This window comes from Pseudomonas sp. SWRI99, from assembly GCF_014270125.1.
GTDB classification, from domain to species: Bacteria; Pseudomonadota; Gammaproteobacteria; order Pseudomonadales; family Pseudomonadaceae; genus Aquipseudomonas; species Aquipseudomonas hamedanensis.
The window spans coordinates 1-57,113 of sequence record NZ_JABWQR010000023.1; the positions used below are offsets into that span (position 1 = coordinate 1).

Here is a 57,113-nt window from a genome sequence, read left to right on the forward strand (position 1 = left end):
CGCTGCGCTTTCAGGGGCAGTACTTCGATGCGGAAAGCGGGCTGCATTACAACCGGCATCGGTATTACGACCCGAGGTTGGGAAGGTATCTGACGCCGGATCCGGTGAAGCTTGCGGGTGGGTTGAATCAGTACCAGTACGTGCCGAATCCGACGGGGTGGGTGGATCCGTTGGGGTTGACGTCCAGTTGTCCGCCGCCGAATAAGCCTGGGTGTGCGGTGCCGGGTGGGATTGGTGGGGCTAAGGTTGATGAGGGTGAGCCTGCGCTGCCAGCTCCGATACTAAATGCCAAGGATGCTGCGAAAAAAGAAGTTGTGAGGCTCAACGATAGTCAGGGAATGCATATGGTCGGGAAGCATGGGCCTGAGCTGCCGGACGAAAAATTTAAAAAAAGAGCAATCGATGGTACTGACCCAATCACGGGAAAACTGAGGAGTGGAAAGCATGCTGGCCAAGGCAATCCAAGTTCAAGGTTCTATAGTTGGGAGATAATGCTTAAAGCATATGTTCTCGCTACGACACGGGTTGAAAAAGGACTTCCAAGGTTCACCGGAACGGATTCGCAAGGAGCTAAGGTGGTGAGGATGAGGCTCCCTGATACAGGAGAAGGATATGTACCAAATCCGAAGTCTAAGGATAATCCTAAGCTTATTAGCGGCATGGGAGGATTTGAAATGAAATTTGATCCCGTGACTAAAAAACCGTTTACACTTTTTCCAATAAAGTAGGTGTTTATGTTTGTTGATCCTGAAACGATGCTGCCTTATGTCCCGACTCCTGCTTACTTTTTGTGTGGGTTTGATGTTTATGATCGGGAAGAAACCTTGGGCGAGGAGCTTGAGAAATATGATCCTGACAGTCCCGCTGATAGAGAGATTTTGATATTTAAGTACTGCCTGCCTGTAAGCAGAACCTGTGAGCAAAAATTGCTACTGTTCAAATGTTTGGAGGCAGCGCTGCTAGATAGTGATTATGATTTTGGGTCGTTTTTTAAATATGATTACGAGGCATGTTCATCATTTCCTGATGGTTGGGATGAAATGGTAAGTCCGAGAGCTTTCTTTGAAGATATCCATCGAATTATTGTTATCGAATGGGCGGATGACATTCAGAAGGCTAATCATGAGAGCTAAGCAGGTCGATAAAGTGGGTCTATCATCGAAACTTCGGTTTATTTGGAAAATTATCAAGATGACCGTAATGCGAAAAAGTGTACGAGAGGTTCATCAAGCCGAGGAGGTTGTTCTCGGGCAAAGACAGGCCAACGAGGTGTCCTCCGATAAAATCGAAAAATTTCGAGCGGTGCATAGCTCTCGCTTTTTGAGTCATAAAGCACAGTTAAACGCATATAACGAAGCGATGACAAGAGAAGGCAGAAAAATGTCCAGATTCACTGGAGAGGATGCTAAAGGCAATTTGGTAGTGAGAATGGAGGCAGAAAATATAGGCGAAGGATATGAACCCAACCCTTCAGATCCAAATGATCCACGCTACATCCCTCAAATGAATGGGTTCGAAATGAGGTTCGATTTCGAAACGCTGAAACCTTGGGCTCTTTATCCGATAGAGAAAGTATAAATGTTGATGCATCCTTATCTTAATATTCCATACTGCCCTCGTTTGGATCATTTTCTTGGTGGGTTTGATATATATGATCGCGAGGAGAGTCTTGGCGAAGAATTGGCGCTATATGATCCTGAATACTCTCCAGATAGAAAGATCTTAATAGCTAGATATGTCGTGAAACGATTTTCTAAGCTGAGTTATCGGCACAAATTTGTGTTAGTGGGTGTTTTAAAGAAAGCTCTAGACGGTGATGGGGATATCTTGGCTCAGATACTGCAACATGATCCATTTTCACATTCCGTTCTACCCGATGGTTGGGATGAAATGAAGAGTCCAAAAGCGTTTTTTGAAGAGATGTACGTTATTTTGTCGGATGAGTGGAGTAATGAGTTGAATGAGGCCGGTGCCGAGGACTTTTCTACTTGGTAACATATTTTTCTGGGTGTGACTTGAAAGTTTATGTGGTTGAAGTCATTTGTGACGAGGTTTTAACGAAAGAATAGGTTTGTAAAAAGACTAGTCGTTAGTATGCAGCTTCGCTGAGAAAATTTGTTTTTGGTGCTTCATTGATGTCCAAGTGAAAGTTTACCTTTTTGACGATCACTGCATAGACTATCAATCACATGAACACTAAACCCCACAACACTCTTCGCATGATGCTTCGCCTGTGACGCCATCTCCGCAAGCTGGCTGGCATCAAGCGCTGCGCAAGCTTCAGGTCGCAAATGCACCACCCCAATCGATAACGACAACAACGCAAATTCCTGCCGCACCCCCTGTCGGTTCGGAGCAACAAAGCGTCCTGCCTCCAGATGCTCGGGCCGATAAAACCGGCGGCATTGGCTCTGAAAGTCGTCGAGTAGTTGGTTAAGGCGTTTGCGCCAGTCTTCCGGGCCGAGGACGAGGAGGAAGTCGTCGCCGCCGATGTGGCCGACGAAGTCGCGGGTGGGGTCGACGCGCTCGTTCAGGCATTGCGCGAGGCATAGCAGGACTTCGTCGCCGCGACCGTAGCCGTAGATGTCATTGAAGGGTTTGAAGCTGTCGATGTCGACGTAGCAGATGATCGATTCGCGGGCCTGTTGCAGCAATCGCGTCAGGCACTGCTGAATGGGCACGTTGCCCGGCAGTAAGGTCAGTGGATTGGCGTACCGCGCCTGCTGGATTTTCAGTTCAGTGATCAGTTTGAGTACGTCGATGACCCGGCCGAGGCCCAGGTAGCTGCCGTTGAGGGTGATGATGAAATCTTCTTCGATGCGCTGGCGGGCGCGGCTGGTGATGAGGCGGCTGACTTGTTGCAGCGACTGGCTCATTTCCACGGCGAGGAAATCGTCGTTCATCAGGCGGCTGATCGGTTTGCGGGCGAACAGGTCGGTGGCGAACGGTTTGAGCAAGGCGTCCGACAGGGAATGGCGATGGACGATGCCGCAGGGTTGGCCTTGTTCGTCGAGCACAGCGAGTGAGTTGAGGTTGGCCTGACGACGGAAGGCTTCCAGTACGGTGGCAGTCGGAATATTGCGCTGCACGGCCGGTTGGTCGTTGAGCAGGGCGCTGAGGTCACTGCCTTCATCGTTCAGCGCGACGGCGCTGCTGTCGTGTTTGGGCATCATGGCGCGAGCGTCGCGGGATGGGTGTTCCTGAGGGCGGCCGAGCAGGTAGCCCTGAACCAGATCGACGCCCATTTCAGTCAGCACCGCGAGTTCTTCCGGCAGTTCGATACCCTCGGCAATGACTTGCGCGCGGGACGCCTTGGCGATTTGCAGGATCGAACCGACGAATTCGCGCTTCAACGCGTCCTGATGAATGCCATCGATAAAGTGTCGATCAATCTTCACGTAATCCGGGCGCAGCTCGGACCACAAGCGCAGGCTTGAATACCCGGCGCCCAGATCGTCCAGCGCAATGGAAAAGCCCATCGCCCGATAGTGATGCAGGGCGGTTTGCAGTAACTGAAAGTCATCGATTGGTGTCTGCTCGGTGAGTTCGATCACCACTTGGCTTGGCGGAATACCGAAATCCTGCAGCAACTGCAACGTGCGTCCGGGTTGGTGCGCCGCTTCGAGTAAGGATTCCGGGGAGACATTGAGAAACAGCTTGCCCGGTAACTGCTGCTCGTTGAAGCGGCGGCAGGCGCTTTGGCGGCAGGCGATTTCCAGTTCGCTCAGTCGGCCGGCCTGACGCGCTACGGCGAACAGCGCAATGGGCGAGTGCAACGGGCTGTTGGACGGGCCACGGGTGAGGGCTTCGTAACCGAGGACGCGCCGTTCGGAGAGGCAGATGATCGGCTGGAACAGGCTGTGTAAGCCGCTTTGAGTCAGGATCGAGCTCAAGGCGCTCAGCTGTTCGGTCGTGGTCATGGCGATCTCTGGCGATAAAAAAAGGACTGGGAGCGTTGGCTCCCAGTCCTTTATTGCACGACAGAATGATGACTGTTTGATGACGATCCGCAGATCGCCAACACTAAATTGCCATCATTTACTTCTTGGCCACTTGGTTGCTCAGTTTCAGGTAGTCCAGCAGCACGCGCCCGGTTTCGCTCAGGTAGGCATCGTCTTCCGGTTTGACCTTGTCCGGCTCGGCGGCGGCCAGCGCGTCTTCGTCTTCTTTCTTCAGCTCTTTGAGCGGTTCTTCGCCTTTGGCCTTGCGACGGATGTTCTCCATTGCCAGTTGCTTGGCGTCGATGTCGGCGTGCTGGGCACGACGTTCGGCTTCATTGAGGCTGACGGTTTTTTCTTCCATCAGTTTTTGCGCCAGGGCCAGTTTGTCGCGGATGAACACGAACTCGGCATCCTTGTTGGTGCGCGCGTCATGTTCGGACTTCAACTGGGCCAGAAACGGCTTGAACGGGTCGGCCGCCGGTTTGATCGCCGCGCGGATGGTGTCCCACGGCATGGCTTCCGGCAGGGCGCTCTCGCCGATTTCCTTGGTGTCGATCAACGATGGATAGTCGATGTCCGGCAGCACGCCCTGGTGCTGGGTGCTCTGCCCGGACACTCGGTAGAACTTGGCCAGGGTCAGTTTCAGTTCGCCATGGTTCAGCGGCTGAATGGTCTGCACGGTGCCTTTGCCGAAGGTCTGGCCACCGATGATCAGCGCACGGTGGTAGTCCTGCATGGCACCGGCGAAGATCTCCGAAGCCGAGGCGGACAGCCGGTTGACCAGCAGTGCCATCGGGCCTTTGTAGAAGGCGCCCGGGTTTTCATCTTCGAGCACGTCGACACGGCCGTCGGCGTTACGCACGAGTACGGTCGGACCCTTGTCGATGAACAGGCTGGTCAGTTCGGTGGCTTCCTGCAGGGAACCGCCGCCGTTGTTGCGCAGGTCGATGACCACGCCGTCGACTTTGTCCTTCTGCAGTTCGGTCAGCAGCTTTTTGACGTCGCGGGTGGTGCTCTTGTAGTCAGGGTCACCGGCACGGAACGCCTTGAAGTCGAGGTAGAAGGCCGGGATTTCGATCACGCCAAGTTTGTAGTCCTTGCCGTCCTGTTTCAGGTTGAGGATCGACTTTTTCACCGCCTGGTCTTCGAGCTTCACCGCTTCACGGGTGATCGGCACGATCTTGGTGGTCTGGTCGTTCGGCGCATTGCTCGCCGGAATCACTTCCAGGCGCACGACGGTGCCTTTCGGGCCGCGAATCAGCTTGACCACTTCGTCCAGACGCCAGCCGACCACGTCGACCATTTCCTTGTTGCCCTGGGCAACGCCGATGATCTTGTCGGCCGGGGCGACTTGCTTGGTTTTGTCAGCCGGACCTGCTGGTACCAGACGCACGACCTTCACTTGGTCGTTGTCGCTCTGCAACACGGCGCCGATGCCCTCGAGGGACAGGCTCATGTTGATGTCGAAGTTTTCCGCATTATCCGGTGACAGATAATTGGTGTGCGGATCGTAGGACATGGCGAAGGTGTTGATGTAGGCCTGGAAGATGTCTTCGGCACGGGTCTGATCCAGGCGCGCCAACTGGTTCTTGTAGCGCTTGGTCAGGGTTTCCTGGATCTGCTTCGGCTCTTTGCCGGCGATCTTCTGGCGCAGCACCTCGTCCTTGACGCGTTTGCGCCACAGGTCGTCGAGTTCGGCGGTGGACTTGAGCCACGGCGCGTCCTTGCGATCGATCAGCAAGGTCTCCCTGGTGCTGAAGTCCATCTTGTCGACGCCTTTGTTCAGCTCGGCAAGGGCGAAGTCCAGGCGCGCCTTGACGCGGTCCAGATAGCGCTTGTAGATGGTGAACCCGGCGTTGAGATCGCCGCTCTTGAGGAAGTCGTCGAACTGGGTTTTCCACTTGTCGAATTCAGCGATGTCGCTGGCCATGAAGTAGCTGCGCGACGGGTCGAGCAGCTTGATGTAGCTGTCGTAGATGATCACCGAGCGCGCATCGTCGAGCGGCGGCTTGCTGTAGTGGTGACGCTTGAGCAACTCGACGACGTTCAGGCTGGCGATGACTTCATCGCGATCAGGCTGCAACTTGTCCCAGCTGTTGGCTGCGAATGTGGTGCCCGACACCGGCAACAGACCGATACCGATGAAAAGAGCGAGGGCGGTGCTGGGGAGCAGATGCTTCATGCTGATTCGACGCGGGGACAATTGATAACGCATATTAGGCCGTCTTTGAAGTCGCCGGTTCTTTGAGATCCGGTCGCATAATGCAAAAAGCCCGGCGCTACCGCTTCGGGCTCAGTCCAGACTCACTATGGAGGCACTGTGAAGGCATTGCAAGGCGTTGAAGGTCAAGTGGCATGGGTTGAAGAGCCGAGTCCTACGTGCGATGTAGGACAAGTCCGCATCCGCGTGGCGGCAGCAGGCCTCAATCGTGCCGATTTATTGCAAAAGGCGGGGCTTTATCCTCCACCGCCAGGCGCCAGCCAAGTGCTCGGTCTTGAGTGTTCCGGGGTGATCAGCGAGGTCGGCGCGGGCTCGTCCTGGCAGGTCGGCGATCGGGTTTGCGCCTTGCTGGCCGGGGGCGGCATGGCTGAGGAAGTGGTTGTCGACGGGCGGCACGTGTTGCCGATTCCCGAAGGCGTTTCGCTGATCGAGGCGGCGGCATTGCCTGAGGTTTACGCAACAGTCTGGCTGAATGTGTTTCAGCTTGCGGCGCTCAAACCGGGTGAGAAAGTTCTCTTGCACGCTGGCGCCAGTGGAATCGGTTCAGCCGCCATTCAGCTGTGCAAGGCCTTTGGCAACCCCTGCTGGGTCAGCGTCGGGTCGGCCGAGCGTCTGGCTTACTGCGAGTCGTTGGGCGCGCAGGGCGGTGTGCTGCGCACTGACGATCTGGAAAGCCTGCGCGATTTAGGTCCGTTCGATGTGATCCTCGATCCGGTCGGCGGCGACTATTCAGCGCTGAATCTGAAACTGGTGGCGCTGGATGGACGCTGGGTGTTGATCGGCCTGATGGGGGGGCGTGAGGCGAAACTGGATCTGGCGCAGGTGTTGGCCAAGCGCGTGCAACTGCTCGGTTCGACGTTGCGCAGCCGCAGTGATCAGTTCAAGGCGGATCTGCTGAGCGATCTCGGCCAGCAGGTGTGGCCGTTGTTTGCGGAAGGGCGGTTGCGTCCGCAACTGGCCAAGGCGTTTGCGGTGAGGGACGCCGAGGCGGCGTTTGCCGAGTTGGCGAGTAACACCGTGGCAGGCAAGTTGGTGTTGGTGATTGACGAGAGACTGAGCTGACAACACAAAGCCACTGTGGGAGCGGGCTTGCTCGCGAATGCGGAGTGTCAGGCAACATATTCGTCGCTGAAAGACCGCTTTCGCGAGCAGGCTCACTCCTACATTGGATCTGTGTCACTTCCAGAGATGGATTGGCCAGCCGGATTTTTCTGCCTGCTCGAGCAGCACCGGGTCCGGGTTGACCACGTGCGGGAAATCGACTTTCAGCAGCAACGGCAGATCATTGCGTGAGTCGGAATAGAAACTCGCGCCCTCCAGGTTCTCTTCTTCGGCGTCCAGCCATTCCAGCAAGCGAGTGATCTTGCCTTCGCGGTAGGTCAGGGTGCCGACGGTATTACCGCTGTACACGCCATGGGCGACGTCCAGTTCGATGGCCAGTACCTCATCGATCCCCAGGCGTTCGGCGATCGGCTTGACCAAGTGCGTACCCGACGCCGAGATCACCAGGATCCGGTCGCCGGCCTTGCGGTGCGCGGCGATGGTTTTGGTCGCGTCGCTGAAGATGATCGGTTCGATGAAATCTTCTACCCATGGGCCAACCAGGTGCTCGATTTCTGCCGGCGTGCGGCCGATCAGAGGTTCAAGGCTGAAGGCCATGTAGTCCTCCATCGCCAGGTGGCCGCGGCCGTAGGCGTCCATCAATTCCTTGTCGCGCTGCATGAACGATTCGCCATCGACCCAGCCGAGGCGGACCATTTGCTCGCTCCAGAGCGAGGAGCAGTCGCCGTGGATCAACGTTTCGTCCAGATCAAAAATTGCCAAAGCCATCGGGTTCTCTCCGAGAACAGCTGCGAAGCTCCAAGCTTCGAGCTGCAAGAATTAAAATCACGTGCACCGCAGTCTACAGCTTGAAGCTACTAGCTCGAAGCTTGCAGCTGCTTTCAGGCTACCTGGCACAACGCCGTCGGATCGATGGAAAGTGCCAGGCGCTGTCCGTCGGGGTGCAGGTCGGCGGCCGAGCGGTTGAGTACATCGACCACCAGTTCGACGCCGCGCGCCTCGATGCGATAACGAATGACGTTGCCGAGCAGGCTGTGGCTGCGTACTCGCGCGTCGAGGTCGCCGTTGAGGCTCAGTTCGATAGCCTCCGGGCGGATGGCGATGCGGTGGTTGATCGGCCGCTGCAACAGCTTTGAAGCGGCCTCGGCGTCGAGCAGATTGTAGTTGCCAATGAAGCCGGCGGCGAACACATCGACCGGTGCGGTATAGAGGGTTTCGGCATCGCCGCTTTGTACGATCTTTCCCTGATTCATCAGGAAAATCCGGTCAGACATGGTCAGCGCTTCTTCCTGATCGTGGGTGACAAAAATGGTTGTCAGGCCGAGTTCGCGCTGGATCTGGCGGATCTGTTCGCGCAAGTGTTTACGAATCCGCGCGTCGAGTGCCGACAGTGGCTCATCCAGCAGCAACAGGCGCGGGCGGGTCACCAGCGAGCGGGCGAGGGCGACACGCTGGCATTGACCGCCAGACAATTGATGCGGGTAGCGTTTGGCGAAGTCGTGCAGTTCAACCAGTTTCAATACCTCCACCACGCGCTTGTGGCTGTCATCGGTATTGACCTTTTGCATGCGCAGGCCGAAGGCGACGTTCTGTTCGACGGTCATGTTGGGAAACAGCGCATAGCTTTGAAACACCATGCCGATGCCGCGTTTCTGCGGACTCAACGGCACGATATCGACGCCATCCAGCAGGATTTGCCCACCATCCACCGGCGTCAGCCCGGCGATGCAACGCAACAGGGTCGACTTGCCGCACCCGGATGGGCCGAGCAGGGTAACGAACTCGCCTTTGTTGATTTCGCAATCGATATCGCTGAACACGGTGGTGCCCGCATAGCTTTTTTGCAGGTGTTGGACGCTGACGTAGCTCATTCGCTTTTGTCCTTGTTCAAGATGTTGGCGATCCAGGTCAGGACCAGCACGAAAAAGAAATACGAAATGACCAGCGCGCTGGTGAAGTGACCGCTGCTGTTGCGCATGTTGTTCAGGTAAACCTGCAGGGTTTCGTAACGTGTGCCGACGAGGATGTTGGCAAACACGAACTCACCAAAAAGGAACGAGAACGACAGCAGCAACGCCACCATCAGGCCCTTGCGCAGATTGGGCAGCACCACCAGGAATGCAGCCTGAAAGGTGCTGGCGCCGAGCAGTTGCGCGGCGTCCATCAAGTCGCGCAGGTTGATTGCTTGCAGGTTGTTGGTGATTGCGCGGTACATGAACGGCAGCGCCACGGTGAAGTAGCAACCGATCAGAATCCACGGCGTGCCGATCATCGCCATCGGCCCGGAACCGTAGAGCTGCAACAGTCCCACCGAGGACACCACGGGCGGCACCGCGAAGGGCAGCAGGATCAGGATGTTCATCAGCGCATCGAGTTTCGGGAAGTGATAGTGCACGACGAACAGCAATGGCAGGATCAACACCACCGACAGCAGCAAAGCGCCGACACAAACGATCAGTGACTGGCCGAAGGCGTGCAGAAAGCGCGGATCGCTCCACAGCTGCAAGTACCATTTGAAAGTGAAGCCGCTGGGCAGAATGGTCGCCGACCAACTGCTGGCGATCGAATAGATCAGCGTGCCCACCAGCGGCAGCAACAGGATGGCGAACAGCAGGTAGACCACGACGCGGTGGTAGAGGCCGGCCGGGCCGGATTCAGCGCGAGACATGGTAGCTCCTCTTCAGCAGCAGTTGATGCACAACGGTGACGATGGTCATCAGCGCCACCAGCACCACGGCCAAGGCGCTGGCCAGGTTCGGGTCGAGAGAGATGTCCCCGGAAACCATCGCTGCAATACGAATCGGCAGGACGTTGAAGTTGCCGGTGGTCAGCGCATAAACCGTCGCGTAAGCGCCGAGGGCGTTTGCGAGCAGGATCACGAACGTGCCGAGCAAGGCCGGAGTCAACACCGGCAGGCCGATGTGCCGCCAGAACTGCCAGCCGTTGGCCCCAAGCAACGCGGCGGACTCGCGCCAGTCTTCACGCAAGGCGTCGAAAGCCGGGTAGAGCAGCAGCACGCCGAGGGGAATCTGGAAGTAGGTGTAGAGAATGATCAGCCCGGTTTTCGAGTACAGGTTGAAGTCCTGAATGATCCCTGACTGTTTCAGCATGATGGTGATGCTGCCGTTGAAACCGAGCAGGATGATGAAGGCGAAGGCCAGGGGCACGCCTGCGAAATTGCTGGTCATGTTGGCGAAGGCGTTCACAAAGTTGCGCAGTTTCGAGTCGACGCGACGCAACGAGTACGCGCCGAGCACGGCGATGATGATGCCGAATACGCTCGACCAGAAACTGATCTCGAGGCTGTACTGGATCGCCTGCAAATAAAACTTCGAACTGAAGATTTTGCTGAAGTTGGCGAAGCCCCAGCCGAACTCTTCCGATTGCAGGCTGTTGATCATCACCCAGACCAAAGGGGCGATTTCGAAGACGATAAAGAACAGTGCGAAGGGCACCAGACACAGGGCTGCGAGCCATTTGCCGCGAATCATTGAATTCACTTGAGCAGCTCCCGGCACACAGGCTTGTCGTGGGGCACGCCGAGCAGTTCGCAGACGGTGCCGCAAAGCTCGGTCTGCTTCGGCGCCGCGTCGGCGTTCAGGCTGAAAGCACTGCCGAGGACGAACAGCGGCACCTGACGCTCTTCTGGCAGCAGGCCGTTGTGCGAGCGGTCGTTGTTCATGCCGTGGTCGGCGGTCACCAGCACTTGATAGCCGCTGTCGAGCCAGGCATGCAGATAGTCGGCAAGAATGATGTCGGCCGAGCGGGCGCTGTTGCGGTACTGCGCAGAGTCGAGGCCGTGTTTGTGCCCGGCATCATCGATGTTCATCGGGTGGACCAGCAGGAAATTCGGTGCGTGGCGCAGGCGCAGGTTTTCCGCGTCGGCGAACAGGTGAGAATCCGGATAGTGGTCGTTCCAGTAAAAATGGCCGTGCTGGATTGGCAGCGACGGATCGTCGGTGTGGCGATCGCGTGCGGCGACGAATGGCGAGCGGTTGTACAACTCGCTGACCCAGTGGTACGCCGCCGCGGCGGTTTTCAGCCCGGCATCGCGGGCGTAATGGTAGATGCTGCGTTGATTGGAGAGGCGCGAGACATTGTTGTGGACGATACCGCTATCGATCGGCGGTACGCCGGTAAGAATGCATTCGTAAAGCGGTCGGGACAGGGCGGGCAGTTCGCACTCCAGCTGATAGAGCGCCGCGCGTCCTGCGCCAACATAAGCCTGCAGATGCCCCATGGCGTGACGCGCAACCTCGTGGTTGAGGCCGTCGAGCACGACAAGGATGACGTTGTGCTTCATAGGGGCAAAAACTCCGCGAAACAGGAAATTTCAGATTCAACCCGGGTCCCTTTGTAGGAGTGAGCCTGCTCGCGATAGCGGTTGAACATTCAACACAGTGTTGACTGAACTACCGCTATCGCGAGCAGGCTCACTCCTACAGGGAATCTCCAGCGGATCACGCAATGGTGATCAGCCGCTTTATTTCATCTCGACAATAACCTCTTCGTTCCACTGCTGCGGCAGGGCTTTGGAGGTCTTTTCCCACGCATCGGCGTCTTTGATCGGCGTGACTTTTTTGTACTGCTCGTTCGGCAGCAGCTTGGCCTTCACGTCTTCCGGCAGTTGCAGATGCTCGGCGCGGATCGGGCGGGCATTGCCGCGGGCAAGGTTGGTCTGGCCGGCGTCGCTGAAGATGTATTCGCGGGTCAGCTTGGCGGCATTAGGGTTTTTTGCGTACTTGTTGATGATCGTGGTGTAACCGGAAATCACCGAGCCGTCAGACGGGATCAGCACCACGTAGTCATCAGGGTTAGCCATCTTGGCCTTGTAGCTCAGGCCGTTGAAGTCCCAGACCACGCCGACTTCGATTTCGCCTTTTTCCATGGTGGCGATGGTCGGGTTGGCCATCGACAGACGACCCTGTCTGGCGATGTCAGCGAACAGCAGCAGGGCAGGTTTGATGTTTTTCTCGTCGCCACCGTTGGCCAGAGCAGCAGCCAGTACGCCGTTTGCGGCCTGGGCGGCGGTGCTCACGTCGCCGATGGAGACTTTATATTTGCCGCCCTTGAGGTCGGCCCATTTGGTCGGTACTTCGGAGCCGTGCAGCAACTTTTTATTGACGATGAAAGCGATGGTGCCGGTGTAGGCCAGCGCCCAGTTGCCGTCCTTGTCCTTGGCCCAGTCGGGGATTTGATCCCAGGTGCTTGGCTTGTACGGCTGCACCACGCCTTGCTTGACCGCGATCGGGCCGAAGGCGGCACCGACGTCGCCGATGTCGGCGGTGGCGTTGTCCTTCTCGGCGGCGAACTTGGCGATTTCCTGGGCCGAACTCATGTCGGTGTCGATGTGTTTAAGGCCGTACTTTTGGGCCAGATCCGCCCAGGTGCCTTTCCAGTTGGCCCAATCATCGGGCATGCCGACGCTGTTGACGGCGCCTTCCGCCTTCGCAGCGGCTTCGAGGGTTTTCAGGTCGGTGTCAGCCGCCATGGCGGCGCTGCACATAGCAATGGTCGAGCCTAACAGTGTTGCCAGGAAAAGCTGTTTCATTCCGAAGCTCCTTGGTCGTGTTCAACGCTGCGATTGCGGTTTGTGTTGGTCTAGGTCAGCAATACCTGAGCCAATTTAAGGGCGCTGGATGACACTTTGATGTCGAGGGCCTGTTTGCGGGGCTCTTGCTTGCCCGGTGTCGGCAGGTGCCAGATAAGCGTAGACCATGCTCAAGCCACGGCAGACAAGGGACTTGGCCGATGTATTGCAAGTCGTGAGCAAGACCGTTGAGCCGTTTTGTCATCTGTTGTTCATCTACGCTGCCTAGGCTTGCAACAGACGAAAACGGTTCATTTACCGGTCGGTCTTGCCCTGAAACAGTGCTGGTCTAGTCCAGATAGGTAACGTTGATGCGTGATGAGGCAACCAAAGCGGTGACAGCGATTGGCCAGGTGTTGCAGGAGCAGCTCGATCATGGCTTGTTGGCAGCGGGCAGTAAGTTGCCGGCCGAACGCAAGCTCAGTGAGCTGTTTGGCACGACGCGAATCACTGTGCGTGAGGCGTTATTGCAACTGGAGGCGCAGGGGCAGATTTATCGCGAGGAGCGGCGCGGCTGGTTCGTTTCGCCGCCGCGTCTGGCCTATAACCTGATGCAGCGCAGCCACTTTCACGCGATGGTCAGTGCACAGGGGCGCGAGCCTTCGACGGAGGTGATTTCGGCGCGGTTGCAACCGGCTTCGGCGGCGGTCTGCGCGTGGTTGCAGTTGCCGGCGTTGTCGAGCGTGATTCAGATTTGCCGGTCGCGGCGGATTGACGGGCGTCTGGTGTTGTATGTGGAGCACTATTTGAATCCGCAGTTTTTTCCGGGGATTCTGGCGTTGGATTTGAATCAGTCGATTACCGAGTTGTATGCCCGGCATTACGATTTGCACTATGGGCGGGTGCGGTTCGAGATTGTTCCGACTTCATTGTCGGTGGATGCGGCGGCGGCTTTGCGGGTGTCGGTGGGGAGTCCGGGGTTGCGGATTGCGCGGGTCAATTATGATCAGCATGGGCGGTTGATCGATTGTGATCTGGAGTTTTGGCGCCATGATGCGATTCACGTAGGGGTTGATGTGGTTTGACCTTGGCGGCCTTTGGGCCGACCAGGTTCATTGGGTTTTGTGGGGATATCCGTTTTTTGCGGTGCTACCGCTGGCGATTTCGCCCTTACGGCGAGGCACTTTTTCCAGACGCCGAAAAAGTACCCAAAAAGGCTTTGCCCTGACGTTCGGCCCGCTCGCTGGGGCTCGGGGTGCCTTCGCTACGGGATTGTTCCGGGCGCAGCGTCTCCGGTTTGCTTCGCTGCACCTCCTCTCGCTGTGTTTGGCTGCGCCAAACGGTCGCTGCGCTCCCACGCCCGGATCAATCCCTCCGCTCAGCCTGCCGACGGGCGCTGAGCTCAAGATCAAGAGCCTTACTCGAGCTAACGCTCATTGTGTTGAGTGGTGAGAAGCAAAAGCGGTCTGCTTTGCTCTGGTTTGCTCTTCTGTGGGAGTGAGCCTGCTCGCGATGGCGGCCTGTCAGCCCAGCCATTTTTGACAGGCTGCACACGGTTCAAATGTGGGAGCGGGCTTGCTCGCGAAGAGGCCCGCGAAGTCACCCCGTCTCTATTTGCCCACCCCCGCATTCGCATACAAATAATCCGTCGCCAACGAAGCCAGTGTCCTGACCCCGACTACCAACGCCGACTCGTCCACGAAGAACCCGGGATTGTGATTGGGCGCGGCCTTGCTCATGTCTTGATCTCTCGGGGTGACGCCCAGAAACACAAACAACCCCGGCGCTTCCTTGGCAAAAAACGAAAAGTCTTCAGCGCCGCCCACCAGCGGCCCTTGCACCACGTCGTCCTTGGCGGCCCATTTCAGGGTGGGCAGCATTTTTTCCGTCAGCGCCGGGTTGTTAATGGTCGGGTCGTATTTTTCGATGATGGTCACATCGGCTTTTGCGCCGCCGCTTTCGGCGATTTTTTCAACGGTCTGGCGGACGTCGGCGTGCAGTTTCTGGCGGATGCCATAGTCGTAGGAGCGGATTGTCCCGGTCATGTCGACCGATTCGGGGATGATGTTGTAACGCGTCCCGCCATTGATGGTGCCGATGCTCACCACCGAGGGATATGAGGAGATGTCGGTGCGGCGGCTGACCACGGTTTGCAGGCCGACCAGGGTTTGCGCGCCGACGGTGATCGGGTCGATGCCGTCCCAGGGGCGGCCGGCGTGGGTTTGTTTGCCGAGGATTTTGATGCGCAGGTCGTCGGAGCTGGCCAGGGTCGGGCCGGGGCGGTAGGCGATCTGGCCGGCGGGGATGCCGGCCCAGACGTGCAGGCCGAAGACCGCGTCGGGTTTTGGCGATTTCATCACGCCTTCCTGCACCATCATTTTGGCCCCCCAGGTGTTTTTGCCGTCGGGGATGAAATCGCTTGGGCCTTCTTCGGCGGGCTGGAAATAGAACACCACGGTGCCGGGCAAGGTCTCGCGCATGCCCGTCAGAATTTTCGCGGCACTGAGCAGGATCGCGGTGTGGGCGTCATGGCCGCAGGCGTGCATGACGTCGACTTCCTTGTCCAGATAAGTGCCCTTGGCTTTCGAGGCGAATGGCAGGTTGGACACTTCTTTGACTGGCAGGGCGTCCATGTCGGCGCGCAGGGCGACGGTCGGGCCGGGCAGGGCGCCCTTGAGGGTGGCGACCACGCCGGTGCGGGCGACACCGGTTTTCACCTCAAGGCCCATTGCCTCGAGTTGCTTGGCGACCAGCTCGGCGGTGCGTTTTTCAGTGTTGCCGAGTTCCGGGTGGGCGTGCAGGTCGCGACGGGTTTCCAGCAGTTGCGGCTCCAGCTTCTGCGCCTGTTCGGCAATTTCCGAGCGGGTGCTTTCCAAAGTGGCAGCGCCGGCGTGGCCTGCGATCAGGCTGAGCAAAACGGTCTGGGCAATGCGCGTCAGTTGCATCGGATTCTCCTTGATTATTGTTGTCGGGCTTCCTTGCCTGTGACTGCGGCGGCGCGCTTGAGTGCTATTCCTTTGGCTGACCGCCACCGGCTGTGATCACTTGTACGCTCATGCGCGGCGTTGCCAGATCCAGCCCGGCTTCATCCAGATGTCGTTTCAAAGACAGATTGAAAGCCCGGGACACTTCCCACTGCTTGATCGGCGCGGTCTTGAACCGTGCGCGCAGGATCGCGCTGCCGGATTCGAAACTCTCTACACCCTGAATTTCCAGTGGCGACCAGATGTTGCGTCGCTGCAACGGGTCGGTGCGCATTTTCTGGCCGACTTCGCGCATCAGTTTGATCGCGTCGTCAATTTCCATGTTGTACGGCACCGCGACGCGGAAGATTGCGTAGCCGAATTCCCGCGAGTAGTTCTTGATGCTTTTGATTTCGCTGAACGGAATGGTGTGGACGATGCCGTCGATGTCGCGCAGGCGCACGGTGCGAATGGTCAGGCCTTCGACGGTGCCGAGGTGGCCGCCGACATCGACGTAATCATCAATGGCCAGCGAGTCCTCGATGATGATGAACAGCCCGGTGATCAGGTCGGCGACCAGCGACTGCGCACCAAAACCAATGGCCAGACCGATCACACCGGCACCGGCCAGCAGCGGCGTGACGTTCATGCCCATATTCGCCAGCGCGACGATCAACGCGATGATGAAAATCGCCACGAACAGGACGTTGCGGATCAGCGGCATCATCGTCTGCGCGCGAGCATTGGCCAGGCCTTTGCGTGAGCGGGTGAGGGCGTGGTGCACGGCGGTGTCGGCGAGGATCCAGATCAGCCAGGAGAAAATCAGCGTGCCGATCAGGCTGAACAGCTTGACGCTGATGTCATGACCTTCGCCGTCGGCAAAGGCGATCAGCGACTGGCCCCAGACGCGCAGGCCCAGTTCGATGAACAGCAGCCACACCAGCAGGTGCGCGAGGGTGTAGAAGAAGTTTTTCAGTCGCTCCGAGTACAGCGCATGACGTTTCGGCCCGCGTTGCGGCTTCAGCGAATGGCGACGCACGAGGCCGTTGATGACCATGCACAAGACCAGCAAAACCGTGCAGATCAGTGACTGGCGCAACGCCGTGCTGGTGTCGCCGGCGGAGACGAAGGTGGCGAACAGCGAGACGCCGACCAGCACCAGCGCCGGTACGTACCAGAAGGTCCCAAGAATTTCGATGGTGTCGCTGAGGGCGCGACGCGTCAGGCGTCGAGACAACGGCTGGTTGCGGATCAAATGCGCGATCGGTCGGCGGAAGCGCAGAATGAACAGCCCGGTCGAGAGGGCGGCGAGTACATTGGCGGTGGTCGCCGCGGTATGGGCCAGGTGTACGCCCAGGCTTTCGATCAGGCGCGGATCGCTCAATGCCTCGCCGAACGCGGCAAAGCTGCCGATTAGCCACAACGGTCGAAAAGCCTGATGGCGCAGGATGTACAGCGCGCGATGGCGGTGCGGGCCGTCGAGCAGGGAAAAGGCAATCACGCAGATCGCCGAGAAACAGGTGCCGACCACCAACGCATAGGCCAATACCATCGCCAGGCTCTTGCCCAATGACGAGGGCAGCGCATAGCTCATGTAGACGGTCATCACCAGCGCGATCAGCCACGGTCCGAGCTTGCGCAACGCGAAGCGCAGCATGTCGAGGGCCTTGGGGTGTTGCGGCAGTTCTTCGGTGAGACCGAAGCGCAGGCGCACGCGGTGACCCAGCCAGATCAGGGCGGCAGCGAGCAGGCTCCACAGCATCAGAATCATGGCGAAGCCGAAGATGATCGGCAGCCATTCGTTGGCCGGCAGCAACATGCCGGTCAGTTCGTCCTTGGCCAGATCGATCTCGTTGGACCAGCGGGTGATCGGGCTGTCGGCGCCGGAAAACTGTTTTTCGAAGTTGGCCAGGGTGCCGCCGATCAGGCCCAGCACACCTTCTTCCGGCGCGGCCTGGGCTTGTTTCGTAGCGTCGCGCAGCTTCTTCAGGTCGCTGAGCAGTTGTGCGCGTTGCTTGTCGTTTTCCAGCGACTTGATGACTTCATCCAGCGACTGACCGAGGGGTTCCTGGGCTTCTGGTTGCGGCTTGGAAGTATTGAGCAGGCCGGGCAAACCGACCGCTTGTGCGGGCGCCAGCGGCAGCAGCGTCATCAGGCAGACAAGAAACAGACCGGGCAAAGCGAAAAGACGAGCAAACACCAGAGGACAACCTCGCGAGGGGCGGATGCGCTGGAGTGTACGAGGCCCTATGGCGCAATGCGAGCCGGGCTCGGTCATTCGTTCAGTTTGGCGAGGATCTTGTAGACCACGGTGGCGAGGATCATCAGCATGCCGACCCACATGGCGAAGACACCGGCGTTCTTGTCACGGAAATTGAAGCCGATGGCCAGCAGGATCATCCCCGAGAGAATCGGGACGAGCATGGCGTGGAAGGAGGACATCGAAATCATGGAGACGGCCTTGTCTGAATGGATGATGTGAGTCTAGGCGGCTTTCTTGCGCAGGGTGTAATGCGTATCGCAATGAATCAATTCGGTCTTGTGGCGAGGGAGCTTGCTCCCGCTCGGCGGTCTTGTGGCGAGGGAGCTTGCTCCCGCTCGGCGGCGCAGCCGTCGTAGATCCGTGAACCACGATCATGCTGGCTCGCCGCATCCCCAGGTTTCAGGGCCGCTACGCGGCCCAGCGGGAGCAAGCTCCCTCGCCACAAAGGTGCCTCAGGGCAATTCACGACTGGCATAGAACGCGCTGAGCACTTTGACCAGGTGCGCCAGGTCATGGCTGCCGCACAGTTCGCGGATCGAGTGCATGGCGAAGGTCGGCAGGCCGATGTCGACGGTGCGCACGCCCAGATGACTGGCAGTGATCGGGCCGATGGTCGAGCCGCAGCCCATGTCGCTGCGCACCACGAAGCTCTGCACCGGGACTTCCTCGGCCATGCACAGATGGCGGAAGAAACCGGCGGTTTCGCTGTTGGTGGCGTAGCGCTGGTTGCTGTTGACCTTGATCACCGGGCCGGCGTTGAGTTTCGGGCCGTGGTTGGCGTCGTGCTTTTCGGCGTAGTTGGGGTGCACGCCGTGGGCGTTGTCGGCCGAGACCAGCAGGGATTTCTGGATGGTGCGGACGAACTCGTCACCGTCCGGCAGCACGCGGCGCAGGGTCTGTTCGAGCATCGGGCCGTCGGCGCCGCAGGCCGAGCAGGAGCCGACCTCTTCGTGGTCGTTGCACACCAACACGCAGGTTTCGTCGGTTTCGGCGGTGAGCAAGGCTTGCAGGCCGGCATAGCACGACAGCAGGTTATCCAGGCGTGCACCGGCAATGAAGTCGCCGTTCAGACCAATCACCGCAGCGCTTTGCGTGTCGTAGAAACTCAGCTCGTAATCGAGCACCACGTCGGCGTTCAGGCCGTGTTCGCGGGCCAGTTGATCGGTGAGCACCGCGCGAAAGTCGACACGCTCGTCACCGGCGAACTGCGCGAGGATCGGCGGCAACTCGGTCTGGGCATTGATCGCCCAGCCCTGATTGGCTTCACGGTTGAGGTGAATCGCCAGGTTGGGAATGATCGCGATTGGCGCCTTGAAGTCGATCAACTGGCTTTCGACCTTGCCGTCACGGCGGAAGGTTACACGGCCGGCCAGCGACAGGTCGCGGTCGAACCACGGCGCCAGCAGCGCGCCGCCGTAAACTTCGACGCCCAGTTGCCAGAAGCCCTGGCGCTGCAATTCCGGCTGCGGCTTGACCCGCAGGCAGGGGCTGTCGGTGTGTGCGCCGACCAGACGGATGCCGCCGTGCAAGGGCGAGTTGCGGCCCATTTTGATCGCGACGATCGAGGAATCATTACGGGTGACGTAGTAGCGGCCGTTGGCCTCGGTGGTCCAAGGCTCGCGCTCGTCGAGGCGCACGTAGCCGGCGGCCTCCAGGCGTTGAACGAGACTGGCGGTGGCGTGGAACGGGGTAGGGGAGGCCTTGAGAAAATCGATCAGGCCCTGGTTCAACTCTGCGCGCATAAGAAACTCCAGACAGCAATGGGCGGGAGTTTAACGTATTGGCCGGACAATTGAATCCGATGCAGATCCTTGTGGGAGCTGGCTTGCCAGCGATTGCGGTCTTGAAGCCGGCCGATCATTGTCAGGCTGACGCAATTCAATGTGGGAGCGGGCTTGCTCGCGAAGGCGGTGTATCAGGAGCACGCGGGTTGACTGACACATTGCTTTCGCGAGCAAGCCCGCTCCCACAGTTTTGATCGCGTTGGCCGTCAAAACGGCGCCGGGCACTCGAAGCGCAGGCGTTCGCCGGTCTGCGGATGGGTGAAGCTGAGCATGCTCGCGTGCAGGCACAGACGTGGCCAGGCCGCCAGCGCCTGCTCGTGGGCATAGAGCCCGTCACCGAGCAGCGGATGGCCAATCGACAACATGTGCACGCGCAATTGGTGCGAACGGCCGGTGATCGGCGTCAGCTCGACGCGACACCAGTCGCCGCAACGCTCCAGTACCTTCCAGAACGTCAGCGCATGTTTGCCGAATTCATGATCGACCACATGGCGTGGTTTGGTCGGCGGGTCGTAACGCAGGGGCAAATCGATGCTGCCGCTGTCCAGTTCCGGCTGACCCCAGGCCAGCGCGGTGTAGGCTTTTTCGGTTTCGCGGTCATGAAACTGCCGCGACAGTTCGCGATGAGTGTCGGCATCGCGGGCCAGCAGGATGATGCCGGAGGTTTCCCAGTCCAGGCGATGGACGATGCGCGCTTCCGGGTAACCGTTTTCCTGCAGGCGGGTGATCAGGCAGTCCTTGTTGTCGTCGGCGCGACCGGGCACCGAGAGCAGCAACGTCGGTTTGTCGACCACCAGTACGGCGGCGTCCTGATGGATGATGCGGATGTTGGACAGCGGCATTAAAACAGCCTCGTAACAAATGCCAACGGCGGCTCAGGGCCATTCCACAAGGGGAATGGCCCTGAGCCGCCGTCGTACCTGCCGGATCGACTCAGCGATCGGGCAGGGTGATGTTGAGTTCCAGAATCGAGCAACTGCCCTGGCTTTCCAGTGCAACGTGTACGTCGTCGTTGCCGATGTTGACGTACTTGCGGATCACGTCGACCAGTTCCTTTTGCAAGGCTGGCAGGTAATCCGGCGTGCTGCGCTGGCCGCGCTCATGCGCCACGATGATCTGCAGACGCTCTTTCGCTACCGAGGCGGTACTTGGCTTTTTGTTGGCACGAAAGAAGTCAAAAAGGTTCATTACCTACCTCCAAACAGGCGCTCGAAGAATCCCTTCTTCTCGACATCGAGGAATCGGTGGGCTTTTTCTTTGCCCAGCAAGCGGTCGACGGTATCGCTGTACGCCTGACCGGCATCGCTCTGGTCGTCGAGAATCACTGGCACGCCCTGGTTGGAAGCCTTGAGCACGGCCTGAGATTCCGGGATCACGCCGAGCAGGGTCACCGAGAGGATTTCCTTGACGTCTTCAACGCCGAGCATCTCGCCCTTTTCAACACGCTCCGGGTGGTAGCGGGTGATCAGCAGGTGTTCCTTGATCGGGTCTTCGCCACGTTCGGCGCGGCGCGATTTGCTCGCCAGCAGGCCGAGCATGCGGTCCGAGTCACGTACCGAGGAGACTTCCGGGTTGGTCACGACAATCGCTTCATCGGCGAAGTACATGGCCAGGTGCGCGCCTTTCTCGATGCCCGCCGGGGAGTCGCAGACGACGAACTCGAATTGTTCCTTGAGCTCCATCAGGACTTTTTCCACGCCTTCGACGGTCAGTGCGTCTTTGTCGCGGGTCTGGCTGGCGGCCAGCACGTAAAGGTTTTCCAGGCGCTTGTCTTTGATCAAGGCCTGTTGCAGGTTGGCTTCGCCGTTGACCACGTTGACGAAGTCATACACTACGCGGCGCTCGCAACCCATGATCAGGTCGAGGTTACGCAAGCCCACGTCGAAGTCGACGATCACTGTTTTGTGGCCGCGCAGAGCGAGGCCGGTACCGATAGCGGCGCTGGTGGTGGTCTTACCCACACCACCCTTGCCGGATGTAACCACGAGAATCTTGGCCAAGGTGTTTCACCCCTAAGGAAGAAGGACTGTTCAGCCCCTGAAAAACATCTCTTGAAAACTACTGCAGTCGGACAGCCTTGGCTGGAATTTGGCTTTTGGCCTTTTTCCTACTTCGTTTGAGCCGTTTTCGCTACGTTTTAGAGATGCTTGGAAAATGCGGCAGTATCCGTTAAAGCCGAATGATGTTCAACACGTCGCCCGACAGGCTGACCTGGACGCCCGAGCCCCACATCGGATCGCGACGCAAATCTTCGGAGACCTTGTAATGCCCGGCGATGGAGATCAGTTCAGCGCTCAATTGCTGGCAGAAAATCCGTGCCTTGGTGTCACCTTTGACGCCGGCCAGCGCCCGGCCACGCATCGGACCGTATACATGGATGTTGCCATCGGCGAGAAGTTCCGCCCCCGGACTGACCGAAGAGACCACCACCAGATCGCCACCCTGGGCATAAATCTGCTGGCCACCACGTACTGGCGTGGTGATCACGCGGGTCGGTTTGACGGTCGGCTCAGGCGGTTTTTCCGGTTTCTTTTTGACTTCGGCTTCGGGCATTTCCAGCGGTCGCTCGCGGGCGCCCGAGGGCGGCAGCACGGGGATGTCGATGGCGATGGCGGCGGCGATGTCTTCGATGCGACTGGCGCGAATCGCCAGGGTGCGCAGGCCATGCTGGCGGCAGACGCGCATCAGTCCCGGCAAGTCGACGGCGCCCTGATTGGGCGGCAGTTTGTCCAGCGCCAGGACCAGCGGTGCATTGCTGAAAAAATTAGGCGCCTGGGCGACTTTCGCGGCCAATTGCCGATCGAGGCTTTCGAGGTCGTTACGGGCCAGTTCCAGCACAGTGATGGCCAGCATGCTGCCCTTGAGCTGGAATACGGGATCTTGGTCTAACGGGTCGGTTTGGCTCATGTCGGCATACAACGGCTTGTCACTAAAAGTGCCGAGACTTATAACGAGAACGCCCGCGGGCCGCAAGCCGGGTCGAACGATGTAGAATGCGCGGCCACTGTATTTACGGAAGCTTTATGGATCGCCCGCGTTTTCGAAAAGCATTTCTCTCGCCACGCTTCTGGCCGCTCTGGTGCGGCCTGGGGCTTCTGTGGCTGATCGTGCAATTGCCGTATCCGGCGCTACTGACCATCGGTCGAGTTCTGGGGGCATTGATGTATCGCGTGGCCGGCGACCGACGGGCCATTGCCCGGCGCAATCTCGAATTGTGCTTCCCGGAAAAATCCGCCGCCGAGCGCAAACGCCTGCTCAAGGAAAACTTTGCCTCCACCGGCATCGCCTTTTTCGAGATGGCGATGAGCTGGTGGTGGTCCCGCGAGCGCCTGGCGAAGCTGGCCCATGTCGAAGGCCTGGAGCATTTGCAAAAGGCTCAGCGCGAAGGCAAGGGCGTGATTCTCATGGCGGTGCACTTCACCACCCTGGAAATCGGCGCGGCCCTGCTCGGCCAGCAACACACCATTGATGGCATGTACCGCGAGCACAAGAATCCGTTGTTCGACTTCATTCAGCGCCGTGGCCGTGAGCGGCATAACCTCGATTCCCTCGCAGTGGAGCGCGACGACGTGCGCGGCATGCTCAAGTTGCTGCGCGCCGGCCGGGCGATCTGGTACGCACCGGATCAGGACTACGGCGCCAAGCAGAGCATCTTTGTGCCGCTGTTCGGCATCCAGGCCGCGACCGTGACGGCGACGACCAAGTTTGCCCGTCTGGGCAAAGCGCTGGTGGTGCCGTTCACTCAGGAGCGTCTGGCCGATGGCAGTGGTTATCGGTTGGTGATTCACCCGCCGCTGGAGGATTTCCCCGGTGAGAGCGAAGAAGCCGATTGCATCCGCATCAATCAGTGGGTCGAGAGCGCTTTGCGCGCCTGCCCCGAGCAGTACTTGTGGGCGCATCGCCGCTTCAAGAGCCGTCCACCGGGCGAACCGAAGCTGTACCCGAAACGCGGTTGATTCACCTGACTTTTAAACTCGATGGAGTGGTGCGATGAGCCCGGCTGAACCGGTCACAGGGTTGATTCTTTCCGGCGGCGGGGCTCGGGCGGCGTACCAGGTGGGCGTGCTGGCGGCGATCGCCGAGTTGCTGCCGTTGGGCGCGGACAATCCGTTTCCAGTGATCGTCGGCACCTCGGCCGGGGCGATCAACGCCGTCAGCCTCGCCAGCGGCGCCACCGACTTTCGCGCCGCCGTCGAACGCCTGACCTCGTTCTGGCAGGGCTTTCGCAGCCATCGCGTGCTGCGCAGTGACTGGCCTGGCGTGATCCGTCAGGCCAGTCGTTTTGTCAGCCATAGTCTGCTCGGCATCGGCCGCCAGATGCCGGTGGCACTGCTCAACAGTTCGCCGCTGCGCGAATTGCTCGATGAAAAACTGCACCTGCCCGGCATCGCCGAGGCCATCGCGTGCCAGCAATTGCAGGCGGTGGCGGTGACAGCCTTCGGCTACGAGTCGGGGCAGGCGGTGACGTTCTATCAGGGCGGCGGCACGATCGATTCATGGCTGCGACATCGGCGCATTGGCGTGCCGACGCAACTGTCGGTTGATCATCTGTTGGCCAGTTCGGCGATTCCGTTGTTGTTCGCCCCGGTGAAAATCGGCGAGGAATATTTCGGTGACGGCGCGGTGCGCCAGTCGGCGCCGATCAGCCCGGCGTTGCACCTGGGCGCGAGTCGGGTGCTGGTGGTGGGCGTCAGTGGCAACCCGCGCGGCGGCGATCCGCAAGCGCCGCTGGAACGCACCGGTACCGGCCAGCAGCCGACGCTGGCGCAAATCGGCGGGCACATGCTCAACAGCACGTTCATCGATTCTCTGGAAAGCGATATCGAGTTGTTGCAGCGTCTGAACCAGTTCAGCCGCCTGCTCCCCGATGGCACGCCGGCCCGCGAACTGGGCGTGGCGCCGGTGGAGGTGCTGGTGATTTCCCGAGCCAGCCGATCGACGAAATCGCCGCGCGGCATCGTCAGGAATTGCCGGCGGCGCTGCGTCTGTTTTTGCGTGGACCGGGAGCGACCAAGACCAGCGGGGCGGGGGTGTTGAGTTACCTGCTGTTCGAAGCGGGGTATTGCAGCGAATTGATCGATCTGGGGCGGCGTGATGCGTTGGCCAAGCGCGGGGAATTGTGCCGGTTTCTGGGGATATCCGAAGCGGTGGTTCCCGCATGAAATTGCGGTGAGCCTATTCGCGAGCAAGCTCGCTCCCACAGGGTTTTGCATCGAATGCGTAATTTGCAGTCAACATAGAACCACTGTGGGAGCGGGCTTGCTCGCGAAGGCGTCGGTGAGGACGCCGCCGGATCAGAAGTGGAACTTGACCAGGAAGCTGGTAGTGCTCTGATCGGTCTTGAAGTACTGGCTGTCCTTGATTCCGTACTTGTCCGACCAATAGTCGTATTCCACACCCACATACAACTGCTTCTCGCCGACATTCAGCGCCTTGCCCAAGTCGTATTTGATTTGCGGGTTGAAGTGCAGGTTGGCGTGGTAGTCGCCCTTGGCGTTGGAGTCGTTGTCGACCACCCAGTCCATGAAACCGTCGATCAGGATGTTCGATTTGCCCACCGGGAGGGTGTAGGACCAAACCGGGGTAATCTGCCAGACGTTGTCGCCCGCACGTGCGCCTTGGGTGTGACGCTGATAGAAGTTCAACTGGAAGTAGTCGAAGCCCGGGATCGCCAGGTCGAAGCCTGGACCGATCAGGTACGACTCGGTGTCGCCTTCACCGAACTCATAAGTCATGGCCAGCAACACGTCAGTCACCGGGCCGAAGGCCAGTTTCTGATCGAAGATCTTGCCGAAGGACAGGCGCGGACTGAGCTCACCGTAGTAAGTGTTGGAACCGACGCCGCCGTCGTCCTTGCCGTTGTAGAAGATCTTGTCGATGAACAGGAAGTTGTCCCCATACTTCCAGGCATCTGCGTGCTCGAAGGTCACGGTCTGCTGAATGCGCGGGTTGACCTGGAAGTCCTTGCCATAGAGGTAGGTCAGGCTGTTGTTCTGCCACTGCAGCAGGCCTTCGGCCATGGCCTGGCCGCCGGCGAACATCGATCCGGCCAGCATCAGGCTGGTGCACATACGTTTCATTCGGTTGCTCCCAAAGTAGGTGTTCCACGTTATTTTTTTAAGATCGGCGCTCTGATGTGGCGCCTTTTTTCGTACCGCAAAATTCATCCGATCGGTCAGCTTTGAATGCTGGTAGCAAAAGCTGCGCCAAGGCTTTCGGAAAAACAAAAAACGCCCGTTCGGCTGCTGAAAAACAGTCGATCGAGCGTGTTTTCGGGATGCCTCAGTGCTGACCGGGGCCGGGATAAGTTGGCTTTTCGGTCAGGAATTAAATCCGGGCTTTTTTTTAGACCGAATTCAGAAGGCCGCGGAGAATACTGACTCCTCGGCCAGCGCTCAAGTGCCCCGCAACAGAGCAGCGACGACAGGCATGGGGCACGGTTGCGGGCCATCTTAGAAGTGCACCTTCAGCAGCAGGCTGGCGGTGTTCTGGTTGGTGTCGAACGAGTGGGTATTTTCGACGCCGTATTTGTTCTTCCAGTAGCTGTACTCGGTGCCGACGTACACCTGTTTCTGACCCCAGCCCAGTGCTTTGCCCAGGTCGTATTTGATCTGCGGATTGATGTGCAGGTTGGCGTGGTAAGTGCCTCGCGAGTTTTCATCGTTATCGACGACCCAGTCGAGGTAGCCGTCGATGAGCACATCGGAATTGCCCAGCGGGAAGCTGTAGGACCAGCCCGGCGTGATTTGCCAGACGCCGTCGCCGGGCCGCGGGCCTTCGGTCTGGCGACGGAAAATGTTCAGGGTGACGTAGTTGAAGCCGGGCACTTTGAGGTCGAAGCCGGGGCCGATCAGGTAGGCCTCGCTTTCACCTTCGCCGTACTCGTAGGTCATCGCCAGCAGCACGTCCTTGATCGGGCCGAACTCGAGCTTGCGGTCGAAGATCTTGCCGAAAGAGAAACGCGGGGTGAATTCGCCGTAGAAGGTGTGTGGACCTTTGTTCTGATCTTCCTTGCCGTTGTAGAAGATCTTGTCGACGAACAGAAAGTTGTCGCCATACTTCCATTTGTCGGCGTGTTCGAAGGTGACCGTCTGCTGGTACGACGGGTTGATCGCGAAATTTTTGCCGTACAGGTAGGTGAGGCTGTTGGTCTGCCACAGCAGCAGGTCGCCGGCCATGGCTTGACTGGCGGCCAGCAGGCCGCCACCCAACAGAACGTTGGTGTGCGTGCGAGTCATCTGTTGCTCCCTCTTGTTTTTATTTTCAAGGCACAGAGTTGCGATCCCTTGTAGGCCTTCGCCTGCTCGCGATAGCGGTGAATCAGTCAACAGTGATGTCTGGGCTGATGACGCAATCGCGAGCAGGCTCACTCCTGCAGGAGGGAATTGGTGTGGCGGTCAGTGAGCATGGCAATCGTTGATCGCCGCACGCTCCTTGCCGCCGAGGATGTTGAACAGCAGGTTCAGCGTCAGCGCGCTGAGGGTGGCCATGGCGATGCCGCTGTGGGTGATCGGGCTCATCCACATTGGCAGGTGTGCGAAGAACTCCGGGCGAACCACGGGTATCAGGCCCATGCCGATGCTCACCGCGACGAGCAACTGGTTGCGGCGATCACCGATATCGGCTTCTTGCAGAATCTTGATACCGGTGGCAGCGACCATGCCGAACATCGCAATCGCCGCGCCGCCCAACACTGCCGGTGGAATCGATGCCACCAGAAACGCCGCTTTCGGCAGCAGGCTGAGGACGATCAGCAGACCGCCGGCGACGATGGTCACCGAACGGCAGCGCACACCGGTCATCTGCACCAGGCCGATGTTCTGCGCGAACGAGGAGTGGGTGAAGGTGTTGAAGAATCCGGCGAAAAACGACGCGCCGGCATCGCACAGCAAGCCGCGGCGCAGCATGCGCGGGCAGACTTCCTGGCCAGTGATCTTGCCCAGCGCGAGGAACATCCCGGTGGACTCGACGAAGATGATCACCACCACCAGGCACATCGACAGAATCGGCGCGAGCTCGAACTTGGGCATGCCGAAATGCAGCGGGGTGACGAACTGAACCCACGGTGCGGCGGCCATGCCGCTCAGGTCGACCATGCCGATCACGCCGCAGAGCACGTAGCCTAGGCACATGCCGATCAGCACGGAAATGTTCACCCAGAAACCGCGCATGAAGCGGTGAACCAGCAGGATGGTGGCAAGCACCAGCGCGGCAATGGCCAGATAAATCGGCGAGCCGAATTGCGCCGCGTCGGCACCGCCTCCGGCCCAGTTCACGGCCACGGGGAACAGCGATAAACCGATCGAGGTGATGACCGTGCCGGTCACCAGAGGCGGAAAGAAGCGCACGACTCTGGACATGAACGGGGCGATGATCATGCCGAAGAAACCGGCGGCGATCGTTGCGCCGAAGATGCCTTGCAGGCCGATGCCGGGCATGCCGGCCATGGCGACCATGCTGCCGACCGCGGCGAAACTGGCGCCCATCATCACTGGCATGCGAATGCCCATCGGGCCGATGCCAAGCGACTGCACAATGGTGGCGATGCCGGCAACCAGCAGGTCGGCGTTGATCAGGAAGGCAATTTCTTCACGACTCAGGCCAGCGGCCTGTCCGATGATCAGCGGCACCGCGATGGCACCGCCGTACATCAGCAGAACATGTTGCAAACCGACCAGGATCAGTTGCAAAAGGGGCAAACGCTGAATGGCGGGTGCGTCGGGGATGCGCGCTTTGGACAGCTCGGACATGCAACACCTCGGATCTTTTTATTCTTGTGATTAACAGCTGCCGGGTTGCTTGCAGCTGTTTCTTTGCATCAGGTTTTGTGGCGAGGGAGCTTGCTCCCGCTGGGGCGCGAAGCCGCCCCCTCTACTGAAGAGGGCCTGCTGCGCAGTCCAGCGGGACGGTGCGACGATTCGACAAGCTCCCTCGCCACAACAGCCTGTTTTTACACAGGCTTTGGTGTGGCTTAGTGGGTCTGCGCTCCCTGGGCAATCCAGGCACCGATCAGGTCACGTTCCTGCTGGGTCATCTGGGTGATGTTGCCCAGTGGCATGATCTGCGTGGTGATGGCTTGCGCCTGAATGCGCGCGGCGTTCTGGCGGATTTGCTCGGGGGTGTCGAGTATTACACCCGCCGGCGCTGCGCTGAACAACGGGCTGGTCGGTTTGGCCGAGTGGCACACCGTGCAACGCTCTTGAATCACGTTGTGCACTTTGTCGAAACCAGGTCCGGTTCCGGTATTGGAGGCTTGCGCCGGAGCTGCTGTAGTTGCCGCCGGTTGAGCTGCGTCAGCCGGTTTCGCGCCACCGCCCAGTGCCGTTTCCGGCAGCGGCTGGTACTCGATTTTCGCCGCAGCTTTCGCCACGTCAGGTGCGGTCGCCATCGGCGCCGGGCCGGTGACATACGCCAGACTGATCATGCCCACCGCTGCCACTGGCAGGGTCCAGGCAAATTTGTGGCTGTCGTGACGGGTGTTGAAGTAGTGACGCACCAACACCGCCAACACCGCGATCCCGGCCAGGATCAACCAGTTGTACTGGCTGCCGTAGGTGCTCGGGAAGTGGTTGCTGATCATGATGAACAGCACCGGCAGGGTGAAGTAGTTGTTGTGTCGCGAACGCAGCAGACCCTTGGCCGGCAGCGCCGGATCGGGCGTGCGGTTCTCGGCAATCGCCGCCACCAGTGCACGTTGCGCCGGCATGATGATACGGAACACGTTGCCGACCATGATGGTGCCGATGATCGCGCCGACGTGCAGATACGCACCGCGACCGCTGAACACTTTGCTGAAGCCATAGGCCGCGGCAATGATCAGCACGAACAGGATGAAACCGAGCAGGGCGGGTTTTTTGCCCAGGGCCGAATCGCAGAGGAAGTCATAGACGAACCAGCCAACCACCAGCGAGCCGATGCCGATGGCCACACCTTCAGGACCACTGAGGCCGCTGCCGGGGGCGACAAGATAGAGCACAGGATTGGAGTAGAACACCACGCACAGCAGCGCGATCCCCGACATCCAGGTGAAGTAGGCTTCCCATTTGAACCAGTGCAGGTTGTCCGGCATGGACGGTGGGGCCAGTTTGTATTTTTCCAGGTGGTAGATACCGCCGCCGTGGATCGCCCACAAGTCACCGGCCAGACCGGTTTTCGGGTTGACGCGGTTGAGGTTGTTCTCCAGCCAGACGAAGTAGAACGACGCGCCGATCCAGGCCACGCCAGTGATCATGTGAACCCAGCGCACGCTCAGGTTCAGCCATTCCAACAGATGTGCTTCCACAGTCTTTACCTCTCGCCTGTCACTCTTGTTGTCGAGTGATCAGACCTTCTCTTATTGGTGGGGGGCGAGGATCAAACGCTCATCCTCTTTGAAAAAATGCTCATCGCAGTTATTGCCTGTGCCACTGCGATCAACCACCAGGAAGTCATCCCGCTTTTCGATCGTCAGCACCGGGTGGTGCCAGACGCCGCGATGGTAATTGATGCCCTGCCTGCCGTTGGTGACGAAGGCGCGGACCAAGCCTGATACAGGTTCATCGCCAAGTGGCGCGACCACGATCAGAAAGGGGTTGCCGAGCAGCGGAATGAAAGCCTGGCTGCCCAGCGGGTGGCGTTCCAGCATGCAAACGGTCAGCGGCATGTCCTGCGCGTCGGCGCGGAAAATGCTGATGATCGCGTTGTCCTCAGGCTGGGCGGTTTCGACCGTCGCCAGTTTGTGGAAGCGCATGGTCGAACCGTTGTTGATCATGAAGTGATCGCTGCCGTCGGTTTCGATCACGTCACCGAAAGGGGCGAAGGCTTCTTTGGTCAGCGGTTCAATCGTCAATGTGCGCATGCTGTTCTTCTTATCCGGATTCTGTGTTGTTCGGTTCAGCTTTTGTGGCGAGGGAGCTTGCTCCCGCTTGAGTGCGTAGCGCTCCCGCCTTTCTTGGGGCCGCTTCGCAGCCCAGCGGGAGCAAGCTCCCTCGCCACAGGGGGCGGTGTTACTTCGCGACCTTGCCGAGTACTCGCAGGCGACTCACGCCGCCATCCGGGAACACGTTCAGGCGGATGTGGGTGATCGGACCGAGTGCCTTGATCTGCTCGACGAAGGTGTGTTCGGCGTGCATTTCCAGCTTCTGGCTTGGCAGCAGTTCGCGCCAGAACAGCGACTGGGTTTCGATCTGGCTGTCAGTGCCGCCCTTGACGAACGCGCCCTGGATCGAGCAAGTGTCCGGGTAGTTGCCTTTGAAGTGCAGGGTGTCGACGACGATCTTTTCGATCTCGCCCGGATGGCCCAGCGCGACGATGACCCAGTCATTGCCCGGTGTGCGACGACGCGCGGTTTCCCAGCCGTCGCCCATGTTGATGCCACGGCCCGGGTTGAGGATATTGCTCATGCGGCCGAAGTGTTCGTCGGAGCAGGCGAGGGCGCGACCGCCGTTCAGGGCTGCTGCCAGATCCACTTGCTCGTTATCGCCAACCGCCGACCAGTCGCGGAACGGAACGCCGTACACGCGCAGGCGCGCAACACCGCCGTCCGGGTAGATGTTGAAACGCAGGTGGCTGAACGCCTCGGTGTTGCTGATTTCATGGTAGTGGTGGCTGTTGCCTTGCAGCTCGACGGCCGACAGCACTTCAGTCCACTGGGTGTTTTCATCAGGCTCGCCCGAAGCCAGGAAGCAGGCTTCCAGCGAGGCCGACGGCGGGTAGTTGCCGGTGAAGAATGAAGTGTCGATGTCCACGCCTTTGATCGAGCCCGGTACGCCCAGACGGATCACCGCGCTGTCGAAACCTTCGAAGCGCTTGCGGCGCGATTCCCAGCCGTCCATCCACTTGCCGTTGTCATCGAACACGCCCTCCTTCCACACGGCCGGAGTCGGTTGAAACAGACGATTGGCGTCTGCGAACCAGTCATCGGTGACCGAAATGATCTTGGTGCCCAGACGGGCATCGGCCAGGTTGACGTATTTTTCGAAAGGTACGGCGTAAGCTTTCATTCTTCTTGTCTGCCTTTGATAAGTTGGCTGGGGATGCTTGCAGGGCCCTGGGCGATTACGCGTTCATTCACGCTCGGGCCAAGCTTGCTAAAGGGTCAGTAAACGGAACAGGGCAATCTTGTTGATCTCCGCCAGCGCGCATTTGAACTCGGTCTCTTCCGGGTTATGAATGCGCGCTTCGAACGCCGCGAGGATCTGATGCCGGTTGCTGCCTTTTACCGCCATGATGAAGGGAAACTTGAACTTGGCTTTGTAGGCGTCGTTCAGCTCGGTGAAGCGCTGGAACTCTTCGGCCGTGCATTGGTGAATACCGGCGCCAGCCTGTTCATGGGTGCTGGCTTCGGTCAACTGGCCCTGGACGGCGGCTTTGCCGGCCAGGTCCGGGTGAGCGTTGATCAGTGCCAACTGGCTGGCATGATCGGCGCTCAACAGGATGTCGCTCATGCGCTGGTGCAGGGTCTCGATCTCGTCGATCGAAGCGTCCGCACCGAGGTCGTAGGCCTTTTCGGCCACCCATGGCGAATGTTCGTAGATGTCGGCGAAGGCTTTGACGAAAGCGTCGCGGCTCAGGGTCGACGGTTGCAGGGTTTGAAAACGGCTCATTTTGCAGTCTCTTGGTACGGGTGGGTTTCGTGCCAGTGGCGTGCGATGTCGACGCGACGGCTGAACCACACCTGTTCATGACTTTTGGCGTATTCGATAAAGCGCTTGAGCGAAGCGAGGCGACCGGGGCGACCGATCAGGCGGCAGTGCAGACCGATCGAAAGCATTTTCGGCGCCTCGGCGCCTTCGGCGTAAAGCACGTCGAAGGCATCTTTGAGGTATTCGAAGAAATCGTCACCCTTGTTGAAACCCTGCACCTGGGTGAAGCGCATGTCGTTGGTATCGAGGGTGTACGGAATCACCAAGTGCGGCTTGCCGGTCGGGTTGTTCGGCTCCCAGTACGGCAGGTCGTCGTCGTAGGTGTCGCAGTCGTAGAGGAAACCGCCTTCTTCCATCACCAGGCGACGGGTGTTCGGGCCGGTGCGGCCGGTGTACCAGCCCAATGGGCGCTCGCCGGTGAGTTCGGTAAGGATGCGGATCGCTTCGAGCATGTGCTCGCGTTCCTGCGCTTCGTCCATGTACTGGTAGTCGATCCAGCGATAGCCGTGGCTGCAGATCTCGTGACCGGCCTCGACCATCGCACGGATCACGTCCGGGTGACGCTGGGCGGCCATGGCGACGGCGAAGATGGTCAGCGGGATGTCGAATTCCTTGAACAGTTTCAGAATCCGCCAGACGCCGGCACGGCTGCCATACTCATAAAGCGATTCCATGCTCATGTTGCGCGCGCCTTGCAGCGGCTGAGCGGCCACCATCTCGGACAGGAAGGCTTCGGATTCTTTGTCACCGTGCAGAATATTGCGCTCGCCGCCTTCTTCGTAATTGAGTACGAACGACAGGGCGATGCGGGCATTGCCCGGCCAGTGTGGGTGAGGAGGGTTACTGCCGTAACCGATCAGGTCGCGAGGGTAGTCAGCGCTCACTGCAGTCTTCCTTCTTGTTCGTTGACAGGTGGGTGTGGCGGCCTGCAAGGCTGGCGTCACAGCGATGGGCTGATTGTATACAACTTTATCGCCAATTTGTAAGTCTGAATTTTCGCATTTTTCGCCGGCTGTCATCTTTTACGGTTAACGGTTCAAGCCTGCAAGAAACCTGCCTGACCAGTCAGCTAATGAACAGAAGGTTCAATGATCAGGCGCTTTGCCTGTGAATTGGCGATAAAGGCCGGGTTGGCGGGGGCGCGACGAAAAATGTCGTTTTTATTGTGTACAATTTTTTTGAAAAGTGTCTTAATCAGTCGCTCGCCGCAGCTTTTCGTGCTCCGAATCGGTGCGGTCTCCTTTTTATCTGACTTCGGGAGGCGCGAAGTCTGACTGCTCAAGGCAGGCAGGCGCGCAGAATCAATGGGACGTTTGACTACACACGTTTTGGACGCTGCACACGGTTGCCCGGGCAGCTCGATCAAGGTCGAGTTGTACCGCGTTGAAGGGTCGCAGCTGGAACTGGTCGCCAGCGCGCTGACCAACAGCGATGGTCGGGTCGATGCGCCGCTGCTGCAAGGCGAGGACTATCGTACCGGCGTTTATCAGCTTCAGTTCCACGCCGGCGATTACTACCGTGCCCGTGGCGTGCAGCTGCCCGAGCCAGCCTTCCTCGATGTGGTGGTGCTGCGCTTCGGTATCTCTGCCGAACAGGAGCACTATCACGTGCCCCTGTTGATTTCGCCTTACAGCTATTCCACGTACCGGGGCAGCTGACCCCAAGCGGCTGCCCCCACCGGGAAGCGACTGCGCATATAGCTTCTTTGGTCTTTCGCCCGCTCACACTGCGGGCTTTTTTTATGGCGTAAGCCGAACCCCGCCGGCAGAGCGACGAGGGGGCGGATGCGGCTCAGCGTTCCTTGAGGATGAACACCGAATCGGGCGCGGAATTGACCTTCAGCACGCCGCCGATCAGCCAGACCACTTTGTTCTGTGCCGCCGCAGCGCTCAGGGCATTGAATGCCTCCTTGCCTATTCTGTCCGGCAATTGCGGATCGGCCAGCTCGTTACCGGGCTGGTGGACAAGTCCGACCTTCTCGACTGCACCCAGCTTCAGGAAGAACATCTGGTCATGGCTCGCCCGTTTGAACACCAGCGTCGGCTTGCGATGGTCATGGGTCAGGGGATAGAGGTCGTAGCCGCTGCGGACCAGTAAAGCGCCCAGCAGTCGTCTCAGGTTCAAATCCGAGGGGTAGGTTTTGTAGTGATTCCATTCGATCGCAAAACGCTTTGGATCAAAGATGAGCTGTTGCAACTCACCGGTGCGGCCAGGTGGCAGCACAATGATTTTCCCCTCAGGTCGGTCAATCGCTTGCGCAACCGGCAGCATGATCAATGGATCGGCGTAGGCCGGCGTGACCGGAAACGGCTTCTGTTTCCACTGGTGCAGCACCGCCTGAATATTCAGCAGTCCGGTGGCCGTGGCGAGGGGCGAGTTGTCGGCCAGTTCGAAGAGTTTTTTGGCGATGGCTTGTGCGCTGACCTGCGACAGATCCGGAAAGGCCCTGGCGACCGATTGCGTTATCGGTTCATCGAAAAAACGCGTGCCGGGATTGATTTCGCCGGGGTCGTGCCCGATGCGAAAGGTCGCCACTGGCTGCAGGGAAGGGGCTGTGCGCAGCATGTGTTCAAACGCATCAAAACCGGCTGGGTCGAAGTCAGGGTGCTTCACAAAAAAAGTCGTGAGCGTGCGTGCGGAACCGATCGGCACGATGGGGTAATGAAGCCAGCCCAACTGCACGGTTTCGATTGATGCAGGTTTGTTCAGGTGGCCCCACGGCAGCCAGGAATAGGCCGCGGGTGTAGCGGGCTCTGTGGCTGAAGATGCCGGTGTCGGCTCGTCCAGACGTGGTCGCTTGCTCGGCCCTGCGGAGGGGGCGGATTCATCGACATCGCGCAGGCGCTGCTGATGAGCCGGCTCATGGGATGTCGAATCGGAGGTTTTTTGGCGCCACAGCAGGCTGTCGGGAATTCGCTCGAAAAAAATCTCCGGGGCCTCATGGGTCGTCGCAAAGGCTTGCTGGTATTGCCCTTCTGGGTTTTTGCGAACCCTGACCGTGCCTTCGGCGGTGTCGACAAAGGTTTGCTTGAGTTTGTTGTAGCGCAGGCCATCCGTTGACGCCTCTGCCTTGGTCAACGATCGGGCATCGTCGGGTAGCAGATAAGTTGGCGTCTGCGCCGCTCCCGAAGTGCTTGCCGGCGTCTGCGTCGCATGCCAGCCCGGTCGCTCGATGCGCCAACTGGCCAGGCCTTCATTCTTCACCAGCAGCGGTCCGGCGACGCCGGGGGCGAAGGTCAGGGGGACGTGATAGTTGCCTTGCGCATTGCGCTCAACCACGAAGCGGCCCTCGGTGCCGAGCTGGGCGTATGTGCGTTGATCCGGCCCGATAAACAGTCCCGTCTGATCGCCAATAGGTTCCAGTTCGTGCAAACGGTGCTGTGGCCAGGCGATTTCATTGCGGGCAGTGCTGAAGCTATCCGCAGCGCGTCCAGGCATCTCGTGGACAACGATAGCCGCAGGGCGAGTCGTTGGCAGCGGAGCGGGGTTTGACAGATCCGAACCCGTCAACGGCTGGCCGCCAGGCGAAGGCAGGTCAGCGGTCGTGACGCGATGGCTGGAAGAGGGATCCGTCGTTCGTGTCGTTACGGAGGCATCGGTGGTTGTTGTCACAGCTGTTCTTTTTGGCGGTTTGGCCATGGGGGAATTCTCGTTCGGATAGGCGTTTTCAAGGCGCGAAGTGGCGCCTCGACACATGTTTCGGGTGCGCGCGTTCAGTGCGCGAAGCCGCTCTCGGAGTGCGTGCATGATCGGTCTTGAGCGGGGCGCGACAGGGGAGGCTCGGCCACGTCCAGCAATGACGCTGGCATCACTCTCTGAGGTAGCTGATGGCTGCAACGATTGATGACGTTGAGCTGCGAATGATCAATGCACAGGGTTTCAGCGTCCAAGCGCCAGCTGCGCTCGGGGAAGCTGTAACTCAATATCCCTGGGCGGTTATCTGCCACGACGATATTTCGTACATTCAGCACCTTGTCTGCCAGTGCGGTGAAGGGAGGTGGCAGCGGATCTTTCGAGGGCGTTGGTGCTTTGAAGAATCGGCCGTCCAGGCCGTCCGGATAGACTCGATCGAAAGACAGGTCGACGGTATGGACCAGCCCTTCTATGGTGATGACACGGATCTGATCGATGAGATCTTCGCTGTCGTAAACGGGCAGATGAATGGTGCAGGTGCCGATGTGCAGCTTGTTGTTTTCCAGTTTGATCGCTACGGCGCCCAGCGCCGTGGCATCAAGTTCCCAGGTCGACGAGTAGGGCAGTCTGATGGCGGCATTGGCCAAAGCCCCCGGGGTCGAGAGTTTTATCGTCATGTCGGCAACCAGATGCACCAGGTAGGTCGAGCCCTGACCTTCCAGACTCTCCATTGCGGTTTGTGCAGGTAGCGAAGCGAGTTTGGCACAGGCCCGACGTGTACCCAGCCTGTAGGCTTCGTTCTCAGGCAGGTCAAAGGTGAACCGGCCTGTACGCAATGGCATCGGCAGGTTCATTCGGGTGGTCCAGTGCTTCAGCGCGTGCATCTCGTAGTGGTTGTCCGCCGGGGCAACATCGGTTTCGGCTGCCAGTTTTGCATTGAAGGCGACACCGTCATTGAATATCAGAACGATTCTCTGGAGCGGCTTCGCGGCCATGGTTCTGAGGATTTTCGTCATGTTCATCGGGTCGGTGCCGCCACGGGCAAATGCAAAGTGGCGAAGCGTCAGTTTTTTTTCGCCAACCCGATATTGCAGATCACACCCGGCCATCAGGTCGTGGTCCTTGTCGGATTTTCTTGCGGTGAAGTGGGCGTCGGCCTGTTTCAGTTCATCGCTGGCGTAGTCCAGGTAAATTCGCGTAACCGCGTCCCGGCGCTCGACGAATTCAAAGGCGGTGTCCTGCGGCGATCGCGGCAGGTAGTAGCCCGCATCTTGCTGATGCCTGGTCGAGTACGTCGGGGTGTAGAGAATGATCGGTTTTTCTGCTTGCCCCTGTTTAACGACGATGATTTCCAGCTCGACGGTCCTGCCATTTTCGAGGGTTGCCGGAAAGTCCGGCATCAGTACGAAACCGTCGCGGGTCATAAACGTCAGTTTGTTGTTCTTCAGAACGGATTCCGTATCGTTGCGGATATACACGTCTTGCAGGGCAACCACGCTTTTGGGCGAATCCTGAAAATCGAATCGGGACGTAATGATCAGTGCTGTGTTTTCGATGACCCAACTTTCAATCAGGTCCATCCGCCAGTTCAAGACGACAACGCTCTGCTGATCGCCGTCTTCGGTGATCGATATCCGGCCTGCCTGGTGGGCAACGAAATATTCGTCAACGCCTGCCTCGCCCGAGGCTGAAGAACCGCCGTGCAAGAGATGGATCTGGTCGTTGCCCGCGCCTGCCTTTATCGTGTCCCGGCCACGCGACTTAATGATGTTGCGCTGTTCAGTGCCCGTGACAATGGATTGCCCATTGGTCACGGTTTCGATGTTTTCGACACTGTCCAGACGACTGTGGAGGGCGCGTTTTTTTTCACCTGCGACTGTCGGGTCGGCGACCGTTGTATGAAGCGTGCCGGCCGGCAGGTTGACGTCATAGCCTGAACCCTTGGCGCTGGCGCTGTAATCTGCCCCGCCCAGGACCAGAGTGTCGCTGCCTGCGCCACCCTGCAATGTCGAAGCGTCGAGAACGCTACCCCCTTGCCTGAGCAGATCGGCCGCGCCTTCAAAGACGAAACGGTCATCTTTTTCGCCCCCCGTCAGGTGTTTTTTCCCTGATTTGTAGTGGAACGTGTTGGTTTTTTTCTCAACGCCGACGATCGAATCCCGGCCATCGCCGATCAACCACAACACGCCCTTGTTTTCCGCCGCCTTACCCAGTTCTGCACCTGGTGTGCTGGCGGTAACGCCCGCGTGGGCATCGATGGTGTCATCGCCACCTTTTATCTGCGGCACGTTGACGGTTTCCCAGCCATCCTGCTTGGTCCACCAATTGCGCGTCCAGACCTGCTTCTGTGTGAGATGTACTTCAAATGTGCCGTTCACGACGGCTTCGGTAGCGTCCTGCAGTTCTCCATCCAGCAACTTCCGGGCGGTCGCTTTTAGCTGTTTCAGGTGTTCGGTCCTGGCTTTTGCCAGGCTATAGCGGTTCTGCACGTCCTGGTCTGGGTTCATGAAACAGAATGAGAACCAGCCGGTACGCCAACGCTCTTCGGTGGTGAGCTCGATGTAATCATCAATGTCATCGACGATTCTCACCGCGCCGTACACCTGTGATCCGATTGCCAGGATCGCTCCCGCCGCGAGGCCCACCGGGCCGGCAAAAGAGAATCCGGCCATCGCTGCGCCGCCAAGGATGACGGTCATGGCGGCACTGGTGATACTCAAGCCGGCGCTGACGTAATGATCCAGGGCTTCCTTGCCGGCTGCATTGTCAGCGGCGTTGAGGGACCTGATTGCGGTGTAGATATCGAAAGGAAGCGTCAACGCACCGCCAATCAGGCCTCCGGAGCGGCCCAATCTGACGGCGAATCGGGTTTTGGCAAAATCCTTGTAGGCGGTCTGCCCGGCCGTAATCATCTCGCTGGCCACTTTGTTGACCGCGACATCGGCGGCAATGGACCCAAACTCCGAAGCAATGCCGGCGGTATTAATGACGATCTCGGCGCTGTTATTGCTTTTGATTGCATCGACCACTCCGCGCAATCCCATGAATATGCCAAACCCCTGAATACCCACACTTGAGCCAAGCGTTGCATTGCTCTTGAGTACACCGACCCAGCGCGGGTTGTTGTCGGGAAGATGTGCATGGCGCAAGTCGAGTTTGTGCGCGCTGGTCAGAAGTTTTGAAAGTTTGCGGCGATATTGGCCGGGATCGGCTTGTGTCTCGTCGCTTGACCAGAGGATCGGTGGGGAAATCAGCGGGCGTCGGCTGGCCAGCTCGAACAAAAGTGTCGTTAACAGATAACTGTCCGGTGCGCTGGCTGTGCGGATCTGTTTGTCTACTTCGTTGGCATTGAACTGCAAGGCGTTGATGAATGAGCGCCTGGGCGTGCGAAAAAAGGTGTTCTGTCCGGTCAGGGGCTGACCACCAAGGGTGGCGCCCAAGGCGTCGAGTGACACGCGGGTGATTGAAATGGACCCCATCTGCAGGGGGCCGAAGAGGCCATCGGTGATGGTCAGTTGGTCGGTTTTATGTTTGTTTCCGGAATGGCCGGTGGGCTTGTTTTTTGACAGGTCGAGCGTCGATGCATCATGTTCATTAACGCCAATGTCCATGTCGGTAATGATGACGGAGTCGTCGTGTATTAATGCGTCGCTGATAAGCGTGGCCATTTGAACATCCTTGTTCAGGCAGTTTTATTGAAAGTCAGCGCGATAATAAGGGGGGAATTTAGCGAAAGTATATCGATGGGTTGTTGCGGTGTATTGCGTGTAATACCAGGCAAACTTCGTCCGCGCAGAGGCCATCCTGATGAGCATGTTTACATCAGGATGGTGGGCGCTGACGGCCAATCAAGTTGCACTTTGAAACGCTCAGTGGCTGCTGAGTAGCGAGGCTGCCCCGGCGCCGCCAAACAGACCGGCACTGATCCGGTTGAACCAGCTCTGACCTTTACCACTGCGCAAATAACGTGCGGCGCCGTGCGCGCCGAGTCCGTAGGCCAGCTTGCACAGCAGATCGAGCACGGTCCAGGTCGCGATCATCACCAGCAACTGCGGCAGGAAGGGCTGTTCGGCACTGAGAAACTGCGGCAGAAACGCGGCGAAAAACAGGATGTCTTTCGGATTGCTGGCGCCCAGCACAAACGCGCGGCCGAACAAGGCGCGAAAACGCGGTACGGCTGCTGCCTTCGGTACTTCGGCGCCCACCGCGGGCTGGCGCGATTGCTGCCAGCTCTGCCAGGCGAGGTAGAACAGATACAGGGCACCGACGATCTTCAGCGCGCTGAACAACTGCTCCGACGCCAGCAATAACGCGCCCAGCCCCAGGGCCGAAGCACTGAGCAGGCAGATCGAGGCAATCACGCCACCGAGGAACGCCGGGTAAGAGCGGCGCAACCCGTAGTTCAGACTGTTGCTGATCATCAGCAACGACAGCGGCCCCGGAATCAGGATCACCACCAGTGCAGCACCGCTGAACAGCAGCCAGGTTTCCAGACTCATCACTTTGCTCCTTTCTCTTGTTGTCGAAATGCACAAAAGCCCCACCGGTGAGGGTGGGGCTGGTGGAAACCTGAACCGCGCAGTTGCTTACAGGTAGATGAACTTGGCGATGAAGATCGCGCAAAGTACCCACAGGCTGACGGAAATTTCCTTGTACTTGCCGGTCCCGGCCTTCAGCGCCACATAGGTGATGAAGCCCAGCGCGATGCCGTCGGCTACCGAGAAGGTCAGCGGCATCATGATTGCGGTGACGATGGCAGGAATCGCATCGGTGGCTTCGTCCCACTCGATATGGGCCATGCCGCCCATCATCAGCATCGCAACGTAAATCAGTGCACCGGCGGTGGCATAGGCAGGAATCATGCCGGCCAGCGGGGCGAAAAACATTGCCGCTATAAATAGCACACCTACGGTGACGGCGGTAAGACCAGTCCGACCGCCAGCGGCCACGCCAGCGGCACTTTCCACATAGCTGGTGACGGGCGGAACACCGACCACCGCACCGAACACGCTGGAGGCACTGTCGGCCTTCATCGCCCGCGAGAGGTTTTCGATTCGCCCGTCAGCGGCCACCAGATTGGCCCGTTGGGCAACGCCCATCAGGGTCCCGGCAGTGTCGAACATGTGCACAAAGAGGAACGCCAGCACGACGCTGATCATGCTGATGTTGAACACGCCAGCGACATTCATCGCCATCCAGGTGGGTGCCAGGCTTGGCGGGGCGGACATGATCCCGGCGTAATGCACCACGCCAAGGCCCCAACCGGCCAGCGTCACGGTAATGATGCTGATGAGAATCGCACCGAAGACTTTGTGGTAGCTGAGGATCGCAATCATCAGAAAGCAGATGGCCGCGAGCAGCGGGCCGGGTTCGCGCAGGGAGCCAAGCTTGATCAGCGTGGCCGGGCTGTCGACGACGATGCCGGCGGTTTTCAGACCGATCAGGCCGAGGAACAGGCCGACACCGGCGCCCATCGCATAGCGCAGGCTGACGGGAATGCTGTTGAGCAGCCATTCGCGAATGCGCGAGAAGGTCAAAATCATGAACAGCACGCCCGAGACAAACACCGCACCGAGTGCGGTTTCCCAGTTGTAGCCCATGGTGCCGACCACGGTGTAAGTGAAGAAGGCGTTGAGGCCCATGCCCGGCGCGAGGCCCACCGGCCAGTTCGCGTAGAGGCCCATTAACAGGCAGCCCAGCGCGGCGGCGATGCAAGTGGCGACGAACGCCGCCCCATGGTCAATCCCGGCATCGGCCATGATGTTCGGGTTGACGAAAATGATGTAGGCCATGGTGATGAAGGTTGTCAGACCGGCAATCAGCTCGGTCTTCACCGTGGTGCCATGCAAGCTGAGTTTGAACAGACGCTCCAGCAGGCCATTGCGTAATGGCGGCGTGAGCTCGAGCGGCGGTGCTTCGGATTTGCGGCTTTCCACAGCGAGTACTCCTCAAGAGTTTTATTGTTATTTCCAGGGCCGGACCCATGAGGGGTGGCAGCGGCCCTTTGAGGCATACGCGAATTTGTTGACTGTATGGTCAGGAACTCGCACGCAGTGGATTATGCTTTTGTGTACAAAGAAAGCAAATATTGTTTTATGTTTTGTCTGCGATTTTTTTGCAGATAGGGATATATGGCTATCAAGTTCGATTCGCGAGCAGGCTCGCTCCCACAGGAGAATGCGGTTCCAATGTGGGAGCGAGCTTGCTCGCGAAGGCGCCGGTTGATTCACTCGAGAGTTGACAGACTGCCACCCAACGCCAGATTCACCGCCAGCCACCCATTCACCGCCGCTTCTCCAGCCTCGGCAAACACCCGCTCCAGCAATTTGACCTGCTCACGCCGCAACGCCTGCTCGAACTTCGCGCCTTCCACCGTCAGCTCCAACAGGCGCTTACGCTTGTCCGTTTCAGAGGCCACGCTGTCGACCAGATGCATTTCCTGCAACTGGCGCAGCGGCATGTTCAAGGCTTGCTTGCTGACGCCGAGCAAGGCCAGCAACTCCTTCACGCTCAGGTTCGGATAGCGTGCGATGAAAAACACAATGCGCTGATGCACCCGCGACAGGCCGCGACGCTCAAGCATTTCGTCAGCCTTGGCGGTAAACGCCTGATAGCCGAAGAAGAAAGCTTCCATGGCCTGCTGCTGGCTGGTAGGGTTTTTAAGGTCAAGCATATTGACGTACTCGCTCAAGCTGGCGTAATTTCAGTCAATGAGTTTGACTCATTTCTTGTACGCCTCGCTACGGTGACCTCCATGGCTTTTTCCGAACGTGTCTCGCGCCTTAAAAGTTCTTTGATCCGAGAAATCCTTGCCGCCGCGCAGCGTCCCGAGGTGATGTCATTTGCCGGTGGCTTGCCCGCCGAAGCCATGCTGCCCAAAGTCGACTGGGCCGACATGCCGCTGCCGCTCGGCCAGTACGGCATGAGCGAAGGCGAGCCAGCGTTGCGCGAGGCCCTGGCGGCAGAGGCGAGGGCGCTTGGTCTCGATTGTGAGGCGAGTCAGGTGCTGGTGGTCAGTGGCTCGCAGCAAACCCTGGATCTGGCGGCCAAGCTGTACATCGACAAGGGCACGGAAATTCTGCTGGAAGCGCCGACTTACCTCGCCGCGCTGCAGATTTTTCAACTGTTCGGCGCCGATTGCCTGACGGTCGCGCAGGAGTCCGATGGCCCGAACCTGGTGCAATTGCGCGAGCGTCTGGAGCAACACCGTCCGGCATTCATCTACCTGATCCCGACCTTTCAGAATCCGTCCGCGGTGCGTTACAGCGAGGCCAAGCGCGCCGCGGTTGCCGCGTTGCTCGACGAATTTGGCGTCACCTTGATCGAAGACGAGCCCTACCGCGAACTGACTTTCGACGGCGGCAGTGCGAAACCGATTGCCGCACGCCTGAAGCGGTCCAGCTGGATCTACACCGGCACCGTGTCAAAAACCCTGTTGCCGGGCTTGCGTGTCGGCTACTTGATCGCCAGCCCCGACCTGTTCGCGCATCTGCTCAAACTCAAGCAATCGGCCGATCTGCATACCAATCGCATAGGTCAATGGCAGGCGCTGCAATGGATCGGCACGGAAAAATATCAGCAGCATTTAAGCGCATTGCGCGATTTCTATCGGCAGCGGCGCGATGCGTTTCAGTTGGCGCTGCAAACCTATTTTGCCGATCTGGCGGACTGGAACATGCCGCAGGGCGGGCTGTTTTTCTGGCTGACGCTCAAGCAGCCGCTGGATACGCGGACGTTGCTCGATGAGGCGTTGGCCAATGAGGTGGCGTTTATGCCGGGCGAGCCGTTTTTTCCTCAGCCGGACAAGCATCATGGGCACTTGCGCTTGAACTTCAGCCACATTGATCCGGCGCGGCTGGATGAAGGGCTGAAGCGGCTGGCGGCGGTGGTGCGGCGGGCGCAGATGGAGAGGGCGGCTTAAAAAAAACGCCGGCTCAAGGGCTGGCGTCGTCGGTGCGGGCCTCTTCGCGAGCAGGCTCGCTCCCACAGGGTTGGATGCCTTTCAAGGGTGAGAGCGAGCCTGTTCGCGAAGGCGGCTAACGGCCCGCCTCCCAGCCATCAGACCGCAGCGAACCGCTTATCCAGATAATCAATAATCGCCTTGGACTCATACATCCAGGTCGTTTGCCCATTCTCTTCAATGCGCAGGCACGGCACTTTGATCCGGCCGCCTTGCTCCAGCAACGTCTGACGATCCTGCTCGTTGTTCTTCGCATCCTTGAGCGCCACGGGCACATTCAGGCGATGCAAGGCACGACGGGTTTTCACGCAGAACGGGCAGGCGTGAAACTGATACAGGGTCAGGCCTCTGGCGGCGGCGTCGACTTGCGCCTGAGCCGCGGCGGGGCGTTTTTTCTTGCCCGGGCGGGTCAGGAAGTCGATGAAGATGACCAGTTGGCCGAGGCCGACACGAAGCGCTTTGACGAACACGTTACAAGCCTCACAGGGACAGAGAAGAAGGCGCGCAGCTTACCCGATTTTTCACGGACGAAAAAAAACCGGCGATGACTGCCGGTTTTCTTTGTGCCGCGAGTTACTTGATGAGACTGAGGAATTCGCTGCGGGTCGCGGCGTTTTCCCGGAACTCGCCGAGCATCACCGAAGTGATCATCGAGGAATTCTGCTTCTCGACACCGCGCATCATCATGCACATGTGCTTGGCCTCGATCACCACCGCCACGCCCAGGGCGCCGGTGACTTGCTGGACCGCGTCGGCGATCTGGCGGCTGAGGTTTTCCTGAATCTGCAGGCGGCGCGCATACATGTCGACAATTCGCGCAACCTTCGACAGGCCCAGCACCTTGCCGCTCGGGATATAGGCGACATGCGCCTTGCCGATGAACGGCAGCAGGTGGTGTTCGCACAACGAGTACAGCTCGATGTCCTTGACCAGCACCATTTCGCTGTTGTCGGAGCTGAACAAGGCACCATTGGTGACCTCTTCGAGCGTCTGTGCATAACCGCGGCAGAGGTACTGCATGGCTTTGGCGGCACGCTTTGGCGTGTCGAGCAGGCCCTCGCGGGAGACGTCCTCGCCCAATTGGCCGAGAATCGCGGTGTAATTCTGTTCCAGGGACATGAAACTACCTGTGGGGATTTTCGCAAAGGGCAAGGGTACGGTGGCGGACACAACCCTGCAAGTTCGGTGTAACGCGATTATTCGTCGCGCCCTTCCATCATGGTGCGTTTGAGCATCACGTAAACCGCGCCGGCACCGCCATGTTTCGCCTGGCACGAGCAGAAACCGAGCACTTGCGCATGCTGGCGCAACCAAGTGTTGACGTGGCTTTTGATCATCGGCCGCTTGCCATCGAGGCGCACGGCTTTGCCGTGAGTCACGCGCACGCAGCGGATTTCGAATTTGGTCGCTTCGGCGAGAAAGGCCCAGAGCGTTTCCCGGGCCTTTTCCACGCTCATGCCGTGCAGGTCGAGGCTGCCTTCGAACGGAATCTGCCCGACCTTGAGTTTGCGCATCTGGCTTTCCTGCACGCCGTCGCGGGACCACATCAACTCGTCTTCGGGGCCGACGTCGATCACGAACTGATCAGACAGGCCGTCAATGATGGTGGTGTCGCTGCGCACGGTGGCGGACTGGCGCAATTTGGCGATCTGCGCGCGGTCAGCCTTGGGTTTGCCAGTGTCGGCGCGGTCGTGCTTGATCGGCTTGACGCCTTGGATCGCACTTTTGAACAGGGAAAAATCGTCGTCTTGCATGTCAGCCTCCGCGAAGGGCGGCCAGTTTACCCAAGTCGAAACAAAACGGCCCGGCAAAAAGCCAGGCCGGTGGTTCAGTCGTGTTTTTTCATCAAGTGCGGGGACATGTTCAGCTCCCGCGACTGCCGTGCGCGACGGCGGCAGCGACGCCACAGGGCGACACCGAAATACAGAAACAGCAAACCGACCGCGAGCATGATCGCCGAGCCCATCGGCGAAGCATTCAAGTCACCCAGCGCCGGCGGGCGGCCGAGCAGGCTGGCGGCGCCGGCCATGGCCAGCAGCACGCCAAAGGTTGCCAGCAATGCGGCGAACGCAGCGCCAAATCGAAAACGCCAGTTGCTTTGGCCTTTGGGCCGCAAACGGCGTGCGTCAAATCCATCGGATAACTTCATTCCGACCTTCCTCAATGGGTATCGGCCCTTCGACCGGGAGTTGACCGGGTTGTTCCTGAGGCTATGGCATTTGCGGCAAATCAGCGGAGATTGCGGATGAGCGGCGGTCTGCGCCGCTCATAAGGGCAGGCTCAGACCAGATCCTGGGTCTTGGCCAGTGTCGCGAAGTTGTCGGCCATGATCGCCATTTCCGCTTCCTGCACGCGTTCGGCGCTGAGCACGCCGCCCTTGAACGGCAGATCCCGGGTGGCGCAGGCGTCTTCGACCAGGGTGCAGCGGAAACCGAGGTTCTTCGCCGCGCGTACGGTGGTGCTGACGCTGGAATGGCTCATGAAACCGCACACGATCAGGTCCAGCGAACCGAGGTTTTGCAGGCGATCGAGCAGCTCGGTGCCATGGAACGCGCTCGGCAGCAATTTGCCGATGATGGTTTCATCGCCCTGCGGTTCGAGACCGGGGATGAATTCACCGCGCTCGCCCTGCGGGTCGAACAGGCCACCGACGGTGCCGAGATGACGCACGTGCACGATCGGCCGACCGGCGGCACGGGCTGCGGCAACCACTTGTTTGATGTTCGCGACGGCCGCGTCCATGCCGCTCAGGGCCAGCGGGCCACTGAGGTATTCTTTCTGGGCATCGATGATGACCACGGTGGCATGGCTCAGTGTGGCCGCTGCGTAACCGCGACCGCTGAGTTGAAACATCGTTTTTGGAACGGACATTCTGGGGCTCCTCGGGGTGGGGCTTTTGCGACATTGTCCTCTGGCTGAGCGGTTCTGTGAATCGCTACCATCGTAGACACCGTCGTTGCTGGCCTGCAGCCTTGTCAAGTTACACGTTCTGTTCAATAGCTGGTGCAAAAAACAGAAAGCTCCTACCCGTCGCGCGATGTTTTTCCTGCGTCGTCGTCGCCGGTTTTGGCTGTTAGAATCGCCAGTCGTTTTTTTCTGGAGTTGCACGCCGTGATCACTTCCCGCCTTCGTACCCTGCGCGACCACATTCGTTGGGCCGTCAGCCGCTTCCATGGGGAGGATCTGTTTTTCGGCCATGGCACCGACAATGCCTGGGACGAGGCCCGGCAACTGGTACTCGGTGCGCTGCACCTGCCGTGGGAAATCGCCGACATTTACCTCGATTGCGCGTTGGAGGATGACGAACTGGTCAACTTGCAGCGCCTGCTCAAGCGCCGCATCGAAGAACGTATTCCTACCGCTTACCTGCTGGGCGAGGCGTGGTTTTGCGGCATGTCGTTCATCGTTGATCAACGCGTGTTGATCCCGCGTTCGCCGATTGGCGAACTGATCGAAAACCGCTTCGCCCCGTGGATCGGCGACGAACCGGCGCGGATTCTCGACCTGTGCACCGGCTCCGGCTGCATCGGCATTGCCTGCGCCTACGAGTTCCAGAACGCCGAAGTGGTGCTGGCGGATCTGTCGTTCGAAGCGCTGGAAGTGGCCAACCAGAACATCGAGCGCCATGGCGTCGATGAGCGGGTTTACACGGTGCAGGGCGATGGTTTCGATGGTTTGCCGGGGCAGCGTTTCGACCTGATCGTGTCGAACCCGCCTTACGTCGACGCGGAAGATTTCGCTGACATGCCGGATGAGTATCAGCACGAACCGGAGCTGGGCCTGGCCTGTGGCGATGATGGTTTGAATCTGGTGCGGCGGATGCTCGCTGAAGCGGCGGATCACCTGAGCGAAAAGGGCTTGCTGATTGTCGAGGTGGGCAATAGCCAGGTGCACGTTGAAGCGTTGTACCCGGAAGTCGACTTCGCCTGGCTTGAATTTGCGCGCGGCGGGCATGGCGTGTTCATGCTGACGGCGGAGCAGTGCCGCGCGCATCAGGCCTTGTTCGCGTCCCGCATCTGACCTGACTGACTTATGTGGCGAGGGAGCTTGCTCCCGCTGGTCTGCGAAGCAGCCCCAAAACATGCAATGAAGGTGAGCCATACACACCGCACGTGCATGATTTACGGCTGCTTCGCAGCCGAGCGGGAGCAAGCTCCCTCGCCACAGGTCATCGCTGATTTCAGCGGTGTGTCGCAATCCAGATCAACAATCCCGCCTGAAACACCGCAAACGCCACCAGACAAGTAATGGTGAAACGCAGCCCGGCGTCTTCACGCTTGAACTTGCTGACTTTCTCCTCCTGTTTTTTCAGCTTCACTTCCTGTTCGGCCAGGTTCTGCTCGGCCTGCTGCAGCATCTGCGCCGCTTCCAGAATCTCGACCACCTGCAACTTTTCGCTGTTCCAGTCACCGAGCAAGTCGCCGACCGGGACCGCCTTGACGCTGCCCTTCAAATGCTGAGCATCGGCGTAAGCGACATCGAAACCGTGTACGCGCAGGAAATGATCGCGACGCAGGCGCGTGTCTTCATTGAGCGCGTCCTTGTTGTTCAGGTCCATGCCGTCGACGGTGTAGGCGGGCCAGCGCTTTTTCGCCCAGTTGATGCCTTGCGCGGCCATGAAGCGGCCGATGCCGCGATTCAGCGGTTCGATCTGCAAGCCGCTGTCCGGGCCGAAGCTCACGCGTTTGCTGACGTGATCGACCCACACGTCGAGGTGATTTTGTTCTTTGCGTACGCGCTGATTCGGCAGTTTGATCGCCATGCGCATCAGGCTGCGCTCCTTGCTGTTGCGCTCGGCGTAACCGAATTCGACAAAACGCAACGGCCGGCCACCCGTGTTGCGGTCGGTCTGCAACGGCGCCAGGCGGAGCATCTTGTGGTGCTCGGCCTGAACGTCCGCCCACGGCAGTTCGACCACTGGCGGTGCGTCTTTTTCAGCGGTGGTGTCGGGTGAAGTCGGGGTATCAGTCATAACGGCGAGATCCTGTCCAAGCCCTGCTTGTCGCCAGCCGATACGCTGGCGACAAAGGCTTATCGGCCGTTTTCTGCGGGACTGGAGGGCAAAAAGCAGTTAACGGGTGCGAAGTCCGCCAATAAATTCAATGATCGCCGAGCCAAGTTCCGCTGCCAGCGGCAAATTTGGATCCTTGTACGAGGCCAACTGTCGCTTCATGTCGTTGTGCACGATGCGCAGCACATGGTTCATGCCTTCGATGATCACCAGTTGCGCGTCCGGTTTCACTGCCTTGAGCCGCTGCGCATCTTGCGTACCGACCTGCATGTCGTTGCTGCCCTGAACGATCAGCGCCGGCATGTCCAACTGCGCGAAGGCGTTGGCCGGGTCCTGGCGGAACAGCGAAATCAGGTACGGCTGCACGCTCGGGCGGAAAATCACCTGCAGCGGTGGCGGCACATTGTCATCGGTGCGGCCGGCCTTGAGGCTGTCGAGCAGTTCATTGCTGCGCAGCATCAGCGGCGGCGGCAGGCTGCGTGCCAGTTGCTCGCGAATCACCTGATCGACCGGCCGCGCGCTGCCTGAAAGGGAAATCACCGCTGCCGCCTGCAATGTCGGTGCGGCGAGGCTGGCGATCAGTGCGCCTTCGCTGTGGCCGAGCAGAATCAGCGGGCCGAAGCGCGGATCGGCCTTGAGCTTGTGCCCCCACGCCACGGCGTCCGCCGCATAGGCTTCGACCGACAAATTTCGCTCATCCGGTGTTGCCGCCAGACTCGCGGCGACCCCGCGTTTGTCGTAGCGCACGCTGGCGATATTGTGTTTGGCCAGCACCCAGGCCAGGCGTTTCAGGCTGTCATTGCGCCCGCCGTCGGGGTTGTTTCCGTCACGGTCGGTAGGACCCGAGCCAGAAATGATCAGAACAATCGGCACCGGACTGTCGGACTTGGGCAGCAATAGCGAGCCGAAAAGCTCGCCTGTACCGGTATCCAGAGATACCGGGCGTTGTAGGACGGTCGCCTGGGCAAAGCCCGTTAAGAGGGTAAGACTCAAGATCAAAACTCGCAGCATCATCACGCCATCATTCGCCAAGGTGCCGGTTGGACTCACCCGCACCGCTAAGGTTCGAGGATGAACTACTCGGTTAGCCTGCGTATACTGGCGCGCATCACGAATTCGGGTTTGATTTCACGGAGCGTCCTGCATGTCCGGCAATACCTACGGCAAGTTGTTCACTGTCACCACCGCTGGCGAAAGCCATGGTCCGGCGTTGGTCGCCATTGTCGACGGCTGCCCGCCGGGCCTGGAGATTTCCCTCGAAGACTTGCAGCGCGACCTCGATCGCCGCAAGCCCGGCACCAGCCGCCACACCACCCAGCGCCAGGAAGCCGACGAAGTCGAAATCCTCTCCGGCGTGTTCGAAGGGCGCACCACCGGCTGCGCGATCGGCCTGCTGATCCGCAACACCGACCAGAAGTCCAAGGACTACTCGGCGATCAAGGACCTGTTTCGCCCGGCCCACGCCGACTACACCTACCACCACAAATACGGCGAGCGCGATTACCGCGGTGGCGGTCGCAGCTCGGCGCGGGAAACCGCCATGCGTGTAGCAGCCGGTGCGATTGCGAAAAAGTATCTGGCGAGCCAGGGCATCGTCATTCGCGGCTACATGAGCCAGCTCGGCCCGATCGAAATCCCCTTCAAGACCTGGGATTCGGTGGAAGACAATGCCTTCTTCAGCCCCGATCCGGACAAAGTGCCGGAGCTGGAAGCCTACATGGACCAGCTGCGGCGCGATCAAGACTCGGTCGGCGCGAAGATCACCGTGGTCGCCGAAGGGGTAATGCCGGGCCTGGGCGAGCCGATTTTCGATCGCCTCGATGCCGAACTGGCCCATGCGCTGATGAGCATCAATGCGGTCAAGGGCGTGGAAATCGGCGCCGGTTTTGCCTCGGTTGCCCAACGCGGCACCGAACACCGCGATGAGATGACCCCGCAAGGTTTCCTCAGTAACAACGCCGGCGGCATCCTCGGCGGTATCTCGTCCGGTCAGCCGATCGTCGCCCACCTGGCGCTCAAGCCAACGTCGAGCATCACCACCCCGGGGCGTTCGATCGACATCCACGGCAACCCGGTCGACGTGATTACCAAGGGCCGCCATGACCCTTGCGTCGGCATCCGCGCGACACCGATCGCCGAAGCGATGATGGCCATCGTGCTGATGGACCACCTGCTGCGTCATCGTGGGCAGAACGCCGATGTGCGCGTGAGCACGCCGGTGCTGGGCCAGCTCTGATGGCTGGCTTTGACGCTGTCGCGGCATAACCGGCGTGGCGGCGGTTCCGTACTGGCGGCTGTCCAGTTTCTATCTGTTCTATTTCGCCTTGCTCGGTTCGACAGCGCCGTTTCTGGCGCTGTACTTCGATCACCTAGGCTTCAGCGCCGCACGTATCGGCGAACTGGTGGCGATTCCGATGCTGATGCGCTGCGTCGCGCCGAATATCTGGGGCTGGCTTGGCGATTACACCGGCAGGCGGCTGGCGATCGTGCGTTTTGGCGCGGTGTGTACGTTGCTGACCTTTTCGCTGATTTTCGTCAGCAAGAGCTACGCCTGGCTGGCGCTGGTGATGGCGTTGCATGCGTTCTTCTGGCACGCGGTATTGCCGCAGTTCGAGGTCATTACCCTGGCGCACTTACAGGGGCAGACCTCGCGGTACAGCCAGATCCGTTTGTGGGGCTCGATCGGTTTCATCATCACCGTGGTTGCGCTGGGGCGGTTGTTCGAATGGCTCAGCCTGGACATCTACCCGGCAGCGCTGGTGCTGATCATGGCCGGCATCGTCCTCAGCAGTCTATGGGTGCCGAACGCTCAGCCACCACAAGGCAATCGACCTGGCGGCGAAGGGTTGCTCAAGCAGTTGCGCAGTCCCGGGGTGCTGGCGTTTTACGCTTGCGTCGCGCTGATGCAAATGAGTCACGGGCCGTATTACACGTTTTTGACCTTGCACCTTGAGCGGCTCGGCTACAGTCGTGGCGTGATCGGCATGCTCTGGGCGGTTGGCGTGGTCGCCGAAGTACTGATGTTTATGGCGATGAGCAGGATTCTGGCGCGGTTTTCCCTGCGCCGGGTGCTGCTGGCAAGTTTCCTTCTGGCGGCGTTGCGCTGGATCTTGCTGGGCTCGTTCGCCGAATTTCTCTGGATCTTGCTGTTTGCGCAGATTCTGCACGCGGCGACGTTCGGCAGCTTTCATGCCGCTGCCATCGCCTTCGTGCAGCGTAGCTTCGGCGCACGCCAGCAAGGCCAGGGCCAGGCACTGTACGCGGCGCTGGCCGGCACTGGCGGGGCGCTCGGCGCGCTGTATGCCGGTTACAGCTGGAGTGCCCTCGGCGCGCCATTGACCTTTAGTATTGCCAGTCTCGCGGCGTTCGCTGCTGCGGTTATCATTGCCACACGTATGCAAGAGGACAGGCCATGAGCCTTACCCGTGAACAGCTCGCCCGGCAGATCGTCGACGCCGGGCGCTTTCTTTATGGCCGCGGCTGGTCGCCGGCCACCAGCAGTAATTATTCGACACGCCTGTCGCCAACCGAAGCGCTGCTGACCGTCTCCGGCAAGCACAAGGGCCAGTTGGGTCTGGATGATGTGCTCGCCACTGACTTGTCCGGTAACAGCCTGGAACCGGGCAAGAAGCCGTCCGCCGAAACCCTGCTGCACACCCAGCTCTACGCATGGCGCGCGGAGATCGGCGCGGTGCTGCACACCCATTCGGTGAATGCCACGGTGCTGTCGCGCCTGACCCCGCAAGACTTCATCGAGTTCGAAGACTACGAACTGCAAAAAGCCTTCAGCGGTATTTCCACCCACGAATCACGGGTGCGCGTGCCGATCTTCGACAACGACCAGGACATCGCGCGCCTCGCCGCCAAGGTGCAGCCGTGGCTCGACGCCCACCCCGATTGCGTCGGCTATCTGATTCGCGGCCACGGCCTCTACACCTGGGGCGCGCAAATGAGCGACGCACTGCGGCAGATCGAGGCCTTTGAATTTCTGTTTGAATGCGAGTTGAAAACCCGCAGCGTCATGAACCGTCACGGCTGACTTCAGCAGAAGCCGCCGTTTGCCTGATAGAAGGTTGTGCCCGACCGGTCTGCAAGAGCCGGACGGCAAGGCCGATACGAGGAATTGCCCCATGAGCAGCCTGTCCGTTTATCACGTTTCCAACCCTGAAATTCCCAACAAGGTGCTGACCCATTTCGAAGACATCGCCTCGACCCTGGCCGAGCAGGGCGTGCGCTTCGACCGCTGGCAAGCCGCCGCGAAGATTCAGCCCGGCGCCAGCCAGGACGAAGTGATCAGCGCGTACAAAGAGCAGATCGACAAATTGATGACCGAGCGCGGTTACATCACCGTCGATGTGATCAGCCTGAACAGCGATCACCCGCAAAAGGCCGAATTGCGTGCCAGGTTTCTGGAAGAACACCGCCATGGTGAAGACGAAGTCAGATTTTTCGTCGCCGGCCGTGGGCTGTTTACCTTGCACATCGACGATTATGTTTACGCCGTGCTCTGTGAGAAAAACGATCTGATCTCGGTTCCCGCCGGTACCAAACACTGGTTCGACATGGGCGAGCATCCGCACTTTGTCGCGATCCGTCTGTTCAATAACCCGGAAGGCTGGGTGGCCAACTTCACTGGCGAAGACATCGCCGGCCGCTTCCCGCGTCTGGAGGACTGAGCCGATGTCGATCAAAGTCATTCTCACCGACATCGAAGGCACCACCAGCGCCGTCAGCTTCGTATTCGACGTACTGTTTCCGTATGCGGCCAAACACCTGCCGGACTTCGTGCGCCAGAACGCTTCGCGCGCCGATGTCGCCGAACAGCTTGACGCGGTACGCCGTGACAGCAGCGAACCGGCAGCCGATGTTGAACGGGTGGTTGAAATTTTGTTGAGCTGGATCGCCGAAGACCGCAAAGCCACACCACTCAAGGCTTTGCAGGGGATGGTCTGGGCGCAGGGTTATCAGGCCGGGCAGTTGAAGGGACACGTTTATCCGGATGCCGTTGAGGCGCTGCGGCGCTGGCATGCTGCGGGCTATCAACTGTTTGTTTACTCGTCCGGCTCGATCCAGGCGCAGAAGCTGATTTTCGGTTGCTCGGAGGCGGGGGACCTGACGCCGCTGTTCAGCGGATATTTCGACACCACCTCGGGACCGAAGCGTGAGGCGCAGTCCTATCGCAACATTCAGCAGGCGGTGGGTGTCGCAGCAGAAGAAATCCTGTTTCTCTCGGACATCGTCGAAGAACTCGACGCTGCCCAGTCAGCCGGTCTGCAGACCTGTGGTCTGGCCCGCGAAGGTGGGGAGTTGGCGGGGCATGTTACAGTCGACAGCTTTACCGGAATCGAACCGGAAGCTTTCTGACCATTGCGCAAATCCCTGTAGGAGCTGTCGAGTGAAACGAGGCTGCGGTCTTTCGATTTACGCATGAAATCCAGATCAAAAGATCGCAGCGTTCCGCAGCTCCTACAAAAAACACGCGCACAAAAAAAGGCCGTGAAGCACATGCTCCACGGCCTGTTTTTATTTAATGCAATTACAGCGAATGATACGTCGGCAGTGCAAAACGCTGCTGGCTCTGCAGCATGGCGATTTGCGGCAGCTCGCTGGCCTGTTCAGCCAGGTCTCGGCGGATAGCGCTGATCGCCCACGACAGCTGGTCACCGGCGTGCAGTTGTTGATACGAGAGTGCACGTTTGAAGACCTTGCCGTCGCTGCTACGCAGGGTCAACAGAATGCCACCGTCAGGACGTGGCGCAGTGCTGACTTCGTAGTTGGAGAACAGCGATGTAAATTTTTCTTGGATCAGGCTCATGTCATCAGCTCCGTGTGTACTTGAATGGCAAGCATGCGGAGGTAGTTGCAGCGATTGTGCCAGCATCGATAAGTTTAAATCCCCTTTAATATCAATGAGTTGCAGGTAGTGCATTTTGCAGGCGTCGTGCAAACTGCATGAATGGCCATCGTGCATCCTGCATTTTGCGTGATTCTTGCCAGCGTTACGGAACCAAACGCGCGTACCAGAATCTCCGGCGTCAGCAGCGCCCAGCAGATACAAAACATTGCAAAAACCGCATGTACAGGCCGAGAAGGGCTGACGTATTTTCATTCTCGAACCTGCGCCGCGAGTGCGCCGGTTGCCTCAAGCCTTTGCCCGAAAAAATAAGAACACCGGCCCGAGATAAGGCCGACCGGGGAGCATTCATGCGTCACGTGCCAAGCGACACGATTACCTGGGGCATGATGCTCCGCAAGCTGCCGATGATTGCCAAAGCGCTGCCGCGGGTGGTCAAGGGCATGAAGGTGGCGAATGTCACGGACCCGACCCAAAGCTGTGGCCTTGGCTGGACCTTTGAGCAAGCGACCCTGCGCAATCCCGATGGGCCGGCGCTAATGCAGGGGGAGGTGCTGCTGACCTACGCGCAGGTCAATCAGTGGGCCAACCGTATCGCCCATTATCTGAGCGGGCAGGGCATCGGCAAGGGCGATGTGGTCGCGGTGTTTATCGAAAACCGTCCCGAACTGCTGGTGACGATTCTGGCACTGGCCAAGGTCGGCGCGGTCAGCGCGTTGCTCAATACCTCACAGACGCGCGACACACTTGTCCACAGTGTGAATCTGGTGGCGCCGGTCGCCCTGATCGTCGGCGAGGAGCTGGTGCCGGCATTTGCTGCTGTGCGCGAGCAGGTGTCGATTGCGCCGCAGCGCACCTGGTTCGTTGCCGATCAGGACACCTACAGCCACCCGGGCATTGCGCCCGAGGGCTACGTCAACCTGATCAGCGCCAGTGCCGATGCACCGAGCGATAACCCGCCGAGCAGCCGCCAGGTGTTTTGCGATGATCCGTGTTTCTATATTTACACCTCTGGCACCACCGGGCTGCCGAAAGCCGGGGTATTCAAGCATGGCCGCTGGATGCGCAGTTCGGCGAGCTTCGGCATGATCGCCCTCGATATGCGCCCTGACGACGTGGTCTATTGCACCTTGCCGCTGTACCACGCCACTGGGCTTTGTGTGTGTTGGGGCTCGGCGATCAACGGCGCGTCGGGTTTCGCGATTCGCCGCAAATTCAGCGCCAGCCAGTTCTGGAGCGACGTGCGCCGCTACCGCGCGACGACCCTCGGCTATGTCGGCGAGTTGTGTCGTTACCTGGTCGATCAGCCGGTCAGCCCCGACGACAACCGGCATGACGTGCGCAAGATGATCGGCAACGGCTTGCGCCCCGGCGCCTGGGCCGAGTTCAAGACGCGCTTCGGCGTCGACCACATTTGTGAGCTGTATGCGGCCAGCGATGGCAACATCGGATTCACCAATATCCTCAACTTCGATAACACCGTCGGCTTCTCGCTGATGGCCTGGGAGCTGGTCGCGTACGACCATGACAGTGGCGAGCCACTGCGCAGCGACGATGGCTTCATGCGCAAGGTTGGCAAGGGCGAGCAGGGCCTGCTGCTGGCCCGGATCGACGAAAAAGCGCCGCTCGATGGCTACACCGATCCGCAGAAGACCGCCCGCGTCGTACTGCATGACGTGTTCAACAAAGGTGACCGGTTTTTCAACACCGGCGACCTGTTACGCAACATTGGCTTTGGTCATGCGCAATTTGTCGATCGGCTGGGCGACACCTATCGCTGGAAGGGCGAGAACGTTTCCACCACCGAAGTCGAAAACCTGCTGCTGCAACACCCGCAGATCTCCGAGGCGGTGGCGTATGGCGTAGAAATTTGCAACACCAATGGACGCGCCGGCATGGCGGCGATTACCCCGGCCGAATCTCTGGCGACCCTGGATTTCGCCGAGCTGCTGAGCTTCGTCCGCCAGCGAATGCCGGCCTACGCCGTGCCGCTGTTCCTGCGCGTCAAGGTGAAGATGGAAACCACCGGCACCTTCAAATACCAGAAAACCCGTTTGAAAAAAGAAGGCTTCGACCCCGGCCAGACCGGGGGCGATCCGATTTTTGCCTGGTTGCCCGGCAGCGAAACCTACGTTCAGCTCAATGAGCAGTTGTTAACGGAAATCCAGCAAGGCCAATACCGTTATTGAATCTGGCTATTGCCCGTGATGAGAAAAAGGGGGTGACAGCTATCGCCGCGCTCGGGAAACTGTCGCCTTTCCGATTGAC

At 59.3% G+C, this 57,113-nt stretch carries 53 protein-coding genes and 1 pseudogene; 17 read left to right on the forward strand and 37 right to left on the reverse strand.

The annotated features are described in order from the left end of the window. The 4 genes from HU743_RS18690 to HU743_RS18705 form a co-directional block, all read left to right on the forward strand. On the forward strand, positions 1–728 hold a 728-nt coding region (locus HU743_RS18690), incomplete at its 5' end, for an RHS repeat-associated core domain-containing protein (protein ID WP_186650450.1). Positions 729–734: 6 nt separating this feature from the next. Further along, positions 735–1,133, forward strand: a complete 399-nt coding sequence (locus HU743_RS18695) for a hypothetical protein (RefSeq protein WP_186650452.1) — start codon at positions 735–737, stop codon at positions 1,131–1,133. Beyond that, complete coding sequence (locus HU743_RS27220; protein WP_238351758.1) at positions 1,123–1,578, forward strand: hypothetical protein; 456 nt, start codon at positions 1,123–1,125, stop codon at positions 1,576–1,578. Before HU743_RS18695 ends, HU743_RS27220 begins: the two co-directional genes overlap by 11 nt. Continuing rightward, entirely contained in the window at positions 1,579–1,995 is a 417-nt protein-coding gene (locus HU743_RS18705; protein ID WP_186650454.1) for a hypothetical protein, read from the forward strand. A gap of 134 nt (positions 1,996–2,129) precedes the next feature. On the opposite strand, the gene HU743_RS18710 is transcribed toward HU743_RS18705, so the two are convergent. Beyond that, positions 2,130–3,920 (reverse strand): bifunctional diguanylate cyclase/phosphodiesterase, encoded by a 1,791-nt coding sequence (locus tag HU743_RS18710; RefSeq protein WP_186650456.1) that lies wholly within the window; start codon positions 3,918–3,920, stop codon positions 2,130–2,132. Between the two features lie 118 nt (positions 3,921–4,038). Then, entirely contained in the window at positions 4,039–6,123 is a 2,085-nt protein-coding gene (locus HU743_RS18715) for a carboxy terminal-processing peptidase (RefSeq protein WP_186633671.1), read from the reverse strand. Between the two features lie 138 nt (positions 6,124–6,261). Between HU743_RS18715 and HU743_RS18720 the strand changes: the two genes are divergently transcribed. Continuing rightward, positions 6,262–7,224 carry a zinc-binding dehydrogenase gene (locus HU743_RS18720; RefSeq protein ID WP_186650458.1) on the forward strand — a complete coding sequence of 321 codons (963 nt, stop codon included), beginning with the start codon at positions 6,262–6,264 and terminating at the stop codon, positions 7,222–7,224. Between the two features lie 114 nt (positions 7,225–7,338). Here HU743_RS18720 and HU743_RS18725 read toward each other — a convergent pair whose 3' ends face one another. The 6 genes from HU743_RS18725 to HU743_RS18750 form a co-directional block, all read right to left on the reverse strand. Further along, positions 7,339–7,992, reverse strand: coding sequence for an HAD family hydrolase (locus HU743_RS18725; RefSeq protein ID WP_186552487.1), 654 nt, complete (start codon positions 7,990–7,992; stop codon positions 7,339–7,341). A 113-nt stretch (positions 7,993–8,105) separates the two neighbouring features. Beyond that, a complete protein-coding gene (locus HU743_RS18730; protein ID WP_186650460.1) occupies positions 8,106–9,095 on the reverse strand; it encodes an ABC transporter ATP-binding protein in 990 nt (329 codons plus the stop codon). Further along, complete coding sequence (locus HU743_RS18735; protein ID WP_186650462.1) at positions 9,092–9,892, reverse strand: ABC transporter permease; 801 nt, start codon at positions 9,890–9,892, stop codon at positions 9,092–9,094. Before HU743_RS18735 ends, HU743_RS18730 begins: the two co-directional genes overlap by 4 nt. Then, entirely contained in the window at positions 9,879–10,715 is an 837-nt protein-coding gene (locus HU743_RS18740) for an ABC transporter permease subunit (RefSeq protein ID WP_186552493.1), read from the reverse strand. The genes HU743_RS18735 and HU743_RS18740 overlap by 14 nt, the downstream gene beginning before the upstream one ends. A gap of 5 nt (positions 10,716–10,720) precedes the next feature. Continuing rightward, positions 10,721–11,527 carry an alkaline phosphatase family protein gene (locus HU743_RS18745; protein WP_186650464.1) on the reverse strand — a complete coding sequence of 269 codons (807 nt, stop codon included), beginning with the start codon at positions 11,525–11,527 and terminating at the stop codon, positions 10,721–10,723. A gap of 180 nt (positions 11,528–11,707) precedes the next feature. Then, positions 11,708–12,775, reverse strand: coding sequence for an ABC transporter substrate-binding protein (locus tag HU743_RS18750; RefSeq protein ID WP_186552483.1), 1,068 nt, complete (start codon positions 12,773–12,775; stop codon positions 11,708–11,710). A 350-nt stretch (positions 12,776–13,125) separates the two neighbouring features. On the opposite strand from HU743_RS18750, the gene HU743_RS18755 reads away from it, so the two are divergent. Next, positions 13,126–13,839, forward strand: a complete 714-nt coding sequence (locus HU743_RS18755) for a UTRA domain-containing protein (RefSeq protein WP_186650467.1) — start codon at positions 13,126–13,128, stop codon at positions 13,837–13,839. Between the two features lie 525 nt (positions 13,840–14,364). On the opposite strand, the gene HU743_RS18760 is transcribed toward HU743_RS18755, so the two are convergent. The 8 genes from HU743_RS18760 to minC form a co-directional block, all read right to left on the reverse strand. Then, positions 14,365–15,699, reverse strand: coding sequence for an amidohydrolase (locus tag HU743_RS18760; protein WP_186650468.1), 1,335 nt, complete (start codon positions 15,697–15,699; stop codon positions 14,365–14,367). A gap of 64 nt (positions 15,700–15,763) precedes the next feature. Then, complete coding sequence (locus tag HU743_RS18765) at positions 15,764–17,917, reverse strand: mechanosensitive ion channel domain-containing protein (protein WP_186650471.1); 2,154 nt, start codon at positions 17,915–17,917, stop codon at positions 15,764–15,766. 74 nt (positions 17,918–17,991) lie between these two features. Further along, positions 17,992–18,168: a hypothetical protein gene (locus HU743_RS18770; protein WP_186552479.1), complete on the reverse strand. Its 177-nt coding sequence runs from the start codon at positions 18,166–18,168 to the stop codon at positions 17,992–17,994. A 264-nt stretch (positions 18,169–18,432) separates the two neighbouring features. Further along, entirely contained in the window at positions 18,433–19,722 is a 1,290-nt protein-coding gene (locus HU743_RS18775) for a M18 family aminopeptidase (RefSeq protein WP_186551919.1), read from the reverse strand. A 248-nt stretch (positions 19,723–19,970) separates the two neighbouring features. After that, on the reverse strand, positions 19,971–20,606 hold the full coding sequence (locus HU743_RS18780) for an RluA family pseudouridine synthase (protein WP_039763788.1): 636 nt from the start codon (positions 20,604–20,606) through the stop codon (positions 19,971–19,973). 91 nt (positions 20,607–20,697) lie between these two features. Next, positions 20,698–20,952 carry a cell division topological specificity factor MinE gene (gene minE, locus HU743_RS18785; RefSeq protein ID WP_003223146.1) on the reverse strand — a complete coding sequence of 85 codons (255 nt, stop codon included), beginning with the start codon at positions 20,950–20,952 and terminating at the stop codon, positions 20,698–20,700. Beyond that, entirely contained in the window at positions 20,952–21,764 is an 813-nt protein-coding gene (gene minD / locus HU743_RS18790) for a septum site-determining protein MinD (protein WP_007913953.1), read from the reverse strand. Before minD ends, minE begins: the two co-directional genes overlap by 1 nt. Before the next feature lie 169 nt (positions 21,765–21,933). Next, on the reverse strand, positions 21,934–22,671 hold the full coding sequence (gene minC / locus HU743_RS18795) for a septum site-determining protein MinC (RefSeq protein ID WP_186551917.1): 738 nt from the start codon (positions 22,669–22,671) through the stop codon (positions 21,934–21,936). A 116-nt stretch (positions 22,672–22,787) separates the two neighbouring features. Here minC and HU743_RS18800 point away from each other — a divergent pair, with 116 nt between their 5' ends. Further along, positions 22,788–23,720: a lipid A biosynthesis lauroyl acyltransferase gene (locus HU743_RS18800; protein ID WP_186650474.1), complete on the forward strand. Its 933-nt coding sequence runs from the start codon at positions 22,788–22,790 to the stop codon at positions 23,718–23,720. 34 nt (positions 23,721–23,754) lie between these two features. Beyond that, a pseudogene (locus HU743_RS18805) lies at positions 23,755–24,926 on the forward strand (patatin-like phospholipase family protein). Between the two features lie 132 nt (positions 24,927–25,058). On the opposite strand, the gene HU743_RS18810 reads toward HU743_RS18805, so the two are convergent. The 8 genes from HU743_RS18810 to puuE all read right to left on the reverse strand — a co-directional run bounded on the left by HU743_RS18810 (position 25,059) and on the right by puuE (position 33,271). Continuing rightward, a complete protein-coding gene (locus HU743_RS18810) occupies positions 25,059–25,844 on the reverse strand; it encodes an outer membrane protein OmpK (RefSeq protein ID WP_186622784.1) in 786 nt (261 codons plus the stop codon). Between the two features lie 372 nt (positions 25,845–26,216). Next, positions 26,217–27,002 (reverse strand): outer membrane protein OmpK, encoded by a 786-nt coding sequence (locus HU743_RS18815; RefSeq protein ID WP_186650476.1) that lies wholly within the window; start codon positions 27,000–27,002, stop codon positions 26,217–26,219. Between the two features lie 159 nt (positions 27,003–27,161). Then, positions 27,162–28,514 (reverse strand): nucleobase:cation symporter-2 family protein, encoded by a 1,353-nt coding sequence (locus HU743_RS18820; protein WP_186650478.1) that lies wholly within the window; start codon positions 28,512–28,514, stop codon positions 27,162–27,164. A 221-nt stretch (positions 28,515–28,735) separates the two neighbouring features. Next, entirely contained in the window at positions 28,736–30,046 is a 1,311-nt protein-coding gene (locus tag HU743_RS18825; protein WP_186650480.1) for a urate hydroxylase PuuD, read from the reverse strand. A gap of 51 nt (positions 30,047–30,097) precedes the next feature. Further along, complete coding sequence (locus HU743_RS18830; RefSeq protein ID WP_016982872.1) at positions 30,098–30,601, reverse strand: ureidoglycolate lyase; 504 nt, start codon at positions 30,599–30,601, stop codon at positions 30,098–30,100. A gap of 148 nt (positions 30,602–30,749) precedes the next feature. Continuing rightward, on the reverse strand, positions 30,750–31,745 hold the full coding sequence (alc, locus tag HU743_RS18835; RefSeq protein ID WP_186551910.1) for an allantoicase: 996 nt from the start codon (positions 31,743–31,745) through the stop codon (positions 30,750–30,752). A gap of 87 nt (positions 31,746–31,832) precedes the next feature. Further along, positions 31,833–32,348 carry a 2-oxo-4-hydroxy-4-carboxy-5-ureidoimidazoline decarboxylase gene (gene uraD, locus HU743_RS18840; RefSeq protein WP_186650482.1) on the reverse strand — a complete coding sequence of 172 codons (516 nt, stop codon included), beginning with the start codon at positions 32,346–32,348 and terminating at the stop codon, positions 31,833–31,835. Further along, positions 32,345–33,271: an allantoinase PuuE gene (puuE, locus tag HU743_RS18845; RefSeq protein WP_186650483.1), complete on the reverse strand. Its 927-nt coding sequence runs from the start codon at positions 33,269–33,271 to the stop codon at positions 32,345–32,347. Before puuE ends, uraD begins: the two co-directional genes overlap by 4 nt. A gap of 420 nt (positions 33,272–33,691) precedes the next feature. On the opposite strand from puuE, the gene uraH reads away from it, so the two are divergent. After that, positions 33,692–34,045: a hydroxyisourate hydrolase gene (gene uraH, locus HU743_RS18850; protein WP_186551908.1), complete on the forward strand. Its 354-nt coding sequence runs from the start codon at positions 33,692–33,694 to the stop codon at positions 34,043–34,045. Between the two features lie 133 nt (positions 34,046–34,178). Here the strand turns inward: uraH and HU743_RS18855 are convergent, their stop codons facing one another. The 5 genes from HU743_RS18855 to HU743_RS18875 all read right to left on the reverse strand — a co-directional run bounded on the left by HU743_RS18855 (position 34,179) and on the right by HU743_RS18875 (position 42,693). Then, positions 34,179–36,026, reverse strand: coding sequence for a hypothetical protein (locus HU743_RS18855; protein WP_186650485.1), 1,848 nt, complete (start codon positions 36,024–36,026; stop codon positions 34,179–34,181). Between the two features lie 74 nt (positions 36,027–36,100). Further along, positions 36,101–39,688 (reverse strand): calcium-binding protein, encoded by a 3,588-nt coding sequence (locus tag HU743_RS18860; protein WP_186650487.1) that lies wholly within the window; start codon positions 39,686–39,688, stop codon positions 36,101–36,103. A gap of 201 nt (positions 39,689–39,889) precedes the next feature. Then, entirely contained in the window at positions 39,890–40,519 is a 630-nt protein-coding gene (locus HU743_RS18865; RefSeq protein WP_186551905.1) for a LysE family translocator, read from the reverse strand. A gap of 87 nt (positions 40,520–40,606) precedes the next feature. Further along, on the reverse strand, positions 40,607–41,956 hold the full coding sequence (locus HU743_RS18870) for an NCS2 family permease (protein WP_186551904.1): 1,350 nt from the start codon (positions 41,954–41,956) through the stop codon (positions 40,607–40,609). A 290-nt stretch (positions 41,957–42,246) separates the two neighbouring features. Further along, the gene (locus tag HU743_RS18875; protein WP_186633622.1) at positions 42,247–42,693 is read right to left on the reverse strand and encodes a MarR family transcriptional regulator; all 447 of its coding nucleotides are present in this window, start codon (positions 42,691–42,693) and stop codon (positions 42,247–42,249) included. An 81-nt stretch (positions 42,694–42,774) separates the two neighbouring features. Here HU743_RS18875 and HU743_RS18880 point away from each other — a divergent pair, with 81 nt between their 5' ends. Next, the gene (locus tag HU743_RS18880) at positions 42,775–43,941 is read left to right on the forward strand and encodes a PLP-dependent aminotransferase family protein (RefSeq protein WP_186650489.1); all 1,167 of its coding nucleotides are present in this window, start codon (positions 42,775–42,777) and stop codon (positions 43,939–43,941) included. A 137-nt stretch (positions 43,942–44,078) separates the two neighbouring features. Here HU743_RS18880 and HU743_RS18885 read toward each other — a convergent pair whose 3' ends face one another. From HU743_RS18885 to HU743_RS18905, 5 genes are all read right to left on the reverse strand, one after another. Then, the gene (locus tag HU743_RS18885) at positions 44,079–44,450 is read right to left on the reverse strand and encodes a glutathione S-transferase N-terminal domain-containing protein (RefSeq protein WP_186650491.1); all 372 of its coding nucleotides are present in this window, start codon (positions 44,448–44,450) and stop codon (positions 44,079–44,081) included. A gap of 103 nt (positions 44,451–44,553) precedes the next feature. Further along, entirely contained in the window at positions 44,554–45,099 is a 546-nt protein-coding gene (folE, locus tag HU743_RS18890; protein ID WP_011062625.1) for a GTP cyclohydrolase I FolE, read from the reverse strand. A gap of 77 nt (positions 45,100–45,176) precedes the next feature. Continuing rightward, the gene (locus tag HU743_RS18895) at positions 45,177–45,734 is read right to left on the reverse strand and encodes a Smr/MutS family protein (RefSeq protein ID WP_071171525.1); all 558 of its coding nucleotides are present in this window, start codon (positions 45,732–45,734) and stop codon (positions 45,177–45,179) included. Positions 45,735–45,808: 74 nt separating this feature from the next. Further along, positions 45,809–46,129, reverse strand: coding sequence for a hypothetical protein (locus HU743_RS18900; RefSeq protein WP_186551899.1), 321 nt, complete (start codon positions 46,127–46,129; stop codon positions 45,809–45,811). Positions 46,130–46,260: 131 nt separating this feature from the next. Continuing rightward, complete coding sequence (locus HU743_RS18905; RefSeq protein ID WP_186534065.1) at positions 46,261–46,851, reverse strand: cysteine hydrolase family protein; 591 nt, start codon at positions 46,849–46,851, stop codon at positions 46,261–46,263. Between the two features lie 240 nt (positions 46,852–47,091). Between HU743_RS18905 and prmB the strand changes: the two genes are divergently transcribed. Further along, entirely contained in the window at positions 47,092–48,000 is a 909-nt protein-coding gene (gene prmB / locus HU743_RS18910) for a 50S ribosomal protein L3 N(5)-glutamine methyltransferase (protein ID WP_186650494.1), read from the forward strand. 160 nt (positions 48,001–48,160) lie between these two features. On the opposite strand, the gene HU743_RS18915 is transcribed toward prmB, so the two are convergent. Continuing rightward, positions 48,161–48,952 carry a hypothetical protein gene (locus HU743_RS18915; protein ID WP_186650497.1) on the reverse strand — a complete coding sequence of 264 codons (792 nt, stop codon included), beginning with the start codon at positions 48,950–48,952 and terminating at the stop codon, positions 48,161–48,163. Between the two features lie 99 nt (positions 48,953–49,051). Next, positions 49,052–50,005 (reverse strand): alpha/beta fold hydrolase, encoded by a 954-nt coding sequence (locus tag HU743_RS18920; RefSeq protein ID WP_186650500.1) that lies wholly within the window; start codon positions 50,003–50,005, stop codon positions 49,052–49,054. 130 nt (positions 50,006–50,135) lie between these two features. On the opposite strand from HU743_RS18920, the gene aroC reads away from it, so the two are divergent. The 5 genes from aroC (at position 50,136) to mtnC (ending at position 54,355) form a co-directional block, all read left to right on the forward strand. Continuing rightward, positions 50,136–51,227 (forward strand): chorismate synthase, encoded by a 1,092-nt coding sequence (gene aroC, locus HU743_RS18925; RefSeq protein ID WP_186551895.1) that lies wholly within the window; start codon positions 50,136–50,138, stop codon positions 51,225–51,227. Positions 51,228–51,261: 34 nt separating this feature from the next. Continuing rightward, on the forward strand, positions 51,262–52,407 hold the full coding sequence (locus HU743_RS18930; protein ID WP_186650502.1) for an MFS transporter: 1,146 nt from the start codon (positions 51,262–51,264) through the stop codon (positions 52,405–52,407). Beyond that, positions 52,404–53,030 carry a methylthioribulose 1-phosphate dehydratase gene (locus tag HU743_RS18935; protein WP_186633492.1) on the forward strand — a complete coding sequence of 209 codons (627 nt, stop codon included), beginning with the start codon at positions 52,404–52,406 and terminating at the stop codon, positions 53,028–53,030. The genes HU743_RS18930 and HU743_RS18935 overlap by 4 nt, the downstream gene beginning before the upstream one ends. A 91-nt stretch (positions 53,031–53,121) precedes the next feature. Beyond that, positions 53,122–53,667, forward strand: a complete 546-nt coding sequence (locus HU743_RS18940) for an acireductone dioxygenase (RefSeq protein WP_186622808.1) — start codon at positions 53,122–53,124, stop codon at positions 53,665–53,667. A 4-nt stretch (positions 53,668–53,671) separates the two neighbouring features. Further along, entirely contained in the window at positions 53,672–54,355 is a 684-nt protein-coding gene (gene mtnC / locus HU743_RS18945) for an acireductone synthase (RefSeq protein ID WP_186650505.1), read from the forward strand. Positions 54,356–54,527: 172 nt separating this feature from the next. Here the strand turns inward: mtnC and HU743_RS18950 are convergent, their stop codons facing one another. Further along, positions 54,528–54,806 carry a DUF3509 domain-containing protein gene (locus tag HU743_RS18950; RefSeq protein ID WP_016773780.1) on the reverse strand — a complete coding sequence of 93 codons (279 nt, stop codon included), beginning with the start codon at positions 54,804–54,806 and terminating at the stop codon, positions 54,528–54,530. A 389-nt stretch (positions 54,807–55,195) separates the two neighbouring features. Between HU743_RS18950 and HU743_RS18955 the strand changes: the two genes are divergently transcribed. Then, positions 55,196–57,034 carry a long-chain-acyl-CoA synthetase gene (locus HU743_RS18955; protein WP_186650508.1) on the forward strand — a complete coding sequence of 613 codons (1,839 nt, stop codon included), beginning with the start codon at positions 55,196–55,198 and terminating at the stop codon, positions 57,032–57,034. Positions 57,035–57,113 lie beyond the last annotated feature (79 nt).

Bases quoted from the DNA above. Each gene is read 5' to 3' on its own strand.
- HU743_RS18695 (WP_186650452.1), top strand. From the start codon at position 735: ATGTTTGTTGATCCTGAAACGATGCTGCCTTATGTCCCGACTCCTGCT.
- HU743_RS27220 (WP_238351758.1), top strand. From the start codon at position 1,123: ATGAGAGCTAAGCAGGTCGATAAAGTGGGTCTATCATCGAAACTTCGG.
- HU743_RS18705 (WP_186650454.1), top strand. From the start codon at position 1,579: ATGTTGATGCATCCTTATCTTAATATTCCATACTGCCCTCGTTTGGAT.
- HU743_RS18710 (WP_186650456.1), bottom strand. From the start codon at position 3,920: ATGACCACGACCGAACAGCTGAGCGCCTTGAGCTCGATCCTGACTCAA.
- HU743_RS18715 (WP_186633671.1), bottom strand. From the start codon at position 6,123: ATGAAGCATCTGCTCCCCAGCACCGCCCTCGCTCTTTTCATCGGTATC.
- HU743_RS18725 (WP_186552487.1), bottom strand. From the start codon at position 7,992: ATGGCTTTGGCAATTTTTGATCTGGACGAAACGTTGATCCACGGCGAC.
- HU743_RS18730 (WP_186650460.1), bottom strand. From the start codon at position 9,095: ATGAGCTACGTCAGCGTCCAACACCTGCAAAAAAGCTATGCGGGCACC.
- HU743_RS18735 (WP_186650462.1), bottom strand. From the start codon at position 9,892: ATGTCTCGCGCTGAATCCGGCCCGGCCGGCCTCTACCACCGCGTCGTG.
- HU743_RS18740 (WP_186552493.1), bottom strand. From the start codon at position 10,715: ATGATTCGCGGCAAATGGCTCGCAGCCCTGTGTCTGGTGCCCTTCGCA.
- HU743_RS18745 (WP_186650464.1), bottom strand. From the start codon at position 11,527: ATGAAGCACAACGTCATCCTTGTCGTGCTCGACGGCCTCAACCACGAG.
- HU743_RS18750 (WP_186552483.1), bottom strand. From the start codon at position 12,775: ATGAAACAGCTTTTCCTGGCAACACTGTTAGGCTCGACCATTGCTATG.
- HU743_RS18755 (WP_186650467.1), top strand. From the start codon at position 13,126: ATGCGTGATGAGGCAACCAAAGCGGTGACAGCGATTGGCCAGGTGTTG.
- HU743_RS18760 (WP_186650468.1), bottom strand. From the start codon at position 15,699: ATGCAACTGACGCGCATTGCCCAGACCGTTTTGCTCAGCCTGATCGCA.
- HU743_RS18770 (WP_186552479.1), bottom strand. From the start codon at position 18,168: ATGATTTCGATGTCCTCCTTCCACGCCATGCTCGTCCCGATTCTCTCG.
- HU743_RS18775 (WP_186551919.1), bottom strand. From the start codon at position 19,722: ATGCGCGCAGAGTTGAACCAGGGCCTGATCGATTTTCTCAAGGCCTCC.
- HU743_RS18780 (WP_039763788.1), bottom strand. From the start codon at position 20,606: ATGCCGCTGTCCAACATCCGCATCATCCATCAGGACGCCGCCGTACTG.
- minE (WP_003223146.1), bottom strand. From the start codon at position 20,952: ATGAACCTTTTTGACTTCTTTCGTGCCAACAAAAAGCCAAGTACCGCC.
- minC (WP_186551917.1), bottom strand. From the start codon at position 22,671: ATGAGCCAAACCGACCCGTTAGACCAAGATCCCGTATTCCAGCTCAAG.
- HU743_RS18800 (WP_186650474.1), top strand. From the start codon at position 22,788: ATGGATCGCCCGCGTTTTCGAAAAGCATTTCTCTCGCCACGCTTCTGG.
- HU743_RS18810 (WP_186622784.1), bottom strand. From the start codon at position 25,844: ATGAAACGTATGTGCACCAGCCTGATGCTGGCCGGATCGATGTTCGCC.
- HU743_RS18815 (WP_186650476.1), bottom strand. From the start codon at position 27,002: ATGACTCGCACGCACACCAACGTTCTGTTGGGTGGCGGCCTGCTGGCC.
- HU743_RS18820 (WP_186650478.1), bottom strand. From the start codon at position 28,514: ATGTCCGAGCTGTCCAAAGCGCGCATCCCCGACGCACCCGCCATTCAG.
- HU743_RS18830 (WP_016982872.1), bottom strand. From the start codon at position 30,601: ATGCGCACATTGACGATTGAACCGCTGACCAAAGAAGCCTTCGCCCCT.
- alc (WP_186551910.1), bottom strand. From the start codon at position 31,745: ATGAAAGCTTACGCCGTACCTTTCGAAAAATACGTCAACCTGGCCGAT.
- uraD (WP_186650482.1), bottom strand. From the start codon at position 32,348: ATGAGCCGTTTTCAAACCCTGCAACCGTCGACCCTGAGCCGCGACGCT.
- uraH (WP_186551908.1), top strand. From the start codon at position 33,692: ATGGGACGTTTGACTACACACGTTTTGGACGCTGCACACGGTTGCCCG.
- HU743_RS18855 (WP_186650485.1), bottom strand. From the start codon at position 36,026: ATGGCCAAACCGCCAAAAAGAACAGCTGTGACAACAACCACCGATGCC.
- HU743_RS18860 (WP_186650487.1), bottom strand. From the start codon at position 39,688: ATGGCCACGCTTATCAGCGACGCATTAATACACGACGACTCCGTCATC.
- HU743_RS18865 (WP_186551905.1), bottom strand. From the start codon at position 40,519: ATGAGTCTGGAAACCTGGCTGCTGTTCAGCGGTGCTGCACTGGTGGTG.
- HU743_RS18875 (WP_186633622.1), bottom strand. From the start codon at position 42,693: ATGCTTGACCTTAAAAACCCTACCAGCCAGCAGCAGGCCATGGAAGCT.
- HU743_RS18880 (WP_186650489.1), top strand. From the start codon at position 42,775: ATGGCTTTTTCCGAACGTGTCTCGCGCCTTAAAAGTTCTTTGATCCGA.
- folE (WP_011062625.1), bottom strand. From the start codon at position 45,099: ATGTCCCTGGAACAGAATTACACCGCGATTCTCGGCCAATTGGGCGAG.
- HU743_RS18895 (WP_071171525.1), bottom strand. From the start codon at position 45,734: ATGCAAGACGACGATTTTTCCCTGTTCAAAAGTGCGATCCAAGGCGTC.
- HU743_RS18900 (WP_186551899.1), bottom strand. From the start codon at position 46,129: ATGAAGTTATCCGATGGATTTGACGCACGCCGTTTGCGGCCCAAAGGC.
- HU743_RS18905 (WP_186534065.1), bottom strand. From the start codon at position 46,851: ATGTCCGTTCCAAAAACGATGTTTCAACTCAGCGGTCGCGGTTACGCA.
- HU743_RS18915 (WP_186650497.1), bottom strand. From the start codon at position 48,952: ATGACTGATACCCCGACTTCACCCGACACCACCGCTGAAAAAGACGCA.
- HU743_RS18920 (WP_186650500.1), bottom strand. From the start codon at position 50,005: ATGATGCTGCGAGTTTTGATCTTGAGTCTTACCCTCTTAACGGGCTTT.
- aroC (WP_186551895.1), top strand. From the start codon at position 50,136: ATGTCCGGCAATACCTACGGCAAGTTGTTCACTGTCACCACCGCTGGC.
- HU743_RS18935 (WP_186633492.1), top strand. From the start codon at position 52,404: ATGAGCCTTACCCGTGAACAGCTCGCCCGGCAGATCGTCGACGCCGGG.
- HU743_RS18940 (WP_186622808.1), top strand. From the start codon at position 53,122: ATGAGCAGCCTGTCCGTTTATCACGTTTCCAACCCTGAAATTCCCAAC.
- mtnC (WP_186650505.1), top strand. From the start codon at position 53,672: ATGTCGATCAAAGTCATTCTCACCGACATCGAAGGCACCACCAGCGCC.
- HU743_RS18950 (WP_016773780.1), bottom strand. From the start codon at position 54,806: ATGAGCCTGATCCAAGAAAAATTTACATCGCTGTTCTCCAACTACGAA.
- HU743_RS18955 (WP_186650508.1), top strand. From the start codon at position 55,196: ATGCGTCACGTGCCAAGCGACACGATTACCTGGGGCATGATGCTCCGC.